Raw genomic sequence first — 57,671 nt, 5'->3', positions numbered from 1 at the left:
GCTCGGGGAAAAAATCATTGAGGCCAACAAAACCATCGCCCCGGGCACTTCGGACGTCACCCTGCAATATGGCGGCATTACAGTCGAAACCCCTCGAAAAAAAGAGCTCGGCTGGCCGGCTGACCTGGGCAAGTACACCCGTACCACCAAAACGGGTGAAAACCTTGTCAAGCTGCCCGTCCGTTTCCTGAAAATCAATGACGAGATCGCCATCTGGAGCGCACCGCTCGAATTGTTCTGCGAGATATCGAACGAGGTCCGCAGCCGGTCGCCTTTCCCCTATACTTTCTATTTCGGGTATACCAACGGATGGCTGGGGTATCTGCTGGCGGAAGAGGAAATCCGGCATGGAGGTTATGAAACCACCGTATCACCCTATGCTCCCGGCGCGGCCAAAAATCTCACTGAAGCCGTCATCAACCATCTGCAAGGCCCGATGCGCGCGAACAAGTAACCGATTTGACCTAACCTTTCACCTTTATGAGACCTGGAAAACTGATCCTTCAATGTGCACTCCCGTGCCTGGCGTTGGGAGCCATTACCGCACAACCCACAGCTTCACAAAGCTTCAAATGGCCCGAAGGCAAGAAAATGGCCATCAGCCTTACTTTCGACGACGCACGCGCCAGCCAGGCAACCGTCGGCGCGCCGCTGCTCGACGAGTATGGGGTCAAAGCCACGTTCTATCTGGTGCCGGACGCCGCCAAAAAGCAGCTGGCTGCATGGAAAAAAGCGGTGGCCGCCGGACATGAAATGGGTAACCATTCGCTGCATCACCCTTGCAGCGGGAACTTCGTCTGGTCGCGGGAAAAGGCGTTGGAAACCTACACGCCTGATAAGATGCGCGCCGAACTTTCCGAAACCAACCGACAGATTCGCGAGTTGCTCGGGGTCACGCCTGTCTCTTATGCCTACCCCTGCGGGCATACCTTCGTAGGCCGCGGGCGCGGGACGCAGAGTTTCGTCCCGCTGATATCGGAAATGTTCGTCACCGGCCGCGGGTGGCTAGACGAGGCTCCCGTGGATCCCTCCTACTGCGACTTTGCCCAACTAACAGGCATGGAAACCGACGGAAAAGACTTTGAGCAGGTGCTACCACTCATCGAAGCCGCCCGTAAATCTGGTCAGTGGCTTGTCCTGGCCGGTCATGAGATGGCAGATTCCGGCCCGCAGACAACACGCATGGCCATGCTGCGTAGGCTTTGTGCCTATGCCAAAGACCCGGCCAACGGGATATGGATAGCGCCGGTCAGCGAAGTTGCCAATTATGTGAAATCCGTAAGGGACACCATCAACATCCCCGAACTGGTCTCTGCCGGTGCCGAGGGGACTCTGCACCTCACCTCCGAAAACGGCAAAGGGATCGGCCCTAAAATCCAGTATATGCCGCAATGGAAAGCGTTCGGCTGGTTCACCTCGACCGACATGGTCGAATGGGAAGTCGATGTACCAAAGGCCGGGCTATACGAGGCAACCCTGGAATGGTCGGTGGACGACAAGGAGGCCGGCAAAGCATTCGTTCTGGAAACATCGGCAGGCTCATTAACCGGCAGGGTGGAGAAAAGCGGAGGCTGGGAAGAATTCAAAAGCAGGCCCATTGGCAAAATTCGCCTCTCCGCCGGAAGGCAGAAGATCCGGTTCCGGCCGGAGAAAGCGTTCAGGGACGGGGCATTGCTGGATCTGCGGGCAATCACCCTGCTAACAGGCAAATAATTAGTGGAGGCACTGACAAAAGTCTAGCAACAGGAGCCCGTAAATCAATGACTTATGGGCTTCATGAAGCATTCTTTTTTCACTGGAGGGGTAAATTAGAGGAGAATCATGACTCGATTTGTATAATATATAAAGATTATAATTTATAATTGGATATATTTTACAGAATCGGCATTTATCCTACTCATGTCGCCCAAAGCCTATTTAGGCACCTTGATAGGAGATATGTCGGAAGTGATGTTCATTTTTCTCTACGAAATGTCATTTATTAAATATGAATCATATTTCTGTTTTTATATTAATGAACCAACGTTTCCATCCCTCCAAAATCACAAATAATGAACTTCATCGCTTTTCTATCCGGCATTTTGCTGATGTGCGTAGCACTATTCCGTCAAGACTTTTTTGTAAGACATTCAAGTATCTTTCCACTCTACTTTCTACTGTTTCCGGTTGGGCTACTTATCACGATTTGGTCTTTTACTAAGGGAAAATGGAAGCGAACAGCTTTCGTATTTGGTGTATTTGCCTTTATTGAAATAGCATTGGTAGCGAGTGTTTGGTATATGGCCGTCTATCAGAGACATACGCCACTGCCCATAAATTATCTTAATTGGATGCGTCTGCAATACATGAATGGTTTTAAAAACACAACGAACTTCAATTCCAGACTTTCCCAATATGACTCCTTGTTAACTTACCGCTTCCGCCGCAACGTCACAGGCAGATTTATGAACCCGGAATTTGACGTAGAAATTAAAACTAACTCGCTGGGGGTACGTGATGACGAAGGCAGTCTGCGTAATCCCGCTATTATAGTCCTTGGCGATTCACATGGAATGGGATGGGGCGTAGAACATCACCAACGCTTCTCGGAGGTAATAGAGAAAAAGCTCAACACAACGGTGTTGAATACTTCTATCACCTCGTATGGCACTTATCGGGAAACTAAACTCCTGAACGAATTGGATCTAAGCTCATGTAAACTGCTCATTATCCAATACTGTAATAATGATCTGGAAGAAAACCTGGCAAACCTAGCCAGAGATCAAAAACCAAGTATAGAATCATTCGGCTTCGATGTGGCAGAAAGACAAAACACTATCAACAATACCTATTTTCCTTTCAAAGGCATCTTTATAAGTCTTCGCTGGGCAATTGCCGAGTTATTGAAAAAAACACCAGCGCCCTCAATGGCATCCGTTCATGCGGCTGGTAGCAAAGTTCAAAAATCAGAACATGCAGAGGCGTTTTTTCCATATCTATACCGCATTAGAACCCGTTACAAAGGCCCCATTCTGGTTTTCGACCTAGGGGTTTACAATTTCCCGATCGTAAACGAATTTCAGTTCTATAATACCCTTCATCCGATAGAAAATGTCTACTTTGTCAATGTCCATCCGTTACTGGACAGACGATACTATTTTACCATCGACGACCACATAAATGCACGTGGTCATATAAAAATTGGCACCGCTCTCGCTGCGTTTATTCAGCTGCAGGGATGGTTAATGGGGAATGATAACGGATCGTTGGTTAATGCCGCTGCTATAAGTAAGGATATTTCTTTGTTGAGTGCGCAATGACTAGCCCTTTTATTAGGAATTATATCGCCTGTGACCACCCGATTTAAATTCGGACTGACCAGATCATTTCGGTACAGATTAGTTCATTCCCACTTTTGGTGGTCACTCCGAATTTAACAGTAACTTCCTTTTCAACAACTCAGAACCGGCACGACTATACATTTTCCTTTTCAAAGTTTTAATTTTATTTACATTTCCTTCGACCGGTCCGTTACTCCGGGATAGATTAAATGCGTTTTGAGCCGCTTGAAAATCCGGTAAAAATGGATAGTACCCACACAGATAACATCCAGGTCAACGACCAGGTTTGTTCGGAAAACGAATTTGCCCGATGGGAGGTATACTGTATTTCCTACGCTTGCGGGTAAATCGCCACTCGTTTCATCTTACCAAGATTTAAAGTATCAAAAGATAAGTTTCAAAAATCATGTTTTTACGCAAGCTATTGATTGTCCTCTTTACGCTTCCGCTTCTCTTAGCGACGATTAAGGAAAAGAGGCATTCCGCTGGGGTAATATCCGAGAAAGAATTGGCCGTCGGTGCTCAACCACAAATCGCGGTCGATTCAAAGGGCGCCATACACATTGTTTATGGCTTAAAAAACGGCAACGACCGGTTGCTCTACTATATATTTTCGAAAGACAGCGGAAAATCCTTTTCCACACCATCTTTACTGGGGAATTTCTCGCAAATGGGCTTGGGAATGGGACGCGGGCCTCAAATTACCACCACCAAAGACTTCATCACGGTCACAGTTGGTGATCATTATGGTAGCTTATATGCCCTCAGGTCCTCCGGCGGACGTGGGAGCTGGTCTACCCCGATAAAGATCAACGACAAAGACTCAACTGCAAAGGAAGCACTATCGGAGATATGTGCGGGTAGCGGCAATCTGGTCTACACCGTATGGTTAGATACCCGCTTAGGCAACAATAACCTGTTTGGGGCTATTTCCAAAGATGGCGGAGCGACCTGGGGGAAAAATCAACTCATTTACAAGGGAGAGCAAAAAGGCATATGCGACTGCTGTAAACCTTCCGTGTTTATCGATAAGGCGGATGTGCTCCATGTAATGTTTCGAAACAAACTGGATGGCGCTCGTAATATGTACATTGTCCAGTCAAAGGATTATGGGCAACATTTCGGTACTGCACAAAAACTCGGATCAACGGATTTCATGATTGATGGCTGTCCGATGGATGGGGGCGATATTTCCGCCGACGGAAGCGGAAACGTCACCACTGTCTGGAGACGTCAAACCGAGGTGTTCGAGGCGGAACCCGGTAAGCAAGAAGTAAGAATTGGCACCGGCAATACCCCTACGGTAGTTGAAACACGGCGCGGTCCGCTGGTTGTATGGCACCAAAAAGGCGAGATAATGTACAAAGGTTCCGATGGAAAGGAGGGGCGGCTTGCAAAAGGGCAGTTTCCGAAGCTCGCAGCTAGTTCAATAGAAGACAAAATATTTTGTGTCTACGAACAAGACGATAAAATTGTGTTTACAACTTTCCGGTAACGTTAATTCTTTTTCAACAGTTGGGATCCGTTGTTGACACACTTAGCGTAGCAGCTCATTTTTTCCGAGCGCTCCTGTGCACCTACCGCGATATTTAGTAGACTGAACAACCGCGAAAGCCTATGATACTGAAGGGTTTCCTACCCAGCCCTCCCCTTCGTGAGTATATTGAGAATATCGGTATTGTCCATCTTGTATTCTCCGCTGATGAACCTATTCCAGCGAAAGCCTATACACCGAAAACCGGCGACTCTATTGAATTTTTTCTCCGTGACCCGGAATATGTCCAATACCCCGGAGATACCATCAAAACCAGACGGCCGGTAGCTTTCCTTCATGGCCAGCATACTTTCGCAATCAATCGATATGTCGGACGGGAGTTTTTATACCTTAATATCAAGTTCCAGCCTGGTGTTCTATTAAGGCTATCGGGCATCCCTTCTAACGAGCTGACCAACAGCTATGTCGACGCGGAAGCTGTTTTCTCGCCAGAAATACAGACCACAATCGAACGGTTAAAAAATGCCGCCTCATACGCAGAAATGTGCAAATGGGCTGAGTACTTCGTTACAAGGCTGGCCGGCCGGTCCCAAAGGGATTCACACGGAATTGACCGGGCAGCTCAATTTCTTATACACAGCACCGCCCCAGTTTCGATGGATTGGCTGGCCGGCCAGTCCTGCTTATCTCCCCGGCAATTCGAGCGAAAGTTCAAAGAACGGATGGGCATCCCCGCCCCCCTGTTAGCCAGGATAGCCCGCTTTGATAAGGCATTCCTGATGAAAAATGCCTATCCCGAGCAAGATTGGTTAAGCGTTGCAATTGAATGTGGGTACTATGATTATCAGCATTTGGCAAGAGATTACAAAGCCTTTACCGGACTTACTCCCAGTTCATTTTTCCAATTAGATAATCAGGCTCCCGAACGACTTTGGGGCCTTTGTGAGAAGTAAAAAGTCGTTTCTGTACCACTGATAACAACCGGGAACCCTTCAATTTTACCTGACAAATTATCCTGTTGTTATGGAACGTAGAAATTTCGTGGCCGCGCTCCTGCTTGGCCTTTCTCTTATTTCCGGCGTGGTTAGAGCGCAAGACAACCCAGCGGAAAGCCCGCTGGAAAACACCCGGTATATTGACTCACTATCCCTGTCAGCAGGCAACTTTCCTCAAAAGCTAATTAAGGTAAATGACCAGGTCTACATTATTTCACAATCACCAGTCGCGGGCAATATTGGCGTCTTCTTAGGTTCCAGCGGCGTCTATCTTATCGATACCCAGTGGGCGACCCTTTCTGAACACGTTAAAAAGCTTTTAGGGTCAATTACAACAAGTCCTATCAAAGCCATCATTAATACGCATTACCATTATGATCACACGAACGGTAATTTAGCCTTTGGCCCAGAAAATATTCCGATTGTTGCCCACATAAACACCAGGATCAGGATGATGGAGCGCCAAGTAATCCGTAGTCATAAAAACGAGGTCCAGCTACCCTATCCTACTCACGCTTTACCAACGGTCACCTTTACAGACAAACTCTCGTTTCATGAAGGGAACGAAACGATCGAACTACTCTATTTTAAGAATGCGCATACTGACGGGGACGTCGTAGTTCACTTTAAAGAGTCCGACATTTATCATACGGGTGATATTTTCGTTTGGTATGGCCTGCCAGTTATTGATGCAGAGACAGGCAGCAATATCTTCGCCCTGATTGAAGCGCTCGACACCTTGTTAGCCAGGGCAGATGACCGTACACAATTTATTCCCGGTCATGGTCCTCTCTGCTCAAAAAAGGAATTATTAGCCTACAAAAACCTGCTAACATCTATTAAAGAGAAGGTTGAAGTCCTCCATAATCAGAACAGGCCCCTGGCCGAAATTATCAAGAAAACGCAAGTCCTTTTAGATCCGAAACTTCATGGCATCAGTCGGGAGAAGTTCATTACACAAGTATATCGAATGGTAAAAAGCAACCGTATCGATCAGAAAAACCCTTACAGTCCTAGGGGCCAAATCAAGAGCAAAAATTAGCAAAACATTGATATCACACTAGCAAGAAAGCGTCTGAAAATTCAAACCAAACATCATGTTTTCAGACGCTTGTATATGTTACCCATCGTTGTTTTACGAACAAATATATCTTACCATAGGTAGTCGGCCCCCTCAAAACTTCATGTTATAAAATGTATGTACATGGAGATGTAATGGTACCGCGTAAACAGGGGTTAAAAATGTCCAGTTTATTGTGGCCGGTTTCAGAAAACAGTAACTTTATATATCACTGTCAAATACTTCAGTATGATACTGCGTGATATCCGACCTCACCCCGGTCTTCGGGAGTTCATCCGGTGTTATCGGCTCGTCCATTTTGAATTTGCCCAAGATGACTTGATCCCGGTTAAAACGTATCCACCCAAGCCCGAGCAAATCCTGCATTTTTTTCTGCATGATTTTTTTGCGGTCCAGAAACAGAACGGGCCGATTCAGCGGCAACCCGCGATGATGCTTGCCGGGCAAAGAAGTTTCGTAACCAATCAATACAATGGGTGTCATTTCATCGATGTGCAAATAGTGTTCCAGCCAACGGCCGTGTTCCAGCTAACCGGAATTCCGGCAGACCAACTGACAGATCAGCACCTGGATGCTACCCTGATTTTTACATCTGGCATTAAGGAAACATTCCAGCGGTTACAGGAGGCGACAAACTATTCAGAATTGGTGATTATTATCGAAGCATTTGCCATTGAGTTGTTCAAGCGGATTCGCTTTGAACGGCCAGCACTCACTGTGGTCAGCCAGCGGCTCATTGAGACTGCTGGCGGCGGAAACCTGACACAATGGGCCTCAGAGGCCTGTTTGTCCACAAGGCAATTTAAACGAAAATTCCTGGAAAGCACTGGTGTGAACCCCAAAACCTATGCCCGTATCGTCAGATTCAACAGGGCCTTTAACCTTCGGAACAGGTACGCACTTCTGGATTGGCTGAGCATAGCGGTTCAGTGCGGATATTATGATTACCAGCATCTGTCAAAAGACTACCAGGATTTTACCGGCCTTACACCCATCGAGTTCCATCGGCTGGAAGGCCTTTCGCCTGAGAAACAGCTCGGGCTGACTGACAGCCTCTACCTTACCCGGGCAGAAATGTCGATCTAACAGGAAATGTCTTTTTTTTACCACTAGCCTACTGCTCCCGTTTCTTAATTTCATAGTAAAACTGAAATGTTATGAAACGGATACTTCTATCTATTTTCGCGCAAATCGCTATGACCATTACATTACTTGCCCAAAATAAGGACAAGACATTAATTCTTGTTCATGGAGCCTGGTCATCGGGCCACTGTTGGTATAAGGTCACGCCTCTTCTGGAATCAAAGGGATACAAGGTCCTGACAATCGATTTACCCGGGTATGGCCAGGATACAACCTCACCCAAAAAAATCCAACTCGATGACTACGTTGCCAAGGTAACTGAGACAGCTGCGGCCGTCCACGGGACGGTAGTTCTGGTAGGGCACTCGTTAGGAGGCGCAATCATATCTCAGGCGAGCGAGGTACTGGGGCCGGAAAAAGTTGAAAAACTCATTTTTCTGGATGCATTCCTGCTTAAAAACGGCGAATCGATTTTCATGCAGGTGGAAAAGATCAATGCTTCCTACACCGACCCTGAAAAATTAAAACAAAAACATATTGCCAGAGATATCCTGACTTTTTCTCAGGATGGTGAAAGTGCGACCGTCAAGCCGGATCGAATGGTTGAAGTCTTCTGCCACGACTGCCCCGCTGAGGATCGTCCATATCTAACCAATAAAACCCTCTGGCAGCCCGTCGCTCCGCTTGCCACTCCAATCACGGTATCTGACGAGAGGTATGGTGTGATTCCGAAATATTATATTCATTGCACACTATCCAGAGACCTTGACCGCGATAGTATATTGGATAACGTTCGTTGCAACAAGATTTTTACACTTCCCAGTAGCCATTCCCCGTTTTATTCGATGCCCGAAAAATTAGCGGACATTATAACGGAAATTTACTAGACAGCGCTTTCGAAAAAGCCCCCCGGGATGGACTGAATTGGCTTTTGCACCTACCTACAGAGTCCCCAATCTGATCTCGGCCCGTCGAGAAATTGGCAGCCCACATACTCGTCCCGTGCTGAACCCTGGTTTGGGATCATTAATCCGTTATCCTATTTTACTTATGGCCACATTATCACTAACCATCAACCAGAAGGACTATGATATAGATGTCGATCCGGAAGTGCCACTATGGTGGGTAATCCGGGATTTCCTCGGCCTGACAAGGCAATAACGTGCTTAGGATCCAGAGGTTACCAGGCAACAGTATCAGACAGGATAAAATTTGCGTGAGTGGCAGCGGAGGCGGCAGCCTGTTTACGATTTCAATATTGCACCAACGTCGGACCAGCCGGTGTATGATGTAAATAAACTAAAGACGACGACGCTCAAGGCTAACTGCACCGGTGGGGATTCAAAATGTCCGCATCCATTGCTGAATTATTATATTATTCAACCCTAGTTTCCTTCGAAGTAGAATATTATCGATGAACGGGATCAGCATCTACATTTCAAACATTTGCGAAGCGGCAATAGTGTAAATTGTAAGCAAACGCGAGTCATATCATCTATCTTACAGGTTGCTAAGTTTCAACCTGGCAATTCCTGGGCGATAAGTTTTTCCGATCGGGATGGTAGCCGAGCCACATACAACCTCGGCATGCCTGAGCTCGCGAATTTGCCTGAGCGCAACTACGTAACTTCTGTGGACACGAATGAACTGATCAGGCGGAAGCTGTTCCATAAAGCAGGATAATGGGGAAAGCGTCATAAAATGTTTGCCAGGGGTCACTATTTTGGTATAATCCTGCATGGCTTCCAGATAAACGATGTCATTTACAGGCAGTCTGACCTGATTGTAGCCTTCTTTGATAGTCAGTGTCTGCTGTTCGAACAGCACTTCATATGCCAGCGATTTTTGTTTCATTTTCCAAAAATCCTGAATACGGGCGACGGCCGAAGCAAACCGTTCCTCCATAATGGGTTTAAGAAGGTAATCCAGCGCAGAAAGCTCAAATCCTTCGATGGCAAAATCGGGATGAGCCGTGATGAACACGGCCATCGGAATCATCGTCCGAAATTTTCGGAGCAGTTCGATACCGGAGAATACAGGCATCTCAATGTCCAGGAATATAAGATCAGGCTTGATATACTGCAGGGCCTCATACGCTTCGATAGGATTGGTGAATGTGCCGCAGTTTTGAAGAAGCGGATACGCCCGGGCCATCTCTTCCAGAAATAACAAATCGAGCGGATTATCGTCGATCGCAATAAAGCGGATACGTGATCCAGTAGACGTCATGAAAAAGGGAAGTGAATTTTACACTCAATATATACAAAAATATTGCAGTACATCGTCGGATGTTTGCAGGATCGACTTGACAATCTGCTATTTAATACCGTTGTTCCGGGACATTTGCGTTTAAACCCTGCTATTTGTCAGCGACTATGAAAAAATGTATACTGGCGCTTCTGCTGTGTACCCAATTAGCTAACGGTCAGTCGTTACCTGACCTGTCCCGTTACAAAACCTCAACGGAGAAGCTACAACGGCTGGCAGAGCTCTGCGACTCGCTTTACTTTTCACAAAACATCGATGAAGAGAAACGGCTTGCCACTTATGGACTTAGCATTGCGCCCCCGGCGGACAACTATAATCTGGCACGGTTTAATTTTTTCCTGGGGGTTGTTCATGAAAATGCCTCATCACTGGATAGTTCGGAGTTTTACTATGTCAGGTCAAAAAAGCATGCATACGCGTCGAAAAACCCGAAGAGGATAACCAATGTACTGGCCAGGTTACTGATACTGTATGCGAACCACCTTGGCTCGACTGCCAAGAGCGCGACGGTACTCGGGGAGGCTTTAGATTTCATCGATTCGACTAAAAGCGAGTCGCATAAAGTGGGTTTGTTCGCTTCCGTGGCTGCCTATTACAATATGCTGGGGCAATATGAAACCCAGGTGTCGTATCTGCTTAAAGGGATTGAAGCCAAAAAGGCGATGATCGTGTCGGGTGCTATTACCGATCGTGAGGCGGTGGTGATCGACCTGGTGAATTTGGGAGAACTTTACCTGGAACAGAAGAAGAGCGAGAAGGCCATACAATATTTCAAAGAGGCACGGCCGTACATTGAAACGACGATCGACTACATTAATTATTACTACAAAAGAATGGCCGAAGCATATCTGATGCAAGGCGCGTACGGCCCATCCAAAGTCTATTTCGACAGTTTGCTGACACTTTCGGCGAAATATCCGAAGGAAGCGTCGGTGCAAGCGAATGTTGCAACGACAATGCTCGCTTATGCGGGACATTATCTGGAGAGAAAGCGCCCGGAGCTCGCATACTCCTTCGTCAACAAGGCCGGCAGGATCGATTCGAAGTTTCTGACCGGGCTGGATAAAGCGCATCTGGATTTAATGACGGGCCGGGTTCTGATGGAACGAGGGGAATATGTCCGGGCGCTTAGCCATCTGGAATCGGTCGGTAAGTTCGGCTATGGGATAGGCCCACAGGCCTACGTCTCGGTATTGGAAACACTGGCACGGTGCTATTCAAAGCTTCATCGTTGGCAGGACGCCTACCTGACACTCGAAAAATATGTGCCGCTCCGCGATTCACTTTATACAGAATCATCGAAAAAGAGCATCGCTGATGCCGAAGCACAATATCAGAACAGGGCGAAACAAGCGCAGATCGAAGAGCAACAATCAGAATTGTCGTTTGCAAGGGCACAGCGGATGTGGTTGATCGCCGCCGCTGCCATGGGCCTGTTCATCGCTTTGCTGTTGTTTGTCATTTATCGCAACAAACAAAAGGCGACGGTCAAGCTCGATGCCAAGAACCGGGAACTGGAAGAAGCCAACAGGACCAAAGCCAAAATGTTCAGTATCCTTAGCCATGATTTGCGGTCGCCCATCAGCCAGGTTTACCAGTTTCTCAAATTGCAGCAAGTCAATCCGCTGCTGTTCAGTGAATCCCAAAGGCAGGATCTTAGCAACAAAGTGCAAACCGCGACGATATCGTTGCTGGAAACAATGGAAGAGCTGCTAATGTGGTCGAAAACGCAAATGAATACATTCCATGTCAGGATTGAACAGGTGGAAGTACGGCCGCTTCTTGCCGGCACGCTTGGGTTGCTCGAACTGCATAGCGAAGCTAACCAAACGAAAATTACCAATGATGTGCCTGACGATTTCCGGATTCGGACCGACGGCTATTTCTTACAAACCATTTTGAGAAACCTGCTTCAGAACGCGATCAAATCCGCGGGCAAAAAGGGGACAGTAGACATTGGTATAGACGCCGGGGCGGACCAAAAGAGCGTCTACATTGAAAATACAGGGACGCCTTTTACCCAGGCCGACTTTGAAGCGCTGCTTTCCGATGATATGGCGCCAGGCTTGCATGGCCTGGGCTTGCGACTGGTCGATGACCTTGCCCGGAAACTCGGCGCGACCATTACTTTTTCCAGCCGGGAACACCGTACCAGGGCTGTCATCCGCTTTCCGGGTTGACGTTGGACGATTTTCACGTGCCATTCATCGATAAATTCCCCATACCCGTTTCATCTGCATTTAATTTCGGATAGAACCAAAAACGAAATAGCAATGAAACGATCAGTGACCAGAATATTTGGGCTAATTGCCATCGCGGGTACTTGCCTGCTGCTTTGTACCATCGCTTCCTGTGGTAAAAGCGGGGTTGAGGCGGCCGAGAGTGAACAAACGGACGGATCGGGTACTTTCAGGATTGATGGGGTCGAGTACCGGGGAACGAGTTCGGTGCAGACTTTTATCAATGGAAATTACTCGATTGTTTGCGAACAGGATGCCCCATACAAGTTGATTCAAATTACCTTTCACAATCAGGCGGAAGCCGAAAAAGGCGGATCATTCAAGGCCGCAGAATATGAAATGGATATTCCGTCCGGGAAGGCCAACATCGGTATCGACGGTCTGACTTTTGATCCGGAAGGTGACTACACTATTAACGTTTCCGCCAAAAAGATAACGCTGGGCGCTTTGAAACTAAAGCAGACAGGCGCATCCGACCGGACTGTTAGCATTCAGAGTGCAACTGTCAGTTTCTAAGCTCATCGAATATTGTTCCCTTCGTCGATTATTGCTATCCGTTCAGCGATTATGCCTGCCCGCGGTTGGCGATAACGATAGTTTCGGAATATTAATCAAATCTCGGAACGGACATGAAAAAAATGGCTTTTGAGAGGGCAATTCACGTCAAAATACTGGCCATACTCGTCTTGCAAATCCTTTGCCTGCCCTGCCGGGGGCAATTTAAAGTAGAGGCGGGGGCTATTGTCAAGACTGCTTCCGGTGCGCGTATCAATCTGTACAATATGGATATGGTTGTGAATGGAATTGTCGATCAGGTCCCTGGGGCAGGAACGTATATTTTTTCCGGAAACGACAATAACACATTCAAGGGAACCAGCATACCTACGCTGGATAAGGTTATCCTATCCAAACCTGCCGGAAGTAAAGTGGTCATGAATCAAAATCTTCTGATAGGCTCTCTTCTGAATTTTGTGTCAGGCAGTCTGGACCTGAATAACAGCTTGCTGCAGGTGAAGCCCAGCGGATTGATTACTGGCGAGTCCGACGCCGGTGGTATTGTGAGCTCGGGTAACGGCTACGTGTACACAACGACCTCATTGAATGCACCTGCCTCGGCTAATCCTGGCAATCTCGGGGCGGTGATTTCGTCTGCGGCCAATCTGGGCGTAACCACCGTCCGGCGTCGGCATGTGCCGCAGGCTGTCTCCCCGGCAAATACCGGGATAAGCCGATACTATGAAATTTATCCGTCCAACAACACCGGCCTCGATGCCACTCTGCGGTTTTACTACTCCGACAGCGAACTCAACGGGCTAAGCGAAAATGTATTGACGTTATGGAGAAACGGAGGTAGCTGGGAAGACCTGGGATATACATCCAGAGATACGGCAGAAAATTACGTCGAAAAGAGGGGGATATCAGCTTTTTCCACCTGGACCCTGGCAAAGTCGTCCAATCCGCTGCCGGTTTCCCTGGCAAGCTTTCAAATTGTTAAAACAGGCTCCGAAGGGATCTCGCTCCGGTGGGAGACGACATTCGAGTCGCATACGCGGGAGTTTCTGGTTGAACGTAGTATGAGTCCTGCCAACGGCTTTGCGCTGATCGGCCGTGTGGCAAGCGCAAACAACCAATCCGGTGCCGCATATGACTACACCGATCTAACGGCCGGGCCTGGTCAGAAGTATTACTATCGCCTTAAAATGGTTGATACGGATGACACTTTTGCATTCAGTCGAATCATCTCGGCCGAAATTTCCGGCTCGCCGCGCTTCACTATTTATCCTAATCCTGCGACTTCCACTGCCAGGCTTTTCAATCAGGAGGGGATCAGCAGCCTTGGCGTGCTGAATGCGGCTGGAAACAGGGTTGCCCATTTCACCTATACCACCCTGACGACCGCTACAACCCTGCATCTTGAAACCTTGCCGTCCGGAGCTTATTTCTTACAAGTTACCGATCGGCGCGGTTTACAAAAGATCATTAAGCTGGTAGTGGCACATTGAATCAAAATTTTCACTTTAATGAACCGAGCTCATGAAAACCTCCCTGCTTTTTTTATTGATAACAGTCAGCTGCCTTACGGCATCGGACCTGACCGCGCAAAGCGTGGGTATCAGCAATGATGGTTCCAATCCCGATCCCAGTGCTATGCTGGATGTGAAGAGCGACAGCAAGGGCCTGTTGATTCCCCGAATGACGACTGCCAAAAGAACCGCTATAAGTGCTCCCGCGGATGGCCTTATGGTGTATGATACGGACACGAAAAGTATGTGGTATTTCAAACTCAATACATGGACCGAAGTCGGCGGGCTGGCATTGCCTTATAACAAAAATGTGAGTGTCAATGGAAATGCGCTCGCACTGACCAATGGATACGCTGGCGGCAATGCCATTGTGGGGCAGGCTTTTGACGGAGCTGGGATTTCAGGGTATTCCCAAAGCGGCGCCGGGGGGATATTCAGCAGCCAGAGCGGACCAGGCATCCGTACCGTGGGCAGCGGGGCGGAAATCAATGGGAAAATAAAAATTGCGGATGGTACTCAGGCCTCCGACAGGGTTTTGACCAGCGACGCCAGCGGGGTTGCAAGCTGGAAGCCGCTCCCTACCGCCAAAACAGCAATGACGTCCCTGTTCGACACCGCCCCGGAAACATATGTCGTACTCACTGAGAACAACCACAATTTGCTTCCGTTCGTGGCGCATCCGACAAGGCCCGAATATGGAAATTACGGATATGACGGCGGAACGAATTTCAACGATGCCACGCACGAATATGTCGTCCCGGCCGACGGGCTTTACCGGACCAGTTTCAAACTGTATTTCAGGCCCACATCGCAGTCCACGACATTTACTTATCCGTCTTCTTACTACGTATCCGTGTCAAAGGTCACCCCCTATGAAAGCCCTAATCAGGACGATTATCTGCTCCGGTCGTGGGGCTACGAGTATAATACGGGAGATACCTATCCAGCTATGCTCTCGGGGGAGGCCAGCACTTTTTTTGCGGCGGGGACAAAGCTTAAGTTGCTGCTCTTCTATTCGATCAACGGGACCTCTGAGGATTCTCAATTGCAACTCTATGGCGGGCGTTATTCGTTTTTTTCGGTTGAACGGGTTGAATAAACCTCGACACAGTTTAATAATCAACATCATCCCAAACGTCTGAAAAGTAACGAAGCCTGAGTCTGCTAACTCTGTTCTCCAATCTCCAATAAATGGTGTCGCCCGATCAGGCTTCGGATCTTTCGAGCATGCAGTTAACAAATAATACACATGCAAAAAGGAAAACAATTAATTGTTTTATGGAATGGTGTATTTTGTGGTAGTGTCCGAAGGGTTTGACTACCTATCTGAAACTTAAAAATCCAACTCCGATTTGTCAAAGATCCAGAAATCAACGATCCCGTAATATTGTGGTGTGGTAAAATTGAAATCCCATTTCTTCTTACCCGTCTTAGCATCCAAACAGAAAAGTCTTTTCCCGGAAATACTTGTGAAGATTCGGCCGTTTTTGATAGTCAGACGAGACGGATACTCCCATATCCCGTCTCCAACCCACGCCCGCCATTTAAGTTGACCAGTCTCGGCATCCAGGGCATATATTCTTCCTTCACGCGCCGGGAAAATGACCATGCCTCCCCAAAATCGCCCTTCGCCTATAAAGTCCTGTCGATCGGTCCTGAATTCCCATTTTTGGGCGCCTGTCTTTTTGTCTACACCATAGATCATTCCCCTATCGGTTCCGTAATACACACCATTATCCCCCGCCACGAAAGAACCGTAGGAGGCTGGTCCACCATTCTCGCCGCGGAACTCCCATTTGACTTCCTTAGATATTTCATCTATTGCGATCAAAGTTTCGGAATTTTTTATGCTAAAAAAATACCCGCCGGAAATCATATGCGGTGAATCCGAGCTGTACTTCTGTATTTCCTTACCTGTTTGTACATCTAAAAAATAGCATTCATGGCTAAATGGAGCATCCACCTGTATTTTGCCATTGATCAGGGACGGATAAACCATATCTTCAATCAGGATCACCCATTTGATCTTTTCCGCCGTCAAATCATAGGCATAAATGGCTTTCGAATGGTTATACTCAACCGCATCGGTGCGTTTTGAATGGAATAATGCAATATCTCCTGCAATGCCAATAAGTTCGCTTTGCTCTGAGGGTGTACAGCAAACGTGGACGAAATTGGGCCTTAACAGTGTATTTTTAGCCCAAATCGCTTTCCCGTTGAACCCATCCAGAATAAACAGGTTTTTCATTGTATCTGGCATTGCGTAGAGCGCCGTAGTATCATTTGGGTTGTTGAGCCTGTAACGATCGCCGGCTTCCATGTAAAGCTTTCTGTTCCCCACTCCGAACTTCCCGACCTTGTTGATTTCCCATTTAATAGTTCCCGTTCGCCCATCCAGGGCCAAAGTCTTGTTGTTTAATGTCGCTATGACCATACTCTCCATTGGGTCTTCATTAGGAGACACGTCACTCTTTTTCTTATCGCAGCCGTATAGAATGACTACCGACATCGTGATTAAAAACGTCGAAATTTTATAGATACTAGGCATATTAGCTTACTTGTTGGTTTTTAGATGACTTAGTTTGTTTATTAATGAAACACCGAATTGATAAGGCCGATATTGCCAGTCTAACCCACTAATGCGCTGTCTATTGAGACCGTATTCGATAAACGGCCCGATTGAAATAACCATCCGGTCGCCGATTTTAATTGGTCTACTCAGTGCTGCATTTACGGATAGAAAATGTTGTGATTCCTTATGAAGCGTTGTCTGGTACTGAATGCCGGTAGTTGCTTCATAATCTCTGAAAAAACCTGTTTTAAAGTGGGTAACCTTATTTATCCCTATCCCCACAGTATGAATTGCTTCATCATACGTTTGTGCCATACCTTTGCGTTGAACCTGGTAGCCATTCTTGCCATCAGGCCGGATATCAAATTCCTCCGTACCTAATTCATAATAAATCCAGTTCCGGCGGTAAGTGTATCCTGCAAGTATCTGAATATCATTTTTCTCAATTCCGGCAGCGATTCTCACCGCCTTGGATTTGCCCGACCAAATAGGAGCAAAGCGAAAATTTTGATATAAACCCTGGCTTGGGCGAGCGTCAAGCGTCAGAAAAGTTTGAGACGAATTCGCCAGAAAGATCCATTTAATATCGCCTTGCGCATGAGTGTTCCCTTGAAATCCCATATCTGCAACCACAGACACAGAAGGGAGTTTTAGCAAAACTGGATAAGGTTTGATAGCAACTGGATGTAACGATGCGACTTCCGGTATAGCAGGCTCTCTTATAATTTCATCGGATTGAGCAGGACTTTCCGGCTTATCTGGTACCAGGGGCTGTTCAATCGCCTCTGCTTCGATAAGATCAGGCCCAAGTTCCCGTGAATTACCTTGGTGGACATCGGACTGAGGATGTTTCGGGTATACAACATGTTTTTGATTTGCTTCGGACCGGAGCGTTGCATGTGAACTACTATCAGGTAATGCGTTGCGTTCCGCGCTTTCAATTATCCCCGTTTGCTTCATCGGAGAAACACTCGCTTGCTTATCGAGCTGCTGCGCGGAAGGTCTGAGCACTGCCCGATACTTTCTGGAAATTGATCCTCCAACAACCCAGGCTATCAGCAAAACCACTCCCAGCAAATACCAAACAGCCGTATTTTTATTAGGATGCAGACGGTCATAAATACTATCGTAGAGCTGAGGTTTGACTTCCGCTCCTTCTTTGTCAAACCGCGACTGAAGTCCCCTTCGAAGGATGTCATCAAGATTTTCTTCCGAGTCTGTCATGTTCGATAATTCCTTGTTCTTCCAATTTTCTTAATAAGAGGTTGCGTCCACGAACCGTTTGGGATTTGGAGGTGCCTGGACTAATCGAAAGCATTTCGCCGATTTCCTCGTGTGTATAACCATCGATATGATGCAAGTTAATCACGGTGCGATAGCCGTTGGGCAGACCTCTGATTATCTCCAATAGTTTTTGCATATCAATATCCGATAGGATTCTTTTGTAGTCCTCCGATTCCAACGAAATCTCAATACTTTCCATCGGTGCCAGCATGAGTTGTTGCTTAGTAGTACGTTTATAGTAGTCAATGGCCGTCCGGACGACGATCATTTTTATCCAACCGTCGACCGCTGATATATTTCTTAATTCTCCTATATTCTTGAAAACTTTCACAAACGCGTCCTGAAAAATCTCATCACCCTCCATTGACGTCCTGGCGTACCGTTGACAAATGCTCATCATTCGCTTTTTGTACATTTCATAAAGCATACTTTGTGCACTGGCTTCCGATTTCTGACAGCCTATGACCAACTCCTCGATAGATTGATATCTTTTCTTTTTTCTAAAAAGCATTCAGTTTGCTTCGTTTCGCCGTAATGTGAAGGGGTAAGTCCATTACGACAGATTGATAGAAGAATTTGGTGATGTTCAAGCCGGTATCTACTGCCTAAAAAGCGCCGTAAAATAGGTTTCGACCAGATTGCCGTCCTTGTCAAAATACAGATTTACTTCTTGCCTGCTTAACATGACCTGGGCCGGTGTAAGGTCCACCCGATACCCCCCGAATGGCCCGTCTTCAAAGCGCAAACCGTAGCGATAAACCATCGGCGCGTAGGCGGTATTATTTTTGATATAGTCTCGAATCTTTTTAGGGAATTCGTCAAGTTCGTTATAGTACTCAATGTTGCCCATCATGGAAAAAAATACTTTACCTGTATCGTCGATGAGCATGTCATTATAGGAAAGAGAAGTCGATTGCCCGCCCACTGCGAATACGGATGGAATACCGTTTCGCACATAGACCTTCGCACCACCAGGCTGAAAATACCGCGGTTTGAGCAGACTTTGTATTTTATCGGGGAGTTCTTCGTAGGAAGAATAGTAGGTCAGTTCTGTTTCCGGGAACATGTAAATAGCCTTATCAAAGCTCGACCAATCATCCACTGAATTGACCCAACGAATGGTGAAGTTCTGATTGTTCCAACGGTATTCTGCACAAAACTGCTGAGGATATCCAGGCGAGGAATCATCTTCCCTAAAATTTGTATACGTGCCGCCTTGAATCAATTGGCTGTCCGTAATCCGACGAAGTGTTTCCGGAACCTGCTCATCTAATAGTTTGGCATGCGCCAGGCGCTGAGTCCTGTTTAATACGGAAATGAACTGGGACTCATCTTGCTTGAAATTCACCTTCCAGACTTTATCACGGATAAACGTCCTGGCCACCAGTTCGGTCGCACGAGGGAAGAGGTTGTAAACATTTGAGGCCACCTCTTGTGGGATTTCCTCTGATGGAGGATCAGGTTGGGGCTCTTTTACCGAATTACATCCGCTAAAAAGCACTGCTATTAAGAAATAGCAGGTAGAGACATGTCTGTTAATCATTTCATATAAAGCCTAAATTCAAAAAAGATAGGTGACGATTTATTAACAAGACTGCTTGCAGAGGTTATGCGGTAGCATGTATATGTAATTTCTTTTGGAATTGGTTAATCCGCGCCTCAAAGTTCCATTATAATAACCAAGGCACAGCCGATTAATACAACAAACTCAAAATAACACTTTGGTTGCACTAAAATTGTATAATTTGGGTATTTGCTTTTGGCGGATTCAGAACTCAATTTAAATGGATTTGTTTCATTTTTTGCGTTGTAACTTGTTGTAAATCTGGCAAATAAAGCCAATCTCTTTTTAGCCGAGGGGTTCGAACTTCAAATCCGTCAAACACCAGATTTTCAGGAAAGATCGAACCCATGTAAGTGTCCTGAAAAGGCAGACAGTTTGAAATTAGAGATCAAACCTGAATTTTGAATTGATGAAAAAGACGTGATTCACAGAGACGCAGCGGGGTGGCCCGTGCCATCGTTTCGATCCTCAAGCAACAGGAAGCAGGTATCCCAACCAAGGAAATTTAAGTAACGAGCGGTCAATAGTCAACCCTCGAAAATAGTACTCAAAATTTTGTCACTCTTCTTCTGAATTGAGTCGGCGACATCCCGGTAAATTGTTTGAACTGCCGTGTAAAGTAGGAAGTAGATTGGAAATTGAGCTCGAAAGCAATGCTCGAAATATCCTTGCTGATGTCCTGAAGAAGGATTTGGCTATGCAATATGCTCAGCTCGCCGATCCACTGCTTGGGCGGTTTGCCGGTTGTTTCCTTAATGCATTTACAAAGATAATTCTCGGAAATAGAGAGCTTGTTGGCATAAAACAATACCTTCTTCTCCGTCTGATGGTATCGCTGGACAAGGTCTTTGAATTGGAGCGTGATATAGAAAGTCCTTTTGATGGACGCCTCTTCCAGCGATTGATCGGGGCGCATTTTCATTAATGCAGCTTTCAATAACAACCCGCTTATTTCTATGCTGTCGTTAGAGCCTAGTTCCAGTTCGAGCAGCCGGAGCAAATGCGACATCCAGTTCTCGGTCGGCTTGGACAGCATGGCGTAGGGCGATGTTTTAAAGAAATGGTAGTCGGTGCTTTTGTCGAGGAATATGTTTTCCAGCAGCTCGTTTTCAAATACGATAAAAAACCCTTCAGTATCTTCCGAAATTTCGAGCGTGCGGGTAATGCTTCCTTGTTTGACCAGAAGCACGGAGCCCGGACAATCTCATATTCAGATATTTCCAGCTGCTGCTTGATCCTTCCGTTGGTCACGAAAATGATAAAATTGAAAGTGGTACGGTATGGAAGGACCGGGATCAATATATTCCGGAGGTAGTTTTCGATCCGGTACAGTTGCAGTTTGGAATTGTTGAAATAGATCTTTTCCGACAACCCTGGTAGGAACAAACTTTTGTACTCAAAGTTTGACAACATCTTGATCGTATCGCTCATAGCTCCGCAGAAAATATTCCGGCCCCATATGTCACCTTTTTTACACACAATAAAGCACAGAATATCAAGACAATACCCTAACAAAACCACCTTTTTTAGTTCAAAAGAGCCAAGGTACGTCATGTTCCTATGTACTGCCTGATCCGTAATATTGACCCGACGAATATTTCACCATGCAAATAACTGCTACATTCTCCTGTTTTTTGCCACTGCTTGTTGGCCGATCGCTCACAAAGGAGTATAGTACAATTAACGTTTTTTATTTTTTCTTATCTACCAGCAAGTGCTTCCGTGCCGGATCCTGTTTGATATTAGCAATTTCATTTTCTATGATTTCGCGCACATCATCCTTAATCTGCTCGAAAACCTTTTTGATAATCGCTGCATTCACCTGTCTGACGACTGGGATTGGCTTATAGGCCGCTGCCTCTGCTGCTAAGGCCTGATGATTGTTCATGATACGATTATAAAATGCTTTAAGGTCAATGCACTGATCGGGATTGTCGGCGACTAAACCGACAAATTCCCCTGAGCTCATTGATGAAATCTTAGATGCGGGAATAGCAAGATCCAACTGTATCGATTTGCTGATCGAAGTATCGGAGCGGTTCAGTGAAAGTGCCGTGCGATCCTGCTGAATTTTCCCGAAACGCTCGGAAAGATGCTTTGCAGTGTCACCCAAGACCTGGCCACTGATCACATTGCCCGTAATATTCACAATAAGGTCAAATATACCGGCTTTGGTGAAGAAGCTCAGGCTCAACTGCGCGAACAGCTCATGAAAGCCCAAAATGAGTTCAGCATTAAACGGGTCACTTCATACGGCAAGGACGAGCTGGCTGTGTCGCTGAATTTCAAAAAATCAACCAATTCAGATATGTATTTTTTTAACAGCTACCGAGCCGAACTTCAAAAGCCCGGCTCGGAGACTAGAGTCGGCCAGACGTTTTACATTAACAATGAAGGAAGGAACATCACCCAAAAGGAGGCGTATAACCTGCTGAATAGCAGATCGGTCAATAAAGACCTAGCAAATAAAGACGGGCAGCTGCACAACGCATGGCTAAAGCTCGACTTTAAGGAAACAACCTCCAACGGCAATTTCAAAGTTCGCCAATTCAGCCCCCAGTATGGCTTTGAACTTGAAAAAGCACTAGAAAAGCACCCGATTAAGGAGCTTTCAGACCCGCAGGAAAGGGTCAGGCTGTTGGAATCCTTGGAACGCGGGAATCGCCAGGTTGTAACTTTCGCCGGCGACGGTGACCAAAAACGGTTCATCGAAGCAAATCCCCAGTTCAAATCTATTACCGTCTACGACGAGAATCAAAAAAGAATCCGTCAGTCAGGCGCTGACGAGACGCAAAAAAGTATAGAGCAGACAGAGAAAAAGAACCATCAGCAGGGAAACAAGGAATTGTCGGGTGAGGAAGAGAAAAGTGAAGGTAACAGCAAGAAACGCAGCGTTAAGGTATGATCAATTCTGATTCGCAAAATTCCGCACTCGAATTCCTAACTTCTTTCTTTAGGCGGATACAAAAAGACCCTAAAATCGGCCCGTCGCACATTGCGCTTTACCTGACGATATGGAAGGAAGCGATTTCATCGAAAAACCCCGGTCACCTTGCGATTTATAGCCGGCCACTGATGAAAGGAGCAAAAATTAACAGCAGCTCGACATATTCCAGGATTCTCAAGGACCTGTGTAACGGCGGCTACATTCGTTTTGAACCTTCGTACTTTCACAACCAACCTAGTAAGTACCGATTAGTCCCGCCATAACAGGGTCGAATTTGATCTGACAAACATGGCGTGCAAATGTTCGTTACATTTGGGAGAGCTCTCGACTTTTTCATCTGGTCAGCTCGAGAAGACTTTTCCATTTATTTCATCAAGGCTCAATGTTCAAAAACTTGAAGCCTGTTACCATTAAGTGCTGATGACTTGTTAATATCACATCATCTACAATATGCATCAGTTTTTGCTTAGAAGGGAAGGATTTGTCCGAGGCAACCGAGATCTCCAAATTTTGGGGAGTTATCCTAAGGAGAATACTTTTTATGATATATCGGCAACCTCTTGCTGCAAGAGGTTGCATTTCTGTTACTTGAAATCGCCCTATCAATCTAATTACGATTCACCACGATTTTCTGTGAAAATGATGAGCCGTCCCTCCGAATTACTCGCACAACATAATTGCCTGGCTGCAAGTGCGAAACGTCGATTTGCGAGGTGGGTGCCGAACCTGAATCATATATGCTTGCAGCTTTTTCGTTGATAATCTGGATGCTTTTCACATGCCGAAAATCGGCGAGCTTCAAATTTAGAATTTGGGCGGTGGGATTCGGATACATTACTACTTCTGGCATTGTTTCGAATTTCACCGTGGCGATAGCGCTGTATCCATAGGTTTCATCATAGTCGATCATTTTCAGACGATACAGATTTACTCGCTGCAATGAAGGGGAGTTATGTTTGAAATCGTAATGCATAATCACCGAACTTGTCGCAGCAGCCTTTACACTGCCGATGGTATTCCAGGACTTACCGTCTAAACTATGCTCGATTTCAAACCGGTCACTGCCAGTTTCAGATGTTGTCTCCCAATAAAGTAGTGCGGTTGTTCCCTCATTTTCTCCACTGAATTTACTTAGTGTAACGGGAAGGCGATCTTCGTCCGTAGTCTTTACAATCCAGAAATCCTCGCTGCCAAAAGCTTGCTCCGTTTTGTCGGCACCAATTCCGGAGACGGAAACTCCCCCCAGGACGAAACCATTATCCGACGTTCGCCGAAAGCACCTGATAGACTCATATTCAGTCCCTCCGAAAGTCGTATCCCAAATTTTGTTCCCATTGGCATCTAGTTTAACAAGCCAAAAATCACCTCCACCTTTTGAGACCGCGGTTTTGTCACCATCGACGGGTGGGCCGACATCCGCTGCGCTGATGTAGCTTCCATCCGTCATCTGCAATATATACACGAATCCTCCACTCGCGGAAGAGCTCAGATCTTTATTCCACTGAATATTTCCGTCCGACGCCAGTTTGACAATCCAATAGCCCGTCATTCCTTTTTTGTCATCCGTCTTGTCTCCACCTGGTCCCGACCATGTAGTGCCTGATAGAATAGCGCCGCCGTCAGAAGTGACTTCCATAGAATAAAGATAATCGCTGGATAACCCACCTATCGTTTTATCCCATTCGATATCACCATTTGCATTCAGCTTAATAATCCAATAATCCTCCTCGCCCTTCAAGGCGCTTGTTTTGTTTCCACTAATCCCCGACCACGTCCAGCCGGCAACCACATACCCGCCATCCGGGGTTGGACTTACTTTTTTAAATACGTCCATATTGTTGCCCCCAATCGTTTTTTCCCATTGGACTGAACCATTCGCATCAACCTTTACAATCCACATGTCGTCGTAGCCGTACGCGGGACTTTCTTTGTCACCACCACTGCCCGAGAATGTCACACCCCCAACTATCGCACCGCCATCGGCGGTAGGTTCGCAATTGGTTACTCCTTCTATTCCCGGTCCGCCTATTGTTTTGTCCCATAGTTTGGTGCCATCCGCACCGAGTTTAACTAACCAGAAATCATATTCACCTTTTGAATTTTCGGTTTTGTCCCCTCCGGTGTTAGCGGCGGAACTGCCGGCTAACAAATAGCCACCGTCAGACATTTGAAGGATAGAGCCAACGGATTCTGCACCCGACCCCAGTCTCCTTTCCCATTGCTTGGTGCCGTTTGCGGACAGTTTAACAACATAAATATCCTGAAACGTTACTGGTGGCGTATAAGAAATGACCGACCAGGAGTGCCCGGTCATTATGTAGCCACCATCAGCTGTTTGCCGGATATCTTTCATGTTGTCGGAAGCAGTGCCGCCCAACGATCTATCCCATATTTTGAGGGGTTGAGCTTGTAAGGCGACGCATAGAAATGCACCTGCAAACAAGAACGCCGACTTCAAAAAACGATCTATAAAATGCATAACATGTGCGCCCTTCGAGAGCTTTTGTGGGAAAGTAGAATGTACCTTTTTTATTCTTAAATTGGCTTTACCAAATCTGGCAATGGCCTATCTGCGGCAATAGGCGCCGGCTTCACAGTCAAGGACGGACCCAATTCGATCAGTGCCTCCTGCACATCCTTGAAAGCGTAGTAACTGCAAGTCTCTGCAAGGGTGGCGATGAAGGCAAGTACCGTCAGAAAGATCGAGAACCATGCTACCAATTTCAGGACAGCAAATTTCTCGATATTCTTAGAAACCAATCCTGTATTTCTAGATAAAGCACATATTACCAGCCAGTTACTTGATCCAAACAGGAAATTTGTTAAATGTATCGGATCTAATTACGGGCAATCTACTTGAAATTAAAAGTATTGGGGAAATGCACGAGATATTGGAAAGAACCTAAGATTATATTAAGATCCTGCGTTCGCACCTTTCAATGGAAGAGAGTAGGCTACAAATCGAAGAAGAAGTAAGCCACGTACTCGTCCGGCGCTATCATGATGTTACCATTGGCACAAGGTATTACGGTGTAAGGCTGGTTGTACTTTGAATTATGTGCCAGTGAATATCCTTGTTTGTGAAGCACTATCATGCAAATAGTATCAACAAAGCGATTCACCAAAATAAAAATCTTCGAATTTCTATAAGTTATCTTATGTTAAATAAAAGCTCATTGCCAACAATATCGTTAAGGGTACGAAGAACTCATAGAAAGAAAAAACTGCATTAAGAAAGATGAAAATATTGGACTATGCGAGATGCAACATCTCTCCGGTTTAAACCTATGTCCTTTAAAAGATGAAAAACTATTAAAACATGTAATTTCCTAGTTAATTGATACAGTTCTAGTCCTGTAAAAGCCAGATGCCTTTTACTCCTATTATAATGCGTATAATGATTTCGGTTATTTTTAGCACTTGAAATAAAAGATTCGGTATCTCCAAAAGCATCATATAATTGGGTGCCTCTAGTTTGATGTACTAAGTCATGAAGGCGGTCGTGAAGTGTAAGCGCATTATAACGGTTAAATTGCTCTTTTAGCCAATTTAAATACTGTGGCAATTGTTGCTTAGATAATGCTAAAACTTTACGTCTCATTCTTAGAAACTCCTTACTATGTTTTATTTTATTTTGTTGTTGCATTACAGCATGATAAGCTTCTAAAATTTGCGCATAATTTAAAAAAATAGTTGGATTACTCTCGTGCTTCCACTGATATTGCTTAAAAAACAAGTTCATTGATGATTCGTTTTTCTCGAAAAGAATGAACCACTTGGAAATCAATTTCTCAAATTTTCGATTGACCGTGTCTAGTTTAAAAAACATCCTATGAGGGTTTACAACTTTCCGAATGTCGGTTCCTACTGGCCTCGGAATAAGTAAGCGGAACGGAACTCGTCGCATTCTTTCTCCTTGTGCGAAAGTTTCTATATGAATATTACTGTAAAGTGTGATTCGAGTAGCATAAGTAGTATCATCTAATCCTAACATGAGGAAATTGCTAAAAACCGTCAAGGTGTCTAAAATCTTGTCCAGAGATAACAGAATCTTAGTTTCAAGTGCTACCTGAGTAGATTGGCTGAGATTTACATTTAATTGACTATTACCGAACTTGATACCACTAACACCGAAAAGAATAACTCCGCTTAATGATCCATTAATTTTAAAGGGTATGTTCTTCGGGAGTGCGTAGTTTACCTTAAAGTTGGTGGAGTAATTCGTGGATTTTACCTTGAAACCCGTCTTTCCAACCCACTCTTTTAGACCATACAGCTCCGCATTTATTCTTGAAAATTGAAAATCTTTCTCGTTATGTAAATGGCCTCCCTCAATGATATATTGAACATGATAGTAATACACCGCTCCACGTCCAAAGTCATGCCGAGAGCATACACACTTATAAAGGGTCACAGGTCCCTCAGACGTATTTCCAAGGAAAATATCGATTTCTTGCTTCAGAATCGGGTTGTTAATTTGATCGATACGTAACACTAGGATGCTTCCATTATCAGGGTCAAAAGTTAGCGATCCTTGGAATCTTGGTACTTTCTCTAAAACTTGTGAATCATGTGGGACAAACCAAGTTCCTTCAAAATTCTTAGTGTCATTCATAGTAGAATAGGACGGAGAGTTCAAATGTTGGAAATGTTAGGCACTCGGATCTTTTTTCGTTCGCTCCCATCCCTCGATCTCTATTCCTTCTAGTCTAAGGTAATTATATAATGTGGCTTTGCTACCGATTTTCAATTGATCACAAATCTGCTTCGTTGTGTATCTTCTGCTTTGATACAAGGTTGCTGCTAAACTCGCGAGCTCTTTGGATTTTTTGGTGAGCCCCTTCAGCCTTCCCCCTACCCTGCCCCTTGCACGCGCTGCCTCCATTCCTGCCAAAGTTCGCTCCATTAAAATCTCTCTCTCATTTTCTGCAAAAACCGAACTGAGCATATACCATAGCCTGCCCATTTTAGTCGAAGTATCGATCCCTTCTGAAATACTCCGGAAATCAACACCCATCTCCTTCCATTCGACCATTAATTTGATCAGCTCGTAAGTGGCCCGGCCGAGACGATCAATTCTCCATACAACGATCACGTCTCCCTTCCGTAGCTCGGAAACCATCTTTGCGTACTCGGGTCGCTCCTTAGAAGCACCCGAAATCTTCTCATGAAAAATTTTCTCGCACCCTGCCTTCTAGAGAGCATCGAATTGCAGATCCTGGTTCTGCTCATTCTTCGAAACCCGTACGTAACCAAATATCATGTCAAATTACATTTTAACCCCTATGACGGTAATATAATGTAATTAGATTTCATGTACCACTAAAATGAACTCTATTTCGGCGGCTTTCGGAGTAAAATGCATCGTTAATATAAACGTCGGCAGAGTACAGAAAAACGACCGGATAAATTAGCGCAGTAGTATCATAGACATAATCTATCATCGGGAATCAGTCCTTAATATGATCGCTAATACAGCACGTATAGTTTTTGTGATGATTCAAATTAACGCCCGAATGAACTGCTCATACGGTTGTGGCATGTCAAGCCACTTAAAGTTATCCGTAAAGGCTAGTATGATTATAAATGAAGTCACTATCCCGACGACAGCAATACCAACTGCCGCTGGTTTCGATTTAGTCTTCAAATAATGAATGGCCGAAACGTGCAAACTGATTGAGGCCACAGCCAGGAAATAGTAGGGTATAAAAATAAAAGTTGCAGGATAATAGTTAAGCCCAGCCGCAGCAAAATAGAAATTGGTGTCCAGGTGCTCGATGTACCGCCCGGAAAGAACTGCGCCAACGTGGGCAATGAGGAAAAACGAAAGGTAAAGGCCGGAATATACCTGGAGCTTCTCGGCAATGGTCTGGGCATCCCGTTTGTAAATCAGTCTGATGCCCGTAACGATCTGGAACAAAACGACCAGCAGTAGAAGTGTTTCCACGACCGGATGTCTGTAAACGAGCCGGAACTGGTCCATGATCTGGATATGTTTTTCCGGCCCATCGAGGGCGAAAAGGTGGTTTATTAAGTGAAATGCTATGAAAACCGACAATGTAACACCGGATATGTAATGTAGGGATTTTACCAATGCCCTTCTATCGTTTTGAATATTCATGGGATACGCAATCGAGGTTGTTTAAAAGCACGGTCAGTAATTGCTACCAACCGTGCATGATCAGGACAATCTAAAAACTGCAAGGTTGTCAGGCTTGGGGCGAAAGAGACTGAAGATATTCCTGGAACCGCGTTTCACCCAGATACGCATTTCCTTCCGGAACCAACGTCGATGTCGGCACTGCCAGGCCGAAATATTCATTGCTGTCGTTGGCGATCACCGTTTTACCCGCGTCATTTGTCTTCACATAAGCTTCTACGAATTTGCTCATGGGCCCACGGACAGGGCCCGCAATCTCGACAGTTCCGTTCGCAGGCTCAGATATCGCAAACCGGGCAATGAACAGCGCCACCTCTTCGGCAGCAATGGGCTGGAAATCGAGCTTCGAGACATGAACTTCACTCCCCTGTTTGCCTCCCGCAGCAATGGTGGGCACAAATTCCTGGAATTGCGTACTGCGGACGATGGTGTAAGGAACTCCGGAGCTTTTTACCAGGTCTTCCTGGATTTTCTTCGCCCGCATATAACCCATTCCTTCCATCAGGTGCGTGCCGACAATGGATAGGACGACATGGTGTTTGATGCCTGCATTCAACTCAGCCGACAAAATGTTACGCCCCACTGTCTCAAAAAACTGGATGGCCGGAGCGTCCTCAAACGAAGGAGAGTTGGAAAGATCGACGACCACGTCCGTGTTCTCCAATGCATCTGAAAGCCCCTCGCCTGTAAGTGCATTAATACCGGTGGAAGGAGAACCAGCAATGACGGTGTGGCCAAGCTGGCGAAGTTTTTTAGTGACGTTTGAGCCAATCAGGCCCGTGCCGCCTATGATTACAATTTTCATGATTTCTGGTTTTGTGGATCAATTAAAAGGATAGGCTGGTTATTCGTTAATCCAGTCGCTGAACCGGATTGCGCCAGGGTAAAAATCGCCCTGGGGGACCAAAAGGGACTTGGGGATTTCAAAGAACATGTACTTATTCTCGTCGTTGGCTTTCAAAGGCTTTTCCCCGCCTTTAACAGAAAGGTACTGGCTTACGAACTCGTTCATGGGCGCCAGGTCTGGCCCTGCGATTTCCACGGTCGTGTTTTTAGGCGCTTCCAATGCGAGCCGGGTAACCAATGCGGCCACGTCTTCTGCTGCAATGGGCTGGTAGTCCACGGTAGAAATGTGGATGGCCTCCTCGTCGGATTGCACCGCAATTAAAGTCGTGATATGTTCGTGGAACTGCGTAGCGCGGATGATCGTGTACGGGATACCGGATTCTTTGATAATATCCTCCTGCTCTTTTTTGGCGCGCAGATAACCGATGTACAAAGCCCGGTCGGTTCCTACGATCGATAGCACCAGGTGATGTTTAACACCGGCCGCAATTTCTGCCGCTGCCAGGTTCCTGCCTGCTGCGCGGAAGAAATTGATGGCTGTATCTTCCTCGGGAGAAGCCGAGTTAGACAGATCGACGACCACCTCGGCACCTTTCATGGCCTCAGCTAGGCCTTCGCCAGTCAATGCATTGATGCCCGTCGAAGGAGCGGCTACGACTACCTGATGGCCCAACACCCGCAGTTTTTCGCTAACCCTTGTTCCGATTAACCCCGTACCGCCTACAATAACAATCTTCATAATTTTGAAATGTTTAAGTTTAAAATCTTACAGATGATCCTAAACTTGCCATTTCGATGCCAAATATTTAATAGACTGATTATCAATAATATATTTAATACAGACACCTCTCATTTTCACCGTATTTGGTGAAAACATCAAAAGTATCATCTTATTTGATGAGCATAGACGAAATGCCCCAACTGGTGAAAGGACTTAATGAGCGTAGTAATCGGCCTTTGAGATGCCCAACTTGCGCATTTTGGAATGAAGGGTATTACCGGGGATACCCAAAATTTCTGCGGCACCACCGATGCCGGAAATTTTGCCGCCGCACCGGCGCAATATCTGTATGATGTGCATACGCTCCACTTCTTCCAATGGTAAATCGGATGGCCTCATTGGATCTTCGGTCGTTACCCCTGTCGCTTGCGGCAAGAAAAACTCGGTGATCATCGGACCTGTCGCCAGTATCACCGAGCGCTCAATCAGATGTTCGAGTTCGCGCACATTGCCCGGCCACAAATAGGCCTGCAACTGCCGTAACGCGTTGGCTGATAGTTTGACGGTTTTCTTGCCTATACTTTTGCTGAATTTGGATAAGAAAAATCCGGCAAGGCTTTCGATATCTTCCCTGCGGTCGCGCAGCGGCGGCAGCTTGATAGGGAATACATTCAAACGGTAATACAGATCCGAGCGGAACCGGCCCGCTTTTACTTCCGCTTCCAGGTCGCGGTTGGTGGCGGCAATGATCCGAACGTTTAGTTTGATGGTAGTTTTACCGCCTACACGCTCCATTTCCTTTTCCTGCAAAACTCGCAGCAGCTTCACCTGTGTTTCCAACGGCATCTCCCCCACCTCGTCCAAAAATAGTGTGCTGTTGTTGGCCAGCTCAAATTTTCCGATGCGCCGCTCGACGGCCCCGGTGAATGCGCCACGCTCATGGCCAAACAACTCGCTCTCGATCAGGCTGGCAGGCATAGCTGCGCAGTTGACCTTGATCATGAGCTTTTCTTTGCGGGAAGACGCGTTATGAACGGCTTTTGCGATCAATTCCTTTCCAGTACCCGTCTCGCCTAGCAGCAGCACCGTCGAGTTGCTTTCAGCCACCAGGGAAATCAGCCGGTATACCTGCTGCATCGCTTCACCGCCGCCGACAATCTCTTCAAAATCCTGATTGAGCTGCTGTTTGAGATAGTCGTTTTCGTTTTCCAGCTCTTTTTTCAAACGCAGTATCTGCTCGTGCGCAAGCACATTGGAAACCGCGGTCGAAATCTGGGCGCAAATACCTTGCAAAAGCGGCCCGCTGATCCGTTCACCCAGCATCCAAACCATGCCCAGGTTCTGCTCGCCCAATCTCAGCGCCGATGCATAGACAGTATTAATCCCGCGCTGCTCACGCTGGATGGACAGTTTCAGGCACTTCGCTTCCAGGTTTTCATCAATGTCCAGCAAAATCGGCTGGTTGCTTTCGAAGACGAGTTTTATATGTTGCTCATTAATATTTAAAGAGTAAAATTCTTCGTGCTCAGCTACCTCGGTTTCCTGGAAAAACTGCCGGTCGAAAAGGTAAGGCCGCAGGGTAACCTGGTCTTCCGCCAAGAGGTACATAACAGCGATCCGGGTTTGAAACAAGCCCTGCAAAACATTCGAAACCACATGATCCAGGTCGGATTTGGATTTAACACCGGTAATATCATTTGAAAACGTCAGCATCAGCTGCTGCTCAGCCTGCCGGCGGAGAATGTCCTCGTTGGCCATAATGTTGCCCATCGCAATGGCAATCTGCGAGCAGATGCCCTGCAAGATTGGAATGTTGATCTCGTCGATGCTCAGCCAAAGCAGACCAATGTTGGCGTTGCCGTTTCGCAATGCAATGCCAACCATTGTTTTGAAACCCATGTTTTCCCAAAGATTCAGGTAGGACAGATTGTAGCCTCTCTGCAACTCGCGGCCCACATTGAAAAGCAACGGGATGTAACTATCCAGGATGCGGTTTTGGAGCCCGTCATTGATCGGGTACTTCTCGGAAAGCACCCGCTCCAACAATGCCGGATCGAATGCAGAAGCGCCTGTATCGTACAGGTATGCCGACATCGTCAGCCCATCTTCATTGATCTTGCGGATCACATATCCTCCCTCGGGGTTGAGCTTTCGTAGTGCTGTTTTAACTACGACAGCCAGATCATCCCGGCTACGGACAGCGGTCATATCATTGCTGAAATCAAGCAGAAATGACTTTTCATTTTCCTTTTGCAGGATTTCTTCGTTTTTGATAATGTTGGAAACCGCGCTTGACAATTGCGGGGTGATCCGTTGAACGATGTCCTTGAATTCTTGCGAAAAACCATCATGCTGATCGGTGTAAATATGGATAAAGCCGATCGGCTGGTCGCCGGTCCGCAGCGTTGTCATCAGCACATGCCGGATACCTTTCTCGAAATTTACGCGCAGGAACGCTGGGCTTTGCGGGGCATCGACAATATCGGCGAGAAAGAAATCGACAGGACCGCCGGCCGCCAAAACGGATTGGATAAAGGGCTCGTCAAGCGGAAAACACGCCTTGACCATATCATCATATTCGGGGTGGTCCTTAATGGCTGATGCACGGTGATCAAGTAAAAATGGCTTGTAGGTTTCATCCTTGCGGTCGATCAAGGTTACAATTGTATGCGTAAAGTGTATTAATGACTTGATACGATCCGAAAACAGGACGATCAGGTCATTCTTGTCGCGCACTTTGGTGATATCATTGCCCAGATCGAGCAGCAATTGTCGTTCCCATTCAAGATTTGTATGATTATTACTGTTTTGATCCAGGTTGGAAAACTGCTTCATCTGTGCGAGGTATATCTGAATTTAAGTTGATTTGTCCACCTTTTGCGCCGAATAGTAGGACAATTCAAATCCGCAACCATCCGTGCTTTGCATCAACAAAACAAATCAACCAAAGTTATGAAACAGCAAAGTATGGATTCAATCGAAAACACAGTTAATGCAATCGCAGAAAAATATCCGCTCGCAACAACGCCCGAAGAAATCGTCCCGTCGCTTTTGGCGCATTTTAACTCGATGGATGTGGATATAATGCTGGATTTCTACGAACAGGATGCAGTGCTCGTCGACGCCCAGGGTGTCCCTCAGCGAGGGCGCGAGCAGATCCGCAAGGAGCTTTTGAAATATTACAGCGTCCAGCTGCCCATGCACATCATTGCCCGCCATATTTTTGTTGCTGGTGACACGGCATCGCTCGTATTGGACTGGAACATTGCCGGTAAAGCCCCTGATGGCACGGCGGTACACATGGTGGCAACCTCCAACGATATCGCCAGAAAAGGCCCTGACGGCTTCTGGCGGTACATCATCGACAACCCGTTCGGGACACAGGTTAGGAGTTTATATTAAACAAGCCGGGGCCGGGAGTCCGGCCCCAAATTAACATCTATGGCAAACACCGGCGTTATCCTGCAAAAATTGGTCAATACGCACACAGGTGTAGAAGTCGAGCGGTGGGTAGGCAATCATGTACAAAACGCGGAAGCATTCAAACCCCATCGCCATGACCATTATACCTGCCTGCTTCTGGAAAAGGGTAAAATTGATATTATGCTCGATTTTCAGCCCGTTACGGTTAAACCCGGGATGCTTTTTATCTCCTACCCAGGGCAGGTACATCAGGTGATATCATCTCTTGGCGGAGCAGGCTGGTATGTCTCGTTCGACAGCCGATTGATCGACGAGCCAATCAGGTCTACGCTGGATGAATCAGTGACCGAGGTACTGGCGGTGCTGCTCTCACAAACCGAAGATGCCTGGTTTAAAAAATCCATCGGCCTGATGTTGCAATTGGAAGAATTGAACAAAGGTGCTGATCACAACCGGATCGTTACACACGCGTTACTGAGAGCATTTGTCTACGAGGCCATGATCATTTACCGTAAAACGCAAAATCATCTGGCTGAACGTCGCGGGCAACGTCAGTTCGTTGTCGCCAAAGACTTTAAAAAGCTTCTGCGGAACCATTATAAGACCTTGAAAAAGCCTGCCGATTATGCCGGTCAGTTAAATATATCGGTTAACTATCTCAATGCGTGCGTGAAGGCCGTCACCGCTAACTCCGTCTCAGCATTAATCCATCGCGAGGTGATCGCCGAATCGCAGCGGCTGCTGTTTTACACAGATTTGGATATCAAGGAAATTGCATTGGATCTGGGATTCGAGGACCAGAAGTATTTTAGCCGGCTGTTTAAGAAGGTCGTTGGTGTCGGCCCAACTGCATTTAGAGACAAACAATTATCAATCGACTAATCAACACCGGCAGAGTACAGAAAAACCACCGTATTTGCGTACACTACTTGGTTTTTGACACTCAAACTTGTCTCTCATTTTCAACCATTTAGATATCGATTCAAGATCAAAAACAACTTGATGCGACATTTATTCCGTTGCAGGTAGGATACTCAACTTCCTGAACTCCAAAGGCAAATGACGAAAGCTATTCTTTGGAACGTTCATCTCCGCATTGACCCATTCGAAAATCGAAAGGGTGCTTGTTCCCCGTTTTCACAGACCTATATTACGGCTTGGAGAAAAGAGCGAGGAAATGGAGAAACGAGGTAAACCTAACAATGAGCAAGTCGTGAGTGTTGTCAAACACCTAAAAGATATTGGCGAAGACATAACTATCGAGCAAGCAGAAAAGATGCTGGAATCGATGCAACACCTGGTTACATTGGCTATTAATCAGTATTTTCGTAAGGCTTCTGGTTCGAAGCGCAATTCATCAACAAAATAATCAATACCATGTCCAGAGCTATTCTATATGTCAGGGTAAGCACTGATGAACAGGCAGAAAAAGGCTACTCTCAGCGAGATCAAGAGGATAGGTTACGAAATTGGTGTAAATACAATTCCGTGGAAGTTGTCGAAGTGATCCTCGAGGACCATTCGGCAAAAACATTCTTGCGACCAAAGTGGCAAATGCTACTTGCCCGATTAAGGGAGAATAAACGACTTCGGATTGACCAAATCCTATTTACAAAATGGGACCGGTTTAGTCGCAACGCTGGTGACGCGTACCAAATGATCAATGTCCTTCGCAAAGCGGGTATTGAACCACAGGCTATCGAACAACCACTTGATATCCGAATTCCAGAAAACAAGATCATGCTTGCTTTCTATTTAGCTGCGCCCGAAGTTGAGAATGACCGTCGCGCGTTAAATGTCTTCCACGGCATGCGTCGCGCCAAGAAAGAAGGACGCTGGGTTGCCACCGCCCCGATAGGATATCGTAATGCCCGGTCATTTGACGGAAAAAAAATAATTGAGCCTGACGCAAATAAGGCATCGATAATGAGATGGGCGTTTGAAGAACTTGCATTAGGTAGGTTTAACTCAGAACAAGTATGGAAGCAAGCGGTCAGAAAAGGATTAAAGTGCAGTAAAAACAACTTTTGGCTTGCAATTCGGAATCTGGTCTATTGCGGACAAATATTTATTCCCGAATTCGAAGGGGAAAAGGGGACTATCGCATTAACTGTGTAAACTTTCAATCGGGGCTGGGTAAAACTTAAAGCCTGACCCTATCTTCAAAAATAGTCAAAATCGGATCGCCGAAGCGACTGATTCAGGATCATGCCCCAATTCCGAATGGGCATGGTCCATTTTTTAGAAGCCTCTCTGAGCGCCAGATAGACAGACTTCAATACCACATCATCATTAGGGAACGAGAGCTTGTTTTTGGTGTATTTCCTAATTTTCCCATTCAGGTTCTCGATCAAGTTAGTGGTGTAAATAATCTGCCGGATTTCCAATGGAAAATCAAAAAATACGGTCAGTTCATCCCAATTCTGCCGCCAACTTTTAATGGCGTAAGAGTATTTGCTATTCCATTTCGATTCCAGACTTTCCAAGGCAACCAGAGCTGCTTGCCTGGTGGGAGCGGCATAGATATCCTTCATGTCGCGGCTGAACTCTTTTTTGTCTTTCCAGACCACGTAGCGACAGCTGTTGCGAATCTGATGGACGACGCAGATTTGGGTAGCAGATTCTGGAAACACAGACCGGATCGTTTGGGTAAAGCCGTTTAGATTGTCGGTGGCCGTGATCAGAATATCCTGCAATCCGCGGGCCTTCATATCGGTTAATACGCTCATCCAGTAGGCCGCAGACTCGCTTTTACCCAGCCACATGCCCAAAATCTCCTTGTAGCCATCCCGTTTAAGTCCGACGGCGATGTAGATTGTCTTGTTGATGACCTTGCTGTTTTCGCGCACTTTGAAGACAATCCCATCCAGCGGTCCGCCGCCGCGGCCAAACAATGAGGTAGACTGGCTCCAAAGGTCGGTTTTGCCAGCTGACAATATCCTCAGCTATCCGGGAGGTAATGCGGCTAATTGTAGAAGCCGAAACATCAAAATTGTAAACATCCTTGATCTGCTCTTCAATGTCAGAGATGCTCATTCCCTTAGCGTACAGCGAGACGATTACCTCTTCGATGCCATCAACCATACTTTCCCGCTTGGGGACGATCATTGGATTAAAGCTTGCGTCCCGATCTCGCGGCACACTGATCTCGGACTCGCCATAGCTGGTCCTGATTTTCTTTTTGCCGTAGCCGTTACGCGAATTACTGTTGGCCGATTGTTCGTGCTTGTCGTAGCCTAAATGCCCGTCCAACTCACCTTCCAGCATCTTCTCAATGCCCCGCTTCTGCAATTGGCCCAGGAAGTCATTGAGAGCGTCGCGGCTCTTGAACTGCTTTAAAAAATCATCCGTTAAAAGATCCTCTGGTCTCATAAGCTGTGTTTTGTTAAAAATAAAAAATCGGGATCAGTAACCCCGATTTTTCACTTACACAGTTTTTGAGATAGTGTCGGGAAAAGGCACAGCGTGTGAAGGGATTGCACGAGCCAATCGTGTCGCTCTCAACGTTCAATTTAGTGCAGGACATCATTTCCGGACGAAAACGAAATCCTTTTCAAAAGCCCAAAATCGTCTCCGATGATAATCTTCCACTCCGGGGGTTCTTACGTTGTACCAAATGCGATAGGATGCTATCAGGAAGCGCATCGAAAGGAAGAAGCACTTACTACTACTATTATCATTGTTCTTCGTCGTGTGGTGTTCGATTATTTAAAGCATATCCTCACGGGACTCGAACACCTCTCAAAGCTCTATAAATCAGGCACTATAGAAGAAAAAAAGGCAGATAATTGGTTCGATCTTCCCCGAAAATTTAACGTTTGACGGAATGGAACATCGAACCGCTCGGCTGAACGAAGGGATCGATCTTATTTATCAGATAACGAGCAAGTTACGAACGCAAAAAAAAGGGACAAGTGCGTTTAAAAACGACTTGTCCCTTAGGGTGCACCCGAAGGGTGCAACACTTATTTTATAACACACAATAAATCAACACTTTACCTGCGATACCTTTCAACTGCTCTCGATTTGCTCACTCGAATTCCCGAGGCGTAAACTTAACGTGAAAATACAACGAATTTAAAAAGACCGCAACCGATTAGACCAAAATCAACCTAAGGAGATGCGAGGATGCAAATCGAACATTTAACGAGGTTGTTAACTCTTGTCAGGGACATCAAGTTAGAGGATTGACCATGTTTTCCAATACTCCCGCGCACAAATTAGGACATTGAAATCAACTGATTCTCTATATATGGGGTGTCAACTCGGATGCCAGCGGGTCACCAAATGTGACACAAATCAATGTCACCTCTTTGCTAAATTTCTCCACATAGACGACTAGGCGTCAAAACATACTTCGTGAATCTTCTTTTCGTTTCGATTAACAGATAACGGCAAGCTCGCGCGGCTTCTTGATAACCCGCTTTCAGGGTGTTGAGCTGTCAGTTAATGCTGGATGCAGTTGATCCCGACAATACCGTTGTTATTAGACTTCCCCGCACTGGCGCCTATTTGATTCCCCTCCTATCAGAAAGCGAGGCAAATCCAACGGAATGATAAAATTTGACTATAAATTGATAAGGACGGACCAACATGCTCGATCTCTTTGACAATATCTTTGTGTATGGAGTATTAGCTTGCAATGGACGTATTTCACTTGAATCAACTCATAGGAGCAATTTCCATTTTAATATGGAGGCGCTCTTTCGTTGAAAACCTGTCGGCGCAGCTTCAATGGTACGGATACAAATAACGGAACAATCAATTGCGCATACCAACCTTTCTGTTGAAAATCGGACTCCTGGTGTGGATTCTCCCTTCTATGCATACAAACCAAGTCGCAACTTTTAGAACCTCTTCAAGATAAATCGCAATCAGCATGCAACGCAGAAAATTTATCCAATCTTCACTAGCAGCTACCGCAGGTACAGCCGCGGCCTTCGATTACCCTCTGGCTGGAGGTAGCGATCCGGCTCAAAGAGAGTTATATGAATGGCGCGAATATGAAATGCGTTTCGGAGGCAGTCAAAAACTGCTGGAAGATTATCTAAAAAATGCGCTCATTCCGGCGCTGAATAAGTACGGAGTTAAATCCGTGGGGGTCTTCAGGGAGTGGCGTCCATCGGACCCGGTGCGCGTTTTTCTGTTAACACCTTACTCCTCATTTGAAAGTTACCTGTCTGTGAACGCAAAAGTAAAGGCTGATGAAGCCTATAACCGGAATAGTGCCGTATATAACGCTATTACTGTCGATAAAGCCGTGTACAACCGCTTTGCGTCTACGCTGATGATGGCATTCGACGGTTTTCCAAAGCTGGTGGTTCCGACAGGCGAAGCGCGGATATTTGAGTTAAGAACCTATGAAGGTTATAGCGAAGACGCTGTTAGAAGAAAAATCAAGATGTTTCATGACGGGGAGTTTCCGATTTTCGATCGCGCAAATCTGAAGCCAGTATTTTGCGCCGAGGTAATTGCAGGCGACAGACAGCCCCGCCTTACCTACTTGATCTCCTGTAACAGCATGGAAGAACGTGATAAGGGGTGGGCAGCCTTTGTCGCGGACCCTGAGTGGAAAAAACTGGTCTCCGATCCGCAATATGCGAATACGATTTCTAAAATTAGCAACGTATTTCTCGCGCCAACCTCGTATTCACAGGTATAACCGGCTAACCTATGCTTGGGTAAGTCCAGAAAGTACCAGTCAATCGAATATTTCAGGTGTGTCGTCCTGCACTGCCCCCCTTCCTTATCTATTTACCTAATCAAAAGATTACACACAAATGGCGCACTTCTCTACTGTGAATGTGTTGTTATGCAAAAAACTACCGTGATCTGCCCGATAGTGCCTTAAAACACCCGTATATATTAAGCTTGCACGAGCTTGCACCTTGGATGATAGGTGCGTAGCACCCTAAATCGCTGCCAACAGCTTAACCCGTTCCAAAGATTGCCGCTGACGAAGGTAACTTTGCGAACTTGCTGGAATTCCCAACAAAGCTCGATGCATGTCCGGACAACACACGGCAAGTTGAGCGGCCTTGGCATGGCGCAATAGTAGCGAAAGATTTCAATGCCGTTCCGCAACTAAAATCAGTATAGACCGGCACAGCCACTGGGTACAGCACGAAAAGCAATTGGTTTTATTTTTAAAGTAATGACTTTACATTTTAGCCTGATTCGTATCCGGTAAAACTAATACAAAAGTATTTGAGTCTCCTTCTTTAAGAAACAGCCTCCCTCCGTGCAGAATTGTAAGAGATTTACTAATGGCAAGTCCTATTCCCGTTCCCTTTGCGCTACGCCTTGCGTCATGTAATCTCACAAAAGGCTCAAATATCTTTTCACTCATTTCCAAGGGAATGCGCACCCCATCATTGGAAATTTCAAACCGGATATCATTCGTTTCCAAGTCTTTTTCATACAAATATGCCTGAACAGTGGCGTCACAATACTTGACTGCATTACTAAAAAGATTGGTTATTATTTTGTAGAGAGCTACTTCGTCAGCATACAAATACACCTGATTCTCGGGCAACCGCAGGTCAAACGCAACTTTTTTACGAGTCGCTTGGTCTTGAAAATTCTCAAACACCTCAGTAACAATTGTCGAAACATTGACCTGTGAGAAATGTAACTTAAATTCCTTTGATTCTGTCTCACGAAAATCTAGTATCTGATTGCTCAGTTCAATCAGTCTTCTCGTGTTTCGCTCCATTAAAAGTAGGTTCTTCTTGTTTAGCTCGATGTCGTTGGGATTCTCCATCAGTAGTTCCAATGGACCCTTTATCAAGCTTAGAGGTGTCTTTATCTCATGCGCAACACTACTAAGAAAATCAACCTTAGAGTTGTATAATTCCTTCTCTTTCTGAACCTTTATTCTTTCCATTTCTCGCAGATTCTCTTGTCGCTGCCTGTCATGATATCTTTTTGCCAGAAACACGATCATGCAAGCCCCACCCAAGCAATACAATGCATATGCCCATTGGCTAGCCCAAAGCGGTGGTAGAATTTCTATGTGAAGCTTTGCTCCTTTCTCATTCCAAACCCCATCGCTATTAGCTCCCTTCACCCTGAGTGCGTATTTACCAGGGGAAAGCTTTGGGAAATTAATACTTCGCTCTTTTCCCAAGGCTATCCATTGCTCATCCAAGCCGTGCATTTGGTAGCTAAGACTATTTAGTTGGGGGAAAGGATAGCTTAGGGTCGCCACATCCACAGTTATATTGGCGCTATCATGCGGAAGTATAATATTATCCGTATACGTAATAGATTTTACCAGGGGCGAACCCTTTGTTCCGGCATTAACATCCCTGTTGTAAATTCGCACACCCGTAAAATAGACTGGCGGAGCAATGTTATTTTTGCGCAGTATTGATGGTTTGAAACTGATCATGCCGGCGATTGTTCCAAAGAACAACGTTCCGTCATCATCTTTATAAGAAGAGTTGTAGTTGAATTGCCCTGCCAGTAGTCCGTCCGAAACGTAAAAATTTGTGAACCTTCCGGAATCGGGATTTAACATCGCCAGGCCATGAGCGGTAGAAACCCAAAGGTAACCAGAGGCATCCTCCAATATTCGGTATACCTGGCGATCAGGCAGGCCGTCAGCGACTGTATAATTAACAATTTGGTCTTTTCCAGGCATGTATCTGCTGAGCCCGTTTTCTGTCGCGAACCAAAATTGATGTTTTGCATCCTGATATATTGTATTGATGTAATTACTTGGTAATCCATATTTCTTTGAACTTGTGATGCGCCCATTTTGCCCCGTTTTTCGATTAAGATAGTGAATTCCATACCCGTAAGTACCCACCCATAATGTCCCCTGGCCATCCTCATAGACACTTTGTATATTTACCTCTGGAAAAGGCATCTTAACAAAATTATCTTCACTGGGATTGTACTTGAAAAGACCAAGCGCCGTACCAACCAATACCTCGTTGTTCCTGGTTTTATAAAGTACAAGGATAACATTACTTCTAAGCGCTCCCGGCTTATCGCTGGCAATATAATGCCGTACGATTTTCTTTGTCCTGATATTCATGATATCCAGCCCGTGGTCATAAGTCCCGATCCATAGTTCATTATCAGCAGCGAGAAGGCCTAACAATTTATTGCTATGGATACTTCCTTTACCTTGTCGGTAGCGAATGGTCTCTCCGGTACCAAGCGTGAGCCGATTCAATCCTCCATCCTCGGTCGCTATCCACAGATTACCAGATTTATCCTTACATATTTCGCGGATCACGCTGCCACTTAGGCCATCTTTGTGTGAGCCGGCAAGATACTTTTTGAAATTATTGTATTGTGGCGAATGATAATTCACGCCGCCATAGCGTGTTCCGACCCAGACACCACCTTCCCTATCGCCGGAAAATGAAGTAATAACGTCATCAGAAATCGAATATGGATCTCCTGGCTGCCGTTTAACGTGTACAATAGCCCTTGATTTCGAATTGACAACAAATATCCCGGTTTCAGATCCAATCCAGTACTCGTCAGGCTTTCTCCTAAATATCCTGCTGACATATACATTTGAATTGAGCCCATTCTTTTTCAAAATGTCGGTAACCGATCCAGATTGAATTGTCAATAATAATACCGTCTTTGTTGTGCCGATTATCAGCGAGGAATCCCCCGCTGCACTAATATCAGATATCTCCAAATTTTCTTTACTTGGAAACAAAGTTGGGATATGAAAAGAAACAAAGCGATCAGTCTTATCATTATATAAGCTAACGGAACCTTTGTTGTTTGCTGCCCATACCGCTCCGCTATCTGAAACATTTAGTGTACGGATTTTTTCATCTTTATTATTGTAACGCCTGACCTGATTCGTCCTCGGATTATATTTATATAGTTGAAAGCTTGCCACTATCCAGATATCTCCGCGTTTATCCTCCTTGATAAACCATGCTTCGCTTTTAGGAATAGAACCCAGGCTCATAAACCGCTCTAATACAGGATCATAAATACAAATACCATTAATTGTACCGACCCAGATTCTACCCGCCCGGTCTTCATACAGGGACAAAACGAAGTCATTTCCGATACTTCGCGAGTCGTATGGGTTATTTCTAAAGACTTTGAAATCGACTCCGTCGAATCTATTCAGACCACAATGAGTACCTATCCAAATAAACCCTTTCCTATCTTGAAGGATGGCAGATGCGGTGTTACACGACAACCCGTCGGAATCTTTGTAGTTTTTGAAGTAAAGCCTTCCGACCTGAGAAAAACAGGAGCTGTCGGAAAACAGGAACGCAAGAGTCAAAACAAAGCTTCTTAAAATTATTTTCATTGTAAAGCTGGAATACAAATCTCGCTCCAATTGCCATACGTAATTGACATATCGTCGTACCGATAGCATAGCGCGTCTGGCAACCTGATAAAATATTCTCCATCAAATCATTAAAGAGCCCACCTTCCATCCGACCGCGCCGGGCTATTCCTCACAAATCGGAATGAACATCTTTGGTATGGTGTATCTTCCGCCGGTATGGACAGCTGTTGCTATTTCAAAACCACTGCACAACTTCCTTCCGGGAAAGTCCCGGGGGGATCTCGGTCTTCAAGCTTAAACTAATAACTTAGCCACTCCAGCCGGCCTGAGTGTTTGTCCCTAAGGCTCACGACTTGTATTACCTGGATGATCATTGATAAATTGACTTGGTGTCATACCAAACTGTTTGAGAAAAGCTTTGCCAAAGTGGGTCTGTGATTTGTATCCTACCAACATAGCAACTTCAAAAATTTTGTAATTTTTTTCGGACAACAGTTCGGCAGACTTCTTCAACTTAATTGTGTGAATAAACTCGTTGGGCGTCATATTGGAAATCGCCTTCACTTTTCTGTAAAGGGTAATTCGGGTCATATTCACTGCCTCGGCGAGCTGATCGATGCCAAATTCGGTATTGTCTATTTCCTGAAGGATATGACCTGACACTTGCGCCAGGAAATTCCTGTCTTCGCCAGAGTGACCAATCACTCTCACAGGCGCTAGCGGCGTCATCGTGAAATAACTCCTAAGTTTTTCGCGGTTGTCAAGTAAGTTCGCTATCTGGGCCCTTAGGTGTGCCGGCGAAAAAGGCTTTTCGATATAGGCGTCTGCCCCTAGTTCCAGTCCTTCGATCTTCGACTGCAATGCGTTTTTCGCCGTCAGCAGAATGACCGGAATATGACTAATTTCCCTGGAACTTTTTATCTGCCTACAGAGCTCAAAACCATCCATAACAGGCATCACAACATCACTAATCACCAGATCGATTGTTCTTTGATAAAGCATGGCGACTGCTTCCTGTCCATTTTTGGCAGCGAGAACATGATACGGGGACGACAACATCGACCCGAGGAAATCTAGTAAATCTTCTTCATCGTCTACAATCAGAATTTCGAAGGCACCCATTTTGTTTAGAATTTGATGATAGCAGTTTCTTTCGATCTGTCGAGTTGAATATAGAATTTTTTCGTAAATCCCAGATCGAAGGAGAGCCACTTATTGCCAACGTACATAACCTTCTATATCGATTTGGCGATGTAATCAAAAAGCATTCGAGAAATCACAATGCATAAATTCCTATTACAAAGTGTCAAGCTATCCGTTTATCAGTACCTATCACCATTTAGGCGCGAGCGTGGAAGATCGATACTCACGAGTGCCTAATGTCAATCAAAACTAGTTCTACGACTTGTATCAAAACCGCAACTAGCGCACTTGGATGAAATGTCCGAGGGAAAGCCACTCCTGAACAATTTAACTACCGGCCAAACTGGAACCACACTGTTACCGTATACGTGGTTATCGTCTTCACAATCAAACATCGGAAGTCCTACCGCTAAATTGATAAAATTCCGCGAAGTATTGAAATTCACAGACTAAGTCTTTCAGCAAAGACGTACTTACTTTGAAGTGTCAATTGGAGGGATAGGTTTGAATTGAGTAACAGGCGTTTCGAAGTGTCACGATTTACATATTTCATAACGACAAAACGAAAATGAAAGCACGAATGGCATAAACGTATACTACCTATCGTTACAATAGTTATAGCAAACATATTCATTTGACATTCGCCTGAAAAACATGATGTACTTTTCTTGTGGTGTCGCCTCCTGGCTCCTTTGACCTAGGGTGAATATTTACATTCAATTTTTAAGACCCTGACACTTGCAGCCATTATCAAGCAAGCCAGATAGCCTGTGCGCTATTGTGTAGTTCTTACATCTCATTTACCTCTTGTCCACTTTATCTATCCGCAGTTAAACTATGAAGAACCATTACAAACTAGGTCCATTATTGGGCGCTTCGACAGGGCTCATAAAGTCCTTCTCTTTCGCAATTTTATTGCTTGTTATTTTCAGTACCAGGAACCTAACAGCACAATCTTGTGACTATCCTGCATCGGCCAGCGGCACTTTTACACCTGGGGTTGGGATCTTTTTCGGAAGCCAGGTTCAAAACCCTAATAACGCTATAGATACAGACTACAGCGGTACCTACGCAAATTTTTACCAAGGCTTTGGAGGTGGTTTTTTCTCCAAGCATACTTTGACGGTAAACATGAACAGCAACGGAAAGGCAACTGATCAAATCTGGATTAAAGCAGGGTTATCGTCCAGTATATTCAGTGCAAACATCTTTTCAGGTTTTAATATCGTGTACTATTTTACCGACGGGACTACCTCAGAGGTAAGTATTGGTGCTTCATTTGCCAGTTGGGGTATTAATGTCGGTGGTACCGACGTAGAAAATGGTGTTTATCTTCCTTCGCCTGGCAAGCAATTTAACAAAGTAGATATATTCTACCAATCTCCTGCTGCAATAAGTATTACCGGAGATCTGGCGCACATTTACGCGGTAAAGCGGGTCCCTGCACAGCCCGCTTCTCCTCAGGTCTCGGGCGTTAACACAAACATTCCCTCTTGTGGCTCTACTTCCGCCTCAACTACTTTCAATATTGTCAATCCCTCGCCAGAATTGACCTACAAGTGGTACGATGTTTCCAGTGGTGGATCGGCAATATTTACCGGGACATCATTTTCTCCCGCCAAGTCGACCCAAACGGGCACTACAAGCTATTATGTTGAAGCTACCGTAGCTAACAATTGCCCGCTTCCTACGCAAAGGACTTCTGCAACCAGGACTCAGGTTCAAAGAACGATCACCTCCTGTGACTTGAATGCGGATGCTGACGGCGACGGCATCACGAACGGAAACGAAGGTTACACACCAACAGGCTCCTCGGATACGGACGGAGACGGCATCCCGGATTTCCTTGACCTGGATAGCGACAATGACGGCATCGTTGATAACATAGAAAAAGGTCCGAGCGCCACGCCGGTTGATACTGATGGGGACGGTATCGCTGATTTCAGAGACCTGGACAGTGATAACGACGGTATTAACGATGTTCGCGAAGGAGGTGGTAGCAGCACCGATACCAACAATGACGGACAGGCAGACGGCACTATTCAAGCCAACGGCATACCCTCTTCGGCAGGAGCTAATGGCAACACATCGCCCAGGGATACCGATGCAGACGGTCAAGCCGATTACAAAGATCTTGACAGTGACAATGACGCAATCAGCGACTTACAGGAAAGTGGCAACACGGTCGCCCTTACCGCTGATGCCAACAATGACGGTGCAATAGACATTGGTACAGGTAGCGATCCGGACAAAGATGGAATCATGACTGCGGCCGACGGTACGCCCCTAACATGGGGGGATAGCGGGGATATTGTACCAACAAACTCCGGACCAAATACTTCCGATGCCCCCGATTATATCAACACAAAATCAGATGGAACAAGTAACGATATCAGCAAAACACCTAATGCAGTACAGGACGCAAACGGAGACGGAAAAGTTGATAACCCGGCTGATGCCGACAAAGACGGGATCGCAGATGTCATCGATACAAAACCAGGCACATTTGGCGGGTTGCCTAAAGTGATACCTGCTGCGGATCTTACACCAATTATTTTGATGCCTCAACCGGACTTTTCTGCTACTAATACGGTGAGGACCTTTACGCTTAGCATTTATAATGTGTCTGCGATCTCGTCGTCTGGACTGGTTACCGTTTATGTTCTCAAGCCGACACCCAATTTCAGTATTGTCTTCTCGGCAGGGCCATGGAGTTCTGTTGACAGCGGGGCTTACTATACATTGACGAGTATACAGACAGTACCTGCGAATTTCACAGGGGCCATATCTATCACCGGTACGATCACCAAAGGCTCGGGAGTAACCAAGGGTGTCTACAATTTGCAAGCAGTAATTGGAGATGGTTCTGGCAGTGAAATAGACAATACCAACAATACTGCGAATGTCACGCTGAATGTCAATCCTTAACGCGGTTTCAGGCTAAGTGCTCAACACAGATTGAGCACTTACAAGAGAACAAATCTGGTTCAAATAAACATATTGATTCACTATGAAAACACAAAAATTCATCCGGTCTATCGTATGGATGGCTTTAATCTTGACGATAAATAGCAGTTTTGCTCAAACATCCAGAAATCTCGGTCTAAGTGGCGGACCTGATGGTGATTATCCGGGTTATCCTTTCTCGGGTACTTTCAATTTACTTTTCAATAATGTTGCCGGAACAGGCCCCCTTGGTCAACTTCCCCTCCCGGCGGGTTCATTGCAAATTGTAGCAGTAGTACCGCCAGGTATCGAAATGGCTGACTCTTACACCGCACCAACAGGATGGTTGTATACAAAAACCGGCCCTCAGACAGCGACATTACTGCAGGTAGGCCCGGTAAGCTCTAGTCCTCCGGCCAGTTTTGTATCATTTGCAATTCCCTTGAGTATCAAGGCAGCTGTCGACGAAGGCGTCTGGTCTGCTCAAATTCAACGGATCCTTCCCACCTACATCGACCCTGATCCGAGCAATAATTCTCCCAACGGAGTTGTAACGGTAGCCGACGTCCCTCTACCAGTCACGCTGTCAAGCTTCGAGGTTACAAAAGAGGGAACTACAGCTGACTTGAAATGGTCAACCGTCGAAGAAGTCAACAGCGACTATTTCATAATGCAGCATAGCGTAGATGGTAAGATATGGACCGAGATAGGCAGGATAGAATCCCACAAAGATTCCAAACAAATAAACAATTACAGCTATACACACACTTTACCTTCGCCGGGTGAAAATTACTATCGCCTGAAAATGGTGGACCGGGATTTCACATTTGCGTATAGCAGTATACGTAATGTAAGTTTCGAAGGGCGCTCCATACGGGTTTACCCCAACCCCGCGACTGATATCCTTTACATAAGTCAACAGGTATCAGCCAAACTTGAAAAAGTAGTGATCTACAACTCGTCAGGCACTTCTGTCTATAATTCAGACGTTCGGATAGCGGATAAAATTAATGTCAGCAATTTCCCTGCCGGCATGTACTTGATACATATGGTATACGCAACCGGAACCGTCGATGTACAAAAGATACTGGTTTCCCGATAGCATAGCCAGCTTTTTATCGAAGGAAAAGGGCGGCGTAATGGCTATTTCAACATTACGTTGTCCCTTCCTTGACATCAAGAGTAGGTCTTGTTCGCATTAAATCTCAACATATCATGCAAAGAATTATCATCTATGACAGGCACCCCGTATCAATATTGGGGTTTAAGTCAACTGTTGAAAGCTTTGTGGAACATATCGAGATAATTACGTGTCGCAGCGAAGTAGAGGTATTTCAGCAAATGGAAGTGGGAGTAGCAGACATGATCATCCTTGGGTTAAATGAATTTGAGCCGGATAAAACGGAATTTGTCCGATCTCTGACAAAGATTAGTCCGCGCGCCTTCATAATATTGTTCTTGCCTGTCACCACTTATAACTATTGTAGCGATTATCTGGCACTAAATGTAAAGGGTTACTTTTCGAAATCGGACCCAATCGAGGTTTTCCTGGACATGCTCCCGACTATATTGAGCGGCAAAAAATTCTTCTGTTCTGACCTGGTCGACGAAATTGTAGCCCATACTTTGGCCTTCAAACAAGGTAGCTCGTCGTTAAAAACAAAACTTACCGAGAGGGAAAACAGCATAGCTCGCATGATTGCAGACGGTGTAAAGACCTCCGAAATTGCACGGCTACTAGATTTGAGAAGTCCCACAATCAGTACCCTGAAAAGAAAAATATTCTTAAAATTAGGTGTCAACAACGTTGCGGACCTTAAAGTAAAAATGGATCGAACCTATCACCATACAGTTAACCATAAATAACGTTGAAGTAGTCAGGCCAGGCCCCGATCTTGTCAGGTGCCTGGTTTTTTATCTTTGCTGCTTCTCTATATTAACTGAATGGCTGCACCAATTCGGCGCGACCAAAAACGACAAATAAACATCCACACCTGGTTAGTTTGGCGCCGACACCCTAAACCTTGTTTTACGCAAGCCAAGTTGGCTGCCAGGCCTTTCCCATACAATAGCATAGTAGAATCATCTCCCGAAATCGGGAGACGATATCTGATTTAAAATTACCTCTGCCAAAGGCTAGGTTTGCCTATCGCACCCACGACAGCGGTTACAATACTAAATATATTAATAGCTAAAATATCGTCAATCCATTGCATAATATAGTCAAATTCTATCATTTCACGGATGTACAAAAGGCCGTTTGACCTATGCTTGCAAATGCCTAACAAATGTGTGTATCTCTGAAAGAGCATTTTGGACGAGCTAACTAAACGAATTCGAATTTTGGACACTAATTTCTATAAGTCAAATTTGGTTGTGATTGACAAAACGCATCGACCATTCTTTTGGCAGTACACCAAATTGTCTTTTGAATTCCCTTGAAAAATACTTTGCATCTTCAAATCCCACTAGTTGTGCAACCTCCCCGACTGTGGCCCCGGGACGTTTGAGTAACTCGGAAGCTTCATTCATACGCACCACTTTGACAAATTCATTCACGGTTAAACCGGTCAAAACCTTTACTTTCTTGTATAATACGCTTTTGCTCATCCCCATATGAGAGGCCAGCTGCTGAGTGGTGAATCCCGGATGGCCCATTTGCTGCTGAACAGTGTGCGTGATCAGGCTTAGAAACTCGCTATTGCGATCTTCCTGCGGATATTGCTCCCTTGAAAGCAACTGCCGCGTATAAGTCTGCTGAATGGCTTGCCTCGTAGAAAGAACATTTCGAATTTTCAGTTCAAGAATTTCGATGTGAAAGGGCTTGACGATATAGTCATCAGCACCTGCCAGAAGCCCCTCCATTTGCTGGTTCAGCGTTGATCTGGCCGTGAGGAAAATAACCGGGATATGACTGCTCCTAAGGTCAGACTTTATTTGCGCGCAGAGCTTGATACCGTCAGTGCCGGGCATCATCACATCACTGATGACGATGTCGGGAAGATGCTCAAGCACTTTATCCCAGCCATCCTGGCCATTAACCGCCTCGTAAACGTAAAAATGGGACTTCAAAACCTCCCGGCAAAAACCACGCAATTCCTCGTTGTCTTCGACCAGCAAAACAGAATGCTTTTCAGTAGGCCCGGACGGTGGTACGCCATGGGCGGGTTCACTCCTAGAATTGACCAACTCGATAGTTTCCGCCGTGTGATCCATATCGTCGAAAAGGGTAACCTTGCCGTTAAAATGGGTGATACCCTTGAAAAGTCTGATCGAAAACTCGCTTCCCCTGTCAGGTCCGGTCTGCGAGCTCTTCACGGCCAGCATACCACCATGCAAATCAATAATATTTTTGGCGATCGCAAGCCCTATGCCATATCCGGTGTTAACAGCCTCATGCTCATAGACTTGAAAAAAATTGGTAAAAAGCTTGTCGAGATGCTCCCTGGCAATACCCTGCCCGTCATCGGATATCGTAATCACTACATCTGAATCTCTATCGTCCACTGCAACAGTTACCCTACCCGCCACAGGCGTGAACTTGTAGGCATTATGCAGCAGGTTATAGACCACTTTTTGCAATTGGACGGGATCATACCATACCCAAATTTTCCGGTCACTCGCCGAAAATTCTGTTTGGACTTGTTTCGCTTCCGAGATGTATTCAAATGCTGCAACACAGTTTTGGACAAAAGCTACCAACTCACCATGCTGAACATGCAAGCTGACCTTTTGCTGTTCAAACTTCCGGAAATCAAGTAGTTCCTCCACAAGCGCCATCAGCTGCTCGGTGTTCCTGTTTGTTGTCCTGAGTAATTTCAGAGAATCCGCATCCGTGTTGGGCGATTCAAGCAGCTTCCGGACCGGAATCCCGATCAGCGTCAAATGCGTGCATATCTCATGGGAAATGTTAGTAAAAAAGTCGAGCTTGGATTGATAGAGCTCGTTTTCCTTCCGCAAGATTCCTCTCAACCAGAAAAAACGAATAAAGAAAAAAACCAGGGCAGCTAAAATGAGGGCATATGCCAGATATGCAGGCCAGCTTTCCCACCACGGCCCCTGGATTATGATGACGAGTCGCCGAGGTGATTCACACCAGACACCATCGTTGTTAGCTCCCCGAGCAAGGAACACATAACGCCCCGGTGGCAGACTTGTGTAGGTTGCCGACGGACTGCGAACATAGTTCCATTTATCTTCAAAACCTTCGAGCTTGTAAGCATAAAGGTTCTTTTCCGGCTGGTGAAAATTGAGCACCGAAAAATCTATCGAAAAAATATTTTGCTGATGGTTCAGCCTTATTTCCCTGACGTGATTGATATCGCTGGCCAATACCTTATTCTTGTCATTGACTGAGACGGTCTGATTGAAAATCTTCAAAGCAGTAAACGCGACTTTAGGCGCCGCCGTATTCATTACGATCTGTCGCGGATCAAACCGGAAGGCCCCACCGGTAAATCCCAAAACAATTTCCCCAGATGCGCGGATACACCATGCGCCAGCTACAATTTCGTTACCAGGCAAGCCGTCGGCAGCTGTATACACCTGAATGGTATGGTTGTCGGGATGAAACCGCACTAGTCCATTGTCAAGGCTCATCCACAGGTACCCCTGTCGATCCCCGAAAAGATTGCCGATATAAGTCTCGGAGAGACCAAATGGAAGCGCTTGCGGTATGAGAATATTTTTGACCGGATCATATCGCTGTAACCCACGAGACTGTGTCCCCAGCCAGACCCGTCCTCTGTAATCCTTCCAAATCGCCGACGGCGTGCCTTCCGAAGTTGTCATTGCGTCTATACCTGCCGCAGGTACCCAAACTGGCACTTTCTCACCTGGTCTGAGCAGCAGCAACCCATTACTGACACCAATCCATACAGTACCGCTTTCGTCCCCGTACAAGCACGAAATGTGGCCAAGGCGTGCGATATGTCCGGTGGAGACGAAACGCTCGATGCGTCCAGTAACCGGATCGAGCAAATGCAGACCGTCTTTTGAAGTACCCACCCAGATCCGTCCGCTCTTATCTTCAAGCAGCGCAGTAATATGGTGCTGGTGGGGTTCCTGAGCATCATTAAACGGGAACTTGACCTGAAATGAGGTACTACGTCTTGTTACCGGATCATACCGCACGACGTTATTATAATTGTTTCCTAGCCAGAGATTACCCTTTTTGTCCAGGTGTAGCACTCTGCATTCCTCAACATTGCTCTTGTCCCACGTAATGGTGTGAGTGACCATCCCGTTCGGGGCAATGCGTTGTACCTTATCCCGGTAAAGGCTCAACCACAGATTCCCACCAGCATCTTCGGCAACAGCATTCACCATTTTTTTTCCCGTCTGCCGAAGCGCCCGAAACGGATGCCTTTGAGGATAAATAAAGTTCGCCCCTCCATAATAGGCTCCGAACCAAAGAATTTTCTGTTGGTCCTCGAAAATCCAATAAATACTGTTGTCGCTTACCGAACCAGGTTGTGTGTCATCGTGCCGAAACGCGACGGATACCTGTTGTTTTGGATCAATACGGAAAAGCCCGCTTAATGTTCCTATCCATATCTGCCCGTTGCTATCGCGGAAGATCCGTAGAATTGTGTCAAATTTTTCAGATGGATTTCCCGGGGCGCTTTCCCAGAGTTGCTTTGAGCCGTCAACTGGATTGAACCTAGTCAGCGTCCCCTTGACCGTCCCCACCCAAAGATTACCCGAATTATCGCTACCCACTGCTCTGATGCGAACATCACCGAAACCGTCTCGAATAAGCCCGATTCTTTTTCCATTGTCTTGAATCTTTGCAAGACCGTTCGAAGTTGCGGCCCAGAGAATTCCGGATTTGTCCCTGTGCAAGTCGTAGACCACCGTTCCATCAGATCTTTTGACTTCCGGTCCCTGCTGTGGCGCAGACATAAGAAACCGGCGAAATTGAATACCGCCTCCATTCAGTCTTACAAGTTGATTGACACCATTGGCGGTACCGATCCAAAGCTGTCCCCGGTTATCCTCGGCAAAGGATCTGATTGAGTTGCTGCTCAAAGAATTTGTATCACCGGCCTGGCTCGCAAAATGGGTAAACGAATCGGATATGGGGTCATACAGATTCAGGCCGGTTTGTGTACCTACCCAAACACTGCCGTGCGAGTCGCAAAAAACCGAGCGGACATTATTAGAAGAAAGGCTCCTCGTTTCGCCGGCCTGATGGCGATAATTTTTGACTTCGCGAGAATCGTACCTGCTTAGGCCGTTGGGTGTGGCAAACCATAAAAAGCCTGAAGTGTCCTGGGCGATCTGACAAACTGTATTCTGGGCTAGGCCTTCAAAGGGGGTCAGATGATGGAAAGTAATCGGTTGCGCCCGCACATAATTGCAGAGCAACAATGTGTAACAAACTGCTCTTAACACACGAAACAGCATACTGAAATAACTGGCCTATTTCTATAAAGTAAAATTTTTTCGAATCCCGATGACAAAATATTCGATCTGTCACATTCACACATAAATCTATCAAAACCGGGGTTATCACAAGTAACCAAAGGAGAATAAACTCAATTTTCTACCTTTTTAAAACCAAATCTCAACCGTCCGGCAGGCAAAAAAGATAAATATTTGCGAGAAGAAGTAACATTAATTCTACAATTAATCGAATCTAGTTGTAGAATTTCGAATATACCCTTACCATATCAGTTGTCCTTCGCTATGAAGCTAACATTACCCAAAATCTTTATCGTCGACAGCCATCCTTCGTTTCGTTACGGATTACGCCAATTATTGAGCGAAAGCATCCACCGGGCCTGGATACGAGAATTCGCAACCTATGAGGCAATGGTCTCGGTTGCAGTCGAAATACCCGATCTGATCATCGCCGGACTGAATAACAGTACCCAGCTTCAAATTATCGGTAAACTTGGAAGGGCCGCCACCGCCGGGGCACGTATACTGCTGATCTATAACGAACGTCAGCAAACCCGGGCGTTACATTCGCTTCCAGGGCACATAGATGCGGTGTTGAACAAAGAAGCCGAAATCGACCAAATCCAGCAGGTGATTGCCGAGCTGTTGTCGTTGCCACAAAAGAAAAGCGTATCGTATTTATTGCCGAACGGGAGCTACCGCCAAGCCTTCCGGCTAGACCTTTCCCATCGTGAATTCGAGATTGCACATTACCTGGCCCAGGGAATGAGAACCTCGGAAATTTCCAGTCTGATGCGGCTCAAACCCTCCACGATCAGCACCTACAAGCACCGGATTCTCAACAAAACTCAAACTTCTAACATTATCGAACTAAGGCAATTAATGTACACAGACCATTATTTGGCAGGAATCTGACCGCTGTCGCCGCGGATCAGCACATATTATCAAACGCTCAATTAGTATCAACTTAACCAGACCAACATGAAAACTTTTTATGAAGGAAAGCCAGGCATGTGGGGCCAGTGGATTTCAGGCCCACCCCGAAAACTCTTCGCACGCGTGCGCAATGCCGTGTCCCACTCCACGAACTATTGCGAGACGGTATTACGGCGTATTACCCCGCGATCGGCGCGGCTTGCGGCAATCGCGGCCCTGATCGCTAGTTCAACTATTGCTTTTTCGATAACCGGCCCAACCCTGCTCAAGCCCGTTATCGAAAAGCTGAACATTGTCTTGCCAGCGCCGCTAAAGCAAGCTGTACCACAAAACGCGAAACCGGCAAACGATCAAGCAGCGGCAGAACCACTCAGAACCATGGCCCCGCAAGGCGCATTCCCGCTTCAACGCGGAATGGCTCTGGTAAGCCGCCTTTCCAATCCGAATGCCGGAGTACCCGGCCAGGGCTCAGACCCGAAAGGCTTTGTTCTCGGCGTTTACGACGCGCGTAACCCCGGTGACAACGGTGCGCCTGCGGCTTTGACCAACTGGGCCGCAGTTTCCAACACCATTTTCCGTCACCCGGAATGGACCAATGCTAAAATGGGAGAAGTCTTCGGAATCGAAATCGATAACTCGGTACCGGCCACCCCACAGGTATTTGTAGGAAGTACAGGGACTTTCGTCGGTTACATCAATGGATCAGCCGAGTACGCAGGACGGACAATTCCTGCCGTAGGCTCTCAGGGCGGCGATGTCTTTCGGATTGATGGCAACACCGGAAATGTTTCGACTATTACCAACGGCATTCCCAGCACCGGTTACCACACATCGGGCGGACGTGGTGCGTCAGCAATGACAGTGCCTTTGAACACTACTGCGGGAAGGGTCAAGTCTGTCGCAATCAACAATGGCGGCTCGGGATATGCACTTTTCGACCCGTTGGTGTTTACCGGCGGCACAGGCACGGGTGCTGCCGGGTATGTAACTGTGACGGGGGGCGTAGTGACAGGAATCGTACTAACCAACCAGGGAACAGGATATGGTCCTGAGCCGCTAACGGTAAGCGTCACGTCGGCTGGCGGTGGAACGGGCTTTTCCGGAACAGTTACGGTGGGGTATCCACTGCAAACCGGAGTCATTGTCCCCACCTCGGGTGGAGCGGGCTACCCAAGCCTTGGCGCGACCATTATGGGTGACGGTACCGGCGGAGGCGTGAACACTGCATTCAGCGGCGGGACATTAACACAATATAATATAACCGCGGCCGGCTTGGATTACACCTACGCCCCCACCGTTACCATCAACAACCGTTATACCGGGGTAGGCAACATTGGCTATAACTATGCCAAAAAGGTTGTTTATACCTCCTCGCTTGACAATGGAAATATTTATGCAATCGATGCGACTACGGGAACATTCCTGGGTACGCCCTTCGATCATCAACCTGGCGTTGCAGATCCTGCGCTGGCCGTAACCGACCTTCGTCGCCTGGCGGTGGGTATGGCCTGGAACCCCAGGGACAACCGCCTTTACTTCTCTCGCCCTGACGCAGTCGGATACACGACCGCGGGCACAAGTTACAGTTTCACGCACAACGAAATCGTCTCCATCGGATTGAATGCGGACGGCTCAATCAATGCGGCCGATGTAATCAAACAAGAGGTGCGCCTGCCGGTTACTGCTCTGCAGCTTGACCAACGTTCGCTGATCACCGACATTGAATTTACCTCAGATGGCAACATTGCATTGCTGGGCGAGATGTCGACCGGCAATTCCGCATTCCGCCTTACCACATCCGAAAGCCGTTTTACAAAAGGGTCACATAATGCGATCGCAAGGGAATACCGCTTCGATGGCACGGCATGGAGCATCAACGAGGAGTACCACGTTGGTAACACTTACAGCGGCTACAATAACACCGGTGGTGCCGACTTTGGTTATGGCAACTCTGAAAACCCCGAAGCATACTACGACGCGGCGGTCCTGACCGGCGATTACATTGAAGGCTCCGGCGTGGTTTACGGTATTCAGGTCAGCCCTCTTTCGCAGGGGAATTACCCGACCAATAGTCCGTTCAATCATTATGTAATAGATGACAACACCCCTTTTCTTGGTTTGTTCGTAGAAAAAACGGGAATTGGCGATGTGGACGTTTTCAGTGGGGTCGATTACCCTTCTCAGGACATTGTACTGGCTCTGGGCATCATTACCCAGCCAACCGACTGCACCACACCCGACGGTATCATCACCATTACCGGAGAAGGGCTTTTACCCAACACGCCTTACCCGGTTACTTATGTTAAAGACGGCGGCGCGCCCGTTTCGGTCAGTATTGTCAGCAATGCATCTGGGATTATCGAAATAACCGGGCTCTCTCCCGGGGCCTATACGGGTATACAAATAAATGACCCACCCACATATACAAGTAACATCCTCTCTACCACGCTTACATGTTCTGTTTCACTAAGCGGAACGGTATTCAATGATGTCAACGGCTTGAACCCAACGCCAGCAAATACAGTCGATGGTACACCGATCCAATCGCCGTCCGGAACGCCGCTGCATGCGAACCTGTTCACTCAGGCGGGCGTGTTTGTGGCCACCACACCGATCGACGCGTCTGGTAACTACATTTTCAACAACGTAACACCTTCGACAACCTATGTGGTGACGATTAGCACCACACCAGCAGCTAGCGGATCGGCGCCTGCCACATCGGTGAGCCTGCCAACAGGATGGGTTAACACCGGGGAAAATGTAGGACTCGCTGCCGGAAGCGATGGCACTGTGGATGGTATACTGCAAGCCGTGGTGACAACAGTCGATCTGCCCAATGTCAACTTCGGAATCGAAGAAGGCCCCGAGACAGCGGTTAACCTGCAACCTTCGCAGCCTAATCCAGGGGGAACCACCAATGTGACTGTACCTGCCA

General features: G+C 46.3%; 39 protein-coding genes and 2 pseudogenes (1 of these 41 running past the window's edge). 23 read left to right on the top strand and 18 right to left on the bottom strand.

Annotation, left to right across the window (positions count from 1 at the left end; translation table 11 throughout):
• The 8 genes from AC2YIT_RS30785 to AC2YIT_RS30750 form a co-directional block, all read left to right on the top strand.
• A protein-coding gene (locus AC2YIT_RS30785; protein WP_430851686.1) for a neutral/alkaline non-lysosomal ceramidase N-terminal domain-containing protein crosses the window boundary here: on the top strand, positions 1-454 show its end. 851 nt of this gene lie to the left of the window's left edge; 454 of the gene's 1,305 nt are visible here — the last part of the coding sequence; its start codon lies off the left edge, out of view; the stop codon is at positions 452-454.
• A gap of 26 nt (positions 455-480) precedes the next feature.
• Positions 481-1,713, top strand: coding sequence for a polysaccharide deacetylase family protein (locus tag AC2YIT_RS30780; RefSeq protein ID WP_487281739.1), 1,233 nt, complete (start codon positions 481-483; stop codon positions 1,711-1,713).
• 338 nt (positions 1,714-2,051) lie between these two features.
• Positions 2,052-3,299, top strand: a complete 1,248-nt coding sequence (locus AC2YIT_RS30775) for a hypothetical protein (protein ID WP_487281738.1) — start codon at positions 2,052-2,054, stop codon at positions 3,297-3,299.
• Positions 3,300-3,726: 427 nt separating this feature from the next.
• The gene (locus tag AC2YIT_RS30770) at positions 3,727-4,815 is read left to right on the top strand and encodes an exo-alpha-sialidase (protein ID WP_430851680.1); all 1,089 of its coding nucleotides are present in this window, start codon (positions 3,727-3,729) and stop codon (positions 4,813-4,815) included.
• Positions 4,816-4,937: 122 nt separating this feature from the next.
• Positions 4,938-5,768, top strand: coding sequence for an AraC family transcriptional regulator (locus AC2YIT_RS30765; protein WP_487281737.1), 831 nt, complete (start codon positions 4,938-4,940; stop codon positions 5,766-5,768).
• A gap of 70 nt (positions 5,769-5,838) precedes the next feature.
• A complete protein-coding gene (locus tag AC2YIT_RS30760) occupies positions 5,839-6,852 on the top strand; it encodes an MBL fold metallo-hydrolase (protein WP_430851676.1) in 1,014 nt (337 codons plus the stop codon).
• A gap of 267 nt (positions 6,853-7,119) precedes the next feature.
• The gene (locus tag AC2YIT_RS30755) at positions 7,120-7,977 is read left to right on the top strand and encodes a helix-turn-helix domain-containing protein (protein ID WP_487281736.1); all 858 of its coding nucleotides are present in this window, start codon (positions 7,120-7,122) and stop codon (positions 7,975-7,977) included.
• Between the two features lie 71 nt (positions 7,978-8,048).
• Positions 8,049-8,861, top strand: a complete 813-nt coding sequence (locus AC2YIT_RS30750) for an alpha/beta fold hydrolase (RefSeq protein ID WP_487281735.1) — start codon at positions 8,049-8,051, stop codon at positions 8,859-8,861.
• A gap of 613 nt (positions 8,862-9,474) precedes the next feature.
• On the opposite strand, the gene AC2YIT_RS30745 is transcribed toward AC2YIT_RS30750, so the two are convergent.
• Positions 9,475-10,203 (bottom strand): LytR/AlgR family response regulator transcription factor, encoded by a 729-nt coding sequence (locus AC2YIT_RS30745; RefSeq protein ID WP_487281734.1) that lies wholly within the window; start codon positions 10,201-10,203, stop codon positions 9,475-9,477.
• A 146-nt stretch (positions 10,204-10,349) separates the two neighbouring features.
• Here AC2YIT_RS30745 and AC2YIT_RS30740 point away from each other — a divergent pair, with 146 nt between their 5' ends.
• The 4 genes from AC2YIT_RS30740 (at position 10,350) to AC2YIT_RS30725 (ending at position 15,605) form a co-directional block, all read left to right on the top strand.
• On the top strand, positions 10,350-12,422 hold the full coding sequence (locus tag AC2YIT_RS30740; protein ID WP_487281733.1) for a tetratricopeptide repeat-containing sensor histidine kinase: 2,073 nt from the start codon (positions 10,350-10,352) through the stop codon (positions 12,420-12,422).
• 93 nt (positions 12,423-12,515) lie between these two features.
• Entirely contained in the window at positions 12,516-12,998 is a 483-nt protein-coding gene (locus tag AC2YIT_RS30735; RefSeq protein WP_430851666.1) for a hypothetical protein, read from the top strand.
• Positions 12,999-13,111: 113 nt separating this feature from the next.
• On the top strand, positions 13,112-14,485 hold the full coding sequence (locus AC2YIT_RS30730; protein WP_430851664.1) for a T9SS type A sorting domain-containing protein: 1,374 nt from the start codon (positions 13,112-13,114) through the stop codon (positions 14,483-14,485).
• A gap of 31 nt (positions 14,486-14,516) precedes the next feature.
• Positions 14,517-15,605 carry a hypothetical protein gene (locus tag AC2YIT_RS30725; protein WP_487281732.1) on the top strand — a complete coding sequence of 363 codons (1,089 nt, stop codon included), beginning with the start codon at positions 14,517-14,519 and terminating at the stop codon, positions 15,603-15,605.
• Positions 15,606-15,839: 234 nt separating this feature from the next.
• Here the strand turns inward: AC2YIT_RS30725 and AC2YIT_RS30720 are convergent, their stop codons facing one another.
• From AC2YIT_RS30720 to AC2YIT_RS30695, 6 genes are all read right to left on the bottom strand, one after another.
• On the bottom strand, positions 15,840-17,054 hold the full coding sequence (locus tag AC2YIT_RS30720) for an outer membrane protein assembly factor BamB family protein (RefSeq protein WP_430851660.1): 1,215 nt from the start codon (positions 17,052-17,054) through the stop codon (positions 15,840-15,842).
• Positions 17,055-17,060: 6 nt separating this feature from the next.
• Positions 17,061-18,302: a hypothetical protein gene (locus tag AC2YIT_RS30715; RefSeq protein WP_487281731.1), complete on the bottom strand. Its 1,242-nt coding sequence runs from the start codon at positions 18,300-18,302 to the stop codon at positions 17,061-17,063.
• Entirely contained in the window at positions 18,277-18,873 is a 597-nt protein-coding gene (locus tag AC2YIT_RS30710; RefSeq protein WP_487281730.1) for an RNA polymerase sigma factor, read from the bottom strand. Before AC2YIT_RS30710 ends, AC2YIT_RS30715 begins: the two co-directional genes overlap by 26 nt.
• An 87-nt stretch (positions 18,874-18,960) precedes the next feature.
• On the bottom strand, positions 18,961-19,905 hold the full coding sequence (locus AC2YIT_RS30705) for a hypothetical protein (protein WP_430851654.1): 945 nt from the start codon (positions 19,903-19,905) through the stop codon (positions 18,961-18,963).
• Positions 19,906-20,473: 568 nt separating this feature from the next.
• On the bottom strand, positions 20,474-21,115 hold the full coding sequence (locus tag AC2YIT_RS30700) for a helix-turn-helix domain-containing protein (protein WP_487281729.1): 642 nt from the start codon (positions 21,113-21,115) through the stop codon (positions 20,474-20,476).
• A gap of 501 nt (positions 21,116-21,616) precedes the next feature.
• The gene (locus AC2YIT_RS30695; RefSeq protein WP_487281728.1) at positions 21,617-22,147 is read right to left on the bottom strand and encodes a hypothetical protein; all 531 of its coding nucleotides are present in this window, start codon (positions 22,145-22,147) and stop codon (positions 21,617-21,619) included.
• On the opposite strand from AC2YIT_RS30695, the gene AC2YIT_RS30690 reads away from it, so the two are divergent.
• Positions 22,136-22,831 (top strand): hypothetical protein, encoded by a 696-nt coding sequence (locus AC2YIT_RS30690; protein WP_487281727.1) that lies wholly within the window; start codon positions 22,136-22,138, stop codon positions 22,829-22,831. The two genes, AC2YIT_RS30695 and AC2YIT_RS30690, sit on opposite strands and share 12 nt — an antisense overlap.
• 649 nt (positions 22,832-23,480) lie before the next feature.
• Here the strand turns inward: AC2YIT_RS30690 and AC2YIT_RS30685 are convergent.
• The 7 genes from AC2YIT_RS30685 to AC2YIT_RS30655 all read right to left on the bottom strand — a co-directional run bounded on the left by AC2YIT_RS30685 (position 23,481) and on the right by AC2YIT_RS30655 (position 33,435).
• Positions 23,481-25,226 (bottom strand): T9SS type A sorting domain-containing protein, encoded by a 1,746-nt coding sequence (locus tag AC2YIT_RS30685; protein ID WP_487281726.1) that lies wholly within the window; start codon positions 25,224-25,226, stop codon positions 23,481-23,483.
• Between the two features lie 876 nt (positions 25,227-26,102).
• Complete coding sequence (locus AC2YIT_RS30680; RefSeq protein ID WP_487281725.1) at positions 26,103-27,488, bottom strand: ApeA N-terminal domain 1-containing protein; 1,386 nt, start codon at positions 27,486-27,488, stop codon at positions 26,103-26,105.
• A 36-nt stretch (positions 27,489-27,524) separates the two neighbouring features.
• Positions 27,525-28,049, bottom strand: coding sequence for a recombinase family protein (locus AC2YIT_RS30675; RefSeq protein ID WP_487281750.1), 525 nt, complete (start codon positions 28,047-28,049; stop codon positions 27,525-27,527).
• Positions 28,050-28,373: 324 nt separating this feature from the next.
• On the bottom strand, positions 28,374-28,856 hold the full coding sequence (locus tag AC2YIT_RS30670; RefSeq protein WP_487281724.1) for a hypothetical protein: 483 nt from the start codon (positions 28,854-28,856) through the stop codon (positions 28,374-28,376).
• A gap of 226 nt (positions 28,857-29,082) precedes the next feature.
• Positions 29,083-29,838: an SDR family oxidoreductase gene (locus AC2YIT_RS30665; protein ID WP_430851638.1), complete on the bottom strand. Its 756-nt coding sequence runs from the start codon at positions 29,836-29,838 to the stop codon at positions 29,083-29,085.
• 39 nt (positions 29,839-29,877) lie between these two features.
• On the bottom strand, positions 29,878-30,618 hold the full coding sequence (locus AC2YIT_RS30660) for an SDR family oxidoreductase (protein ID WP_430851635.1): 741 nt from the start codon (positions 30,616-30,618) through the stop codon (positions 29,878-29,880).
• A gap of 195 nt (positions 30,619-30,813) precedes the next feature.
• Positions 30,814-33,435: a sigma-54-dependent Fis family transcriptional regulator gene (locus AC2YIT_RS30655; protein WP_487281723.1), complete on the bottom strand. Its 2,622-nt coding sequence runs from the start codon at positions 33,433-33,435 to the stop codon at positions 30,814-30,816.
• Positions 33,436-33,552: 117 nt separating this feature from the next.
• Here AC2YIT_RS30655 and AC2YIT_RS30650 point away from each other — a divergent pair, with 117 nt between their 5' ends.
• From AC2YIT_RS30650 to AC2YIT_RS30635, 4 genes are all read left to right on the top strand, one after another.
• Complete coding sequence (locus AC2YIT_RS30650; protein ID WP_430851631.1) at positions 33,553-34,002, top strand: YybH family protein; 450 nt, start codon at positions 33,553-33,555, stop codon at positions 34,000-34,002.
• Positions 34,003-34,041: 39 nt separating this feature from the next.
• Positions 34,042-34,905, top strand: a complete 864-nt coding sequence (locus AC2YIT_RS30645; RefSeq protein WP_487281722.1) for an AraC family transcriptional regulator — start codon at positions 34,042-34,044, stop codon at positions 34,903-34,905.
• Positions 34,906-35,200: 295 nt separating this feature from the next.
• Entirely contained in the window at positions 35,201-35,392 is a 192-nt protein-coding gene (locus AC2YIT_RS30640) for a hypothetical protein (protein WP_430851625.1), read from the top strand.
• 8 nt (positions 35,393-35,400) lie between these two features.
• Positions 35,401-36,141 carry a recombinase family protein gene (locus AC2YIT_RS30635; protein WP_487281721.1) on the top strand — a complete coding sequence of 247 codons (741 nt, stop codon included), beginning with the start codon at positions 35,401-35,403 and terminating at the stop codon, positions 36,139-36,141.
• A gap of 25 nt (positions 36,142-36,166) precedes the next feature.
• On the opposite strand, the pseudogene AC2YIT_RS30630 reads toward AC2YIT_RS30635, so the two are convergent.
• Positions 36,167-37,395, bottom strand: a pseudogene (locus AC2YIT_RS30630) (IS256 family transposase).
• A gap of 1,507 nt (positions 37,396-38,902) precedes the next feature.
• Between AC2YIT_RS30630 and AC2YIT_RS30625 the strand changes: the two are divergent.
• Positions 38,903-39,685, top strand: a complete 783-nt coding sequence (locus AC2YIT_RS30625) for an NIPSNAP family protein (protein ID WP_487281720.1) — start codon at positions 38,903-38,905, stop codon at positions 39,683-39,685.
• A 498-nt stretch (positions 39,686-40,183) separates the two neighbouring features.
• Here AC2YIT_RS30625 and AC2YIT_RS30620 read toward each other — a convergent pair whose 3' ends face one another.
• On the bottom strand, positions 40,184-43,324 hold the full coding sequence (locus AC2YIT_RS30620; protein WP_487281719.1) for a ligand-binding sensor domain-containing protein: 3,141 nt from the start codon (positions 43,322-43,324) through the stop codon (positions 40,184-40,186).
• 321 nt (positions 43,325-43,645) lie between these two features.
• Complete coding sequence (locus AC2YIT_RS30615; RefSeq protein WP_487281718.1) at positions 43,646-44,428, bottom strand: response regulator transcription factor; 783 nt, start codon at positions 44,426-44,428, stop codon at positions 43,646-43,648.
• Between the two features lie 858 nt (positions 44,429-45,286).
• Here AC2YIT_RS30615 and AC2YIT_RS30610 point away from each other — a divergent pair.
• From AC2YIT_RS30610 to AC2YIT_RS30600, 3 genes are all read left to right on the top strand, one after another.
• The gene (locus AC2YIT_RS30610; protein WP_487281717.1) at positions 45,287-47,377 is read left to right on the top strand and encodes an immunoglobulin domain-containing protein; all 2,091 of its coding nucleotides are present in this window, start codon (positions 45,287-45,289) and stop codon (positions 47,375-47,377) included.
• Positions 47,378-47,459: 82 nt separating this feature from the next.
• The gene (locus tag AC2YIT_RS30605) at positions 47,460-48,497 is read left to right on the top strand and encodes a T9SS type A sorting domain-containing protein (protein ID WP_487281716.1); all 1,038 of its coding nucleotides are present in this window, start codon (positions 47,460-47,462) and stop codon (positions 48,495-48,497) included.
• A gap of 113 nt (positions 48,498-48,610) precedes the next feature.
• Positions 48,611-49,261: a helix-turn-helix transcriptional regulator gene (locus AC2YIT_RS30600; protein ID WP_487281715.1), complete on the top strand. Its 651-nt coding sequence runs from the start codon at positions 48,611-48,613 to the stop codon at positions 49,259-49,261.
• A gap of 498 nt (positions 49,262-49,759) precedes the next feature.
• Here the strand turns inward: AC2YIT_RS30600 and AC2YIT_RS30595 are convergent, their stop codons facing one another.
• Entirely contained in the window at positions 49,760-53,803 is a 4,044-nt protein-coding gene (locus tag AC2YIT_RS30595; RefSeq protein WP_487281714.1) for a two-component regulator propeller domain-containing protein, read from the bottom strand.
• 282 nt (positions 53,804-54,085) lie between these two features.
• Here AC2YIT_RS30595 and AC2YIT_RS30590 point away from each other — a divergent pair, with 282 nt between their 5' ends.
• Both AC2YIT_RS30590 and AC2YIT_RS30585 read left to right on the top strand, forming a co-directional pair.
• The gene (locus AC2YIT_RS30590; protein WP_487281713.1) at positions 54,086-54,715 is read left to right on the top strand and encodes a response regulator transcription factor; all 630 of its coding nucleotides are present in this window, start codon (positions 54,086-54,088) and stop codon (positions 54,713-54,715) included.
• A gap of 66 nt (positions 54,716-54,781) precedes the next feature.
• Positions 54,782-57,671: pseudogene (locus tag AC2YIT_RS30585) on the top strand (hypothetical protein); the annotation flags it as partial.

The organism is Dyadobacter sp. SRI_021 (assembly GCF_057586235.1).
Note: the sequence above shows the minus strand (reverse complement) of the source record. Positions and strands in the feature narration are given on the sequence as shown.

Coding starts and splice junctions, on each gene's coding strand:
- AC2YIT_RS30615 (WP_487281718.1), bottom strand. CDS start 44,428: ATGGGTGCCTTCGAAATTCTGATTGTAGACGATGAAGAAGATTTACTA.
- AC2YIT_RS30690 (WP_487281727.1), top strand. CDS start 22,136: ATGAAAGCCCAAAATGAGTTCAGCATTAAACGGGTCACTTCATACGGC.
- AC2YIT_RS30765 (WP_487281737.1), top strand. CDS start 4,938: ATGATACTGAAGGGTTTCCTACCCAGCCCTCCCCTTCGTGAGTATATT.
- AC2YIT_RS30655 (WP_487281723.1), bottom strand. CDS start 33,435: ATGAAGCAGTTTTCCAACCTGGATCAAAACAGTAATAATCATACAAAT.
- AC2YIT_RS30660 (WP_430851635.1), bottom strand. CDS start 30,618: ATGAAGATTGTTATTGTAGGCGGTACGGGGTTAATCGGAACAAGGGTT.
- AC2YIT_RS30745 (WP_487281734.1), bottom strand. CDS start 10,203: ATGACGTCTACTGGATCACGTATCCGCTTTATTGCGATCGACGATAAT.
- AC2YIT_RS30635 (WP_487281721.1), top strand. CDS start 35,401: ATGTCCAGAGCTATTCTATATGTCAGGGTAAGCACTGATGAACAGGCA.
- AC2YIT_RS30640 (WP_430851625.1), top strand. CDS start 35,201: ATGGAGAAACGAGGTAAACCTAACAATGAGCAAGTCGTGAGTGTTGTC.
- AC2YIT_RS30665 (WP_430851638.1), bottom strand. CDS start 29,838: ATGAAAATTGTAATCATAGGCGGCACGGGCCTGATTGGCTCAAACGTC.
- AC2YIT_RS30650 (WP_430851631.1), top strand. CDS start 33,553: ATGAAACAGCAAAGTATGGATTCAATCGAAAACACAGTTAATGCAATC.
- AC2YIT_RS30600 (WP_487281715.1), top strand. CDS start 48,611: ATGCAAAGAATTATCATCTATGACAGGCACCCCGTATCAATATTGGGG.
- AC2YIT_RS30590 (WP_487281713.1), top strand. CDS start 54,086: ATGAAGCTAACATTACCCAAAATCTTTATCGTCGACAGCCATCCTTCG.
- AC2YIT_RS30735 (WP_430851666.1), top strand. CDS start 12,516: ATGAAACGATCAGTGACCAGAATATTTGGGCTAATTGCCATCGCGGGT.
- AC2YIT_RS30720 (WP_430851660.1), bottom strand. CDS start 17,054: ATGCCTAGTATCTATAAAATTTCGACGTTTTTAATCACGATGTCGGTA.
- AC2YIT_RS30610 (WP_487281717.1), top strand. CDS start 45,287: ATGAAGAACCATTACAAACTAGGTCCATTATTGGGCGCTTCGACAGGG.
- AC2YIT_RS30670 (WP_487281724.1), bottom strand. CDS start 28,856: ATGGACCAGTTCCGGCTCGTTTACAGACATCCGGTCGTGGAAACACTT.
- AC2YIT_RS30710 (WP_487281730.1), bottom strand. CDS start 18,873: ATGCTTTTTAGAAAAAAGAAAAGATATCAATCTATCGAGGAGTTGGTC.
- AC2YIT_RS30780 (WP_487281739.1), top strand. CDS start 481: ATGAGACCTGGAAAACTGATCCTTCAATGTGCACTCCCGTGCCTGGCG.
- AC2YIT_RS30760 (WP_430851676.1), top strand. CDS start 5,839: ATGGAACGTAGAAATTTCGTGGCCGCGCTCCTGCTTGGCCTTTCTCTT.
- AC2YIT_RS30725 (WP_487281732.1), top strand. CDS start 14,517: ATGAAAACCTCCCTGCTTTTTTTATTGATAACAGTCAGCTGCCTTACG.
- AC2YIT_RS30755 (WP_487281736.1), top strand. CDS start 7,120: ATGATACTGCGTGATATCCGACCTCACCCCGGTCTTCGGGAGTTCATC.
- AC2YIT_RS30715 (WP_487281731.1), bottom strand. CDS start 18,302: ATGACAGACTCGGAAGAAAATCTTGATGACATCCTTCGAAGGGGACTT.
- AC2YIT_RS30770 (WP_430851680.1), top strand. CDS start 3,727: ATGTTTTTACGCAAGCTATTGATTGTCCTCTTTACGCTTCCGCTTCTC.
- AC2YIT_RS30595 (WP_487281714.1), bottom strand. CDS start 53,803: ATGCTGTTTCGTGTGTTAAGAGCAGTTTGTTACACATTGTTGCTCTGC.
- AC2YIT_RS30705 (WP_430851654.1), bottom strand. CDS start 19,905: ATGATTAACAGACATGTCTCTACCTGCTATTTCTTAATAGCAGTGCTT.
- AC2YIT_RS30605 (WP_487281716.1), top strand. CDS start 47,460: ATGAAAACACAAAAATTCATCCGGTCTATCGTATGGATGGCTTTAATC.
- AC2YIT_RS30730 (WP_430851664.1), top strand. CDS start 13,112: ATGAAAAAAATGGCTTTTGAGAGGGCAATTCACGTCAAAATACTGGCC.
- AC2YIT_RS30645 (WP_487281722.1), top strand. CDS start 34,042: ATGGCAAACACCGGCGTTATCCTGCAAAAATTGGTCAATACGCACACA.
- AC2YIT_RS30740 (WP_487281733.1), top strand. CDS start 10,350: ATGAAAAAATGTATACTGGCGCTTCTGCTGTGTACCCAATTAGCTAAC.
- AC2YIT_RS30775 (WP_487281738.1), top strand. CDS start 2,052: ATGAACTTCATCGCTTTTCTATCCGGCATTTTGCTGATGTGCGTAGCA.
- AC2YIT_RS30625 (WP_487281720.1), top strand. CDS start 38,903: ATGCAACGCAGAAAATTTATCCAATCTTCACTAGCAGCTACCGCAGGT.
- AC2YIT_RS30685 (WP_487281726.1), bottom strand. CDS start 25,226: ATGAAAGATATCCGGCAAACAGCTGATGGTGGCTACATAATGACCGGG.
- AC2YIT_RS30620 (WP_487281719.1), bottom strand. CDS start 43,324: ATGAAAATAATTTTAAGAAGCTTTGTTTTGACTCTTGCGTTCCTGTTT.
- AC2YIT_RS30750 (WP_487281735.1), top strand. CDS start 8,049: ATGAAACGGATACTTCTATCTATTTTCGCGCAAATCGCTATGACCATT.
- AC2YIT_RS30680 (WP_487281725.1), bottom strand. CDS start 27,488: ATGAATGACACTAAGAATTTTGAAGGAACTTGGTTTGTCCCACATGAT.